The organism is Tatumella ptyseos (assembly GCF_030552895.1).
GTDB lineage: Bacteria > Pseudomonadota > Gammaproteobacteria > Enterobacterales > Enterobacteriaceae > Rosenbergiella > Rosenbergiella ptyseos_A.
On record NZ_CP130649.1, the window covers coordinates 1,095,487 to 1,153,157 of the forward strand.

Here is a 57,671-nt window from a genome sequence, read left to right on the forward strand (position 1 = left end):
TCGCTGAATTATCGAAACCGGGGACATTCAGTGGGGAGATTATGGGTTCGGCCGTAACCCAACCTAGCGCTTCATTAATCGTGAGGGTGTGTGAGGAGAGTAGCGGGGAAATCCCACGTAATAGTAATGCCTGTGCATCTTCTATGGAGAGCAGGTCAGCAGTAAAGGGTTCCATCTTGACCTCATTTAATGTGGTAATTCACTACAGAGTAACACGTTCTTAACGATTCCTAAGAGGAAGGTCATGATTAACAGACGCCTTTAAAAATGTTCTGAGTGCTAAATTTGTGATAGTTCCCAGACAATAAAGCATTGGCGTGGGTTATTTCGCATTATTGACGACTTACCCATGAAAAAAAATTGTAAATCTTTTAACACGACGGTAGATACTAACACTCTGGCAGGATATCCTCGTTTTCAACGAGTTAATTAGGATTGAGTAAAAAAAATAATGCGCCCATTAAAGATGTCAACCTCACTTCGCCCAGCGTTACTAGCCGTACTGATTATAGCCCCTAGCATTACTTTTGCTGACCCTCAACCTAATGCGCCTCAGGTTGATGCAAAGGCATGGATACTTATGGACTATGATAGCGGAAAGGTACTCACTGAATCTCATGCCGATGATAGATTAGACCCTGCAAGTTTAACGAAAATGATGACCAGCTATGTCGTCGGTCAAGCATTAAAAAGCGGGAAAATTAAATCAACGGATAACGTAACCATCGGTCAAGATGCATGGGCTACCGGGAACCCTAAGTTACGTGGCTCGTCGGTGATGTTTCTTAAACCCGGCTCACAGGTTTCTGTGGCTGATCTCAATCGCGGAGTCGTGATCCAATCGGGGAATGATGCTTGTATTGCACTTGCTGATTATGTTGCGGGTAGTCAAGATACCTTTATCGGCTTGATGAATAATTACAGTCAAAAACTCGGCCTTACCAACACGCATTTTACTACGGTACATGGTCTCGATGAACCAGGCCAATACAGTACTGCGCGTGACATGGCTTTGATTGGTCAGGCATTAATTCGCGATGTACCTGAAGAATATGCGCTTAATAAAGAGAAAGAATTTAGCTTCAATAATATTCGTCAACCTAATCGTAACCGTCTGCTATGGAACGCTTCACTGAATGTTGACGGGATTAAAACTGGCTACACTTCAGGGGCGGGAAATAATTTAGTTGCCTCAGCCACGTCCGGCAATATGCGCTTAATCTCTGTGGTATTGGGCGCGAATACCGATAATATTCGTTTTCGTGAAAGCGAAAAATTATTAAATTGGGGATTCCAAAATTTTGAAACGCTATCACCGATAAAAGCAGGTAAACCCTTTGTACAAACTAAAGTCTGGTTTGGTGAATCAAAACAGGCATCATTAGGGGTAATAAATAATGCATCGATTACTATTCCCAAAGGCCAAGTGAATGCGCTCAAGGCAGATTACACCTTAACGCAACAACAACTTTCAGCCCCTCTTACTAAAGGACAAGTTGTGGGACAGGTCAATTTCCAAATCAATGGAAAAATTATTGATCAAAAACCTTTGGTGGTTTTAGAAGATGTGAAAGAGGGTGGAATAGTAAGCCGTTTACTTGATTACGTTTGGCTTCATATTTCATCACTGTTTGCTAAATGGTTCTAATGGCGAGTCGGTAGCAAAAATAAAAAAGCCAGGTTTACCTGGCTTTTTTGTCACTGTGATAATTAATGTTGTGTCCAACCCCATCGGATGGGTAAGGCAAATAATTGACGATAAACTTTATGTGCAAAGCCTAAAAGTGACTGGCCATAAAATTTCCAACCAAGCTCTGCAGTTAAACAGCCAATCATACCCACTAATAATCCGCCAATCATATCTAGTGGCCAATGCACCCCAAGATAAATACGTGACCAGGCGATTAATACACCAATTACAAGTAATGCTAACCCAGACCATGCCCGATGCCAGAACATGAAGGCTAGACTGAAGGTGAAGATAAATGTCCCGTGGTCACTCGGGAAGGACGTATCGGCAGAATGGTTCAACCAATGATAGCCCAATCCAATTGCGAAGGGGCGGGGATGAGGGAAGGCTAGGCCAATGGCGAAAGAAAATACGATAGCATAGAGTAAGGCGGTCGCGGTTTTAAGAACCAGCTCGCGGCGTGAATCGATGAGTCGTTTAGGCGACCATAGCCATAAACCGACTACCAGTAGCGGAATGATACCGATAACATCTTTAGCTAAAATGATGGCAAAATTGATTAGCCATCGAGGAGAATCAGGAGTCGCATTAAGCCATAAAAAAAGCTGGGTATTCAACTGCTCCATAATATCGATATTCTCCTTGGGGCGGGTAGCATTAATTGTTAACTTTAGATGTTAATATAATTAATGTTTTAGGGCTAGGGTGAAAAGTCTTAACTTTTCACCCCAAAGTGAAGACTACCCTCCGGGCCACAACATGACCACTAGCGTTCCGGCGAGGGTCAATATTACGTTAGCGATAGCGTAGGTTCCCGCATAACCCAGTGCGGGAATACTGCTGCGAGCAGTATCGCTAATGATTTCGAGTGCCGGAGCACAGGTACGAGCCCCCATCAATGCCCCAAACAACATCGCTCGGTTCATCTTTAACACATAAGCCCCAAAACAGTAACAGATTACAACAGGCAGAAGGCTGACCACTACACCACATAACAGCATGGAGATTCCATTTTCCCCCAATCCATGATGTAATCCACTCCCCGCGCTTAGGCCAACGCCTGCCATAAAAACGAGTAATCCAAACTCCTTCACCATGGTTAAAGCGCCTTGTGGAATATAACCAAATGTGGGGTGGTTGGCGCGTAGGAAACCTAACATGATCCCAGCGAAAAGTAGTCCGGCAGCATTTCCAATGCCAAAACCGAAATTACTGAATTGAAATGTCACCATACCGATCATTAATCCCACAATAAAGAAGGAACAGAAGGCTAGCAAATCGGTCATTTGACTATGAATGGCTACAAAACCAATGCGATCCGCAATACTCTTTACCCGTCTCGTTTCACCGCTAATCTGTAAAATATCGCCCTTATTTAAGAGTATATCGTCATCAATTGGCATTTCGATCTGGTTACGGATTACGCGGTTAAGAAAACATCCATGATCGGTTAACCGCAGTTTACCTAGACGCTTATTTACGGCGTTATGGTTTTTCACTACGATCTCTTCGGTAACGATACGCATATCTAATAAATCACGGTCAAAGACTTCTTTTCCATGACGAAAACTGGGATCTAAACGCGCATGGGCATCCGGATAACCGACCAGAGAAATATCATCGCCTTCTTGTAACACTGCGTCGCCATCTGGACTCGCTAAGATACCATTGCGTCGGATACGTTCGATATAGCATCCAGTATGGCGATAAATCCCTAGTTCGCGAAGATTTTTACCACCACTCCATTCGACGAGTTCTTTTCCCACACGGTAAGCGCGAATGACCGGTAAAAACACCTTACGCTGGCTATCGGCATCCAAACCACGTTCTCGGGCGATTTGTTGTGCGCTGGTCGGAAGATCTTGGTGCTGCAGTCGTGGAAGATAGCGGGCGGCAAAAATTAAACTCACCAGGCCGACCAAATAAGTGAGTGCATAGCCTAGGCTGAGGTTATCTTGCAGCAGGGCGAGTTGTTGTGGATCGGTAATGACTTGCCGCAGTGTGTCACCCGCACCGACCAGGACTGGAGTCGACGTCATTGAGCCCGCCAATATGCCTGCAGAAAGACCGATATCCCAATGAAAAAGTTTTCCTAAACCTAAGACGATAAGCAAGGCACTGCCTACCATCACCAATGCCAACATTAAGTAGTTTTTTCCGTCGCGGAAAAAAATGGAAAAGAAGTTAGGTCCGGCTTCGATACCCACGCAGAATATAAACAGCATGAAACCTAAGCTCAGTGCATTAGTATTAATAGAGTAATGTTGTTCACCGAGTAGGAGAGAGACCACCAGTACCCCGATTGAGCTACCGAGTTGGATACTACCAAGTCGAATTTTTCCTAGGCATAGACCGAGAGAGAGCACTACAAAAAGAAGCAAGACATCATTGGCGCTGAGCAAATTTGCAACGTTTATATTCACGAGTCAATTTTCATTTAATAAATCAAAGAAGTGATTCCATCAGCCGGTTTAGGACTTAGGCTAACGGTTCTAAAAAACCGACTCATTCTAATCGTTCACTTGCCTAACTGCTATAACTGATTGAGAGAAAAAATGATTTTAGTTAGAAGGATGGCGGGTACTGATCTGTCAGTACCCGAGGAGATTATTGGTATAGTCCGAGATGTTGTTTGGCATAGGCTTCAAATTCTGTAAAGCCGCCAACGTGGGATTCGTCGATAAAGATTTGTGGAACAGTTTCCACTGTCTTGCCTGCACTTTTCGATAAGTCGTCTTTGCTAATACCTTCGGCATGGATATCCACGTAGCGATAGCTAAAATCATCGCGTTCTTCAGTCAATTTATCCGCTAACTCTTTTGCGCGGACACAATAGGGACAGCCGGGGCGACCAAAAATTACCACAAACATAACAGCTCCTTTAGATAGTAAACGATTTATCATGCCTTCCTCGCTAAGAGATTGGAAGTCGAGAACAGGGCTTATCACCAATTTCGCACAATCGGTGAGGTGCTTGGGATGTTATCTGGTGAACCAATGGCTACACTTTAGGCTTTAGAAATTTTGGAGCCACTTATGACCCCGACTATCGAACTTCTTCGCCAGCATCGTTCCATCCGTCATTTTAGCGATGAACCCATTAGCGCAGAACAACGTGAGGCGATTCTGTTAGCAGCCCAGTCAGCGTCGACCTCGAGCTTGTTACAATGTGCATCGGTAATTAGGATTACCGATAATGCAAAACGTCAGCGTTTGGCTGAACTTGCTGGCAACCAATCTTGGGTCACTGAGGCTGCCGAATTCTGGGTACTCTGTGCTGACTTTAATCGACATAAGCAAATCAGTGAGCACGCGGAGTTGGAATATGCCGAACAACTGATCTTAGGCTGTGTCGACACGGCTTTATTAGCCCAGAATGCAATGGTAGCCGCGGAATCGCTTGGTTTGGGAGGCGTTTTTATCGGTGGCCTTCGTAACCAGCCTCAGGCCGTTTCTGAGTTACTTGAACTCCCAAAATTCGTATTACCTCTATTTGGACTTTGTCTCGGTTGGCCGACCGATAAGCCGGAACTGAAACCGCGTATGCCACTCTCTATGCTGGTGCATGACAATAATTACCAGCCGATTAATCCAGATACTCTCGCGACCTACGATCAACATCTCTTGGCCTATTACCAACATCGTAGCAGTGCAAACCGCCATGAAACATGGAGCGAGATGGTGGAACGAATGATCACTAAAGAGAGCCGCCCTCATATGTTAGCTTTCCTTCAACAGCAAGGATGGATTACGCGTTAAGCACCATTGCGGGGTGAGCCATAGGATTTCATCCCGCTTCAGTGCTATAATGCTGCGCCCCAATTCACTTTCGTCCACAGGTAACCTATGTTTTGCCCTCGCTATGACGCGGGTCAGTGTCGTTCTTGTCAATGGCTCCCCAAAGAATACGTTACGCAACTCGCCGATAAACAGGCAAAAATTGAGCAACTATTAACCGATACACCGGTAACCGAATGGCGTCCCCCTGTCGCTTCTGCACAATCGAGGTTCCGTAACAAGGCAAAGATGGTCGTGAGTGGCTCAGTGGAACGGCCGATTTTGGGGATCGTTAATCCCGAAGGTGAAGGCGTGGACTTAATCGACTGCCCCCTTTATCCAGAGACTTTTGCTCCAGTTTTTCGCCAATTATTACCTTTTATCGCGAAAGCTGGCTTAACCCCTTACCATATAGCACGGCGCAAAGGTGAACTGAAATACTTACTGCTGACAGAAAGTACCCAGGGCGGGATGATGCTTCGCTTTGTGTTAAGGTCAGACAAAAAATTAGAACAGCTTAAAAAAGTATTGCCTGAACTCCAGCAGTGTTTGCCGCAATTAACGGTAATTTCTGTGAATATTCAGCCTGTTCACATGGCAATTATGGAGGGCGAGCAGGAAATTATCTTGAGCTACGCCTCAGCATTGGCTGAGTCGTTCAATCGTATTCCGCTATGGATCCGCCCGCAAAGCTTCTTCCAAACAAATCCTGAGGTTGCCGCTAAACTCTATTTGACGGCGCGTGAATGGACCCAAGGGCTGAAGCTCGACACACTATGGGATTTATTTTGTGGGGTGGGGGGCTTCGGACTGCATTGTGCCAGAGCTGAAACACACTTAACGGGAATTGAAATCTCGGCTGAGGCGATTGCCTGTGCACAAGACTCTGCCCGTAAACTTGGATTAAAGAATACGGAATTCCGTGCGCTAGATGCCGCCCGTTACGCCGTTAATGAGGAGAGTGCACCGGATCTGTTGTTAGTTAATCCGCCAAGACGGGGAATTGGCCAAGCGCTTTGTGACTTTATCGTCAGTGTTAAGCCTGCGGTAATCCTCTATTCGAGCTGTAATCCAGAAACTCTGGCAAAGGATATTGCGCGACTGCAAGGCTACCGTCTCGAACGCGTTCAGCTATTCGACCTTTTTCCGCATACGGCTCATAGCGAAGTACTCTCATTACTGATTCGCGAACAATAAGTTGCCAGAAGGCAACTTATTCATTAAGCGCGACGCTCAAAGCGTAAGGCATAGGCTTCGATAGCGCGCATCAGTAAGGTCAATAGGCCATTAATACAGAGATAGATAATACCTGCCGCGACAAAAACGTTGACGTCGTAAGTCCCACCATACAGTTGTTGGCTTAACCCCATTACGTCCATTAGGGTAATGGTATAGGCGAGTGATGTGCTTTTGAACACCAATACTACTTCGTTGGAGTAGGAAGAGAGTGCCCGTTTGAACGCATAAGGAAGTAACACTTTAAGTGTCTCTCCACGTGTCATTCCCAAGGCGTAACAGGATTGCCACTGGCCAGCGGGAATAGCCTTTACCGCACCGTATAACAGCTGTGTAGTATAAGCGGCGCTGTTTAACGATAAGGCGACTACCGCACAAAACCCAGGTTGAGAGAGTATCGACCATAACGTGGGATAGTGCTGTAAGATCGGGAACTGCCCAGGCCCGTAATAGATTAAAAAGATCTGTACGAGTAACGGTGTCCCAGTAAACAGTGTTAAGTAGCCGTGGATCACTGCATTAGTTACGCGATGACGTAATGCTAGAAGAATGGTGAGGGTTACAGCAATCAGTAAGGCAATAAGCACTGCACTGAGGGTAAGACCAAGACTGACAGGTAAGCCAGCGCTAAGCTTCAGTAAATAGTCGCCCATCATTATTGCTCCAACTCAAAGCGTGTGACACGGCGCTCAGCAAATTTTAAGATTGCCTGACTCAACAAAGTAATAATCAGATAGATACCGGCCGCAACAAGGTACCATGTAAAAGGCTGTTCGGTGCGCGTAGCAATACCTTTGGTTTGTAACATCAAATCATTCACACTGATGAGTGAGACTAACGCCGTATCTTTTAATAGTACTAACCACTGGTTCCCTAATCCGGGCAGGGCGTGACGCCACATTTGTGGCATAACAATAGTAAAAAAGACGGTCGATTTGCGCATACCTAGCGCATAGGCCGACTCTCGCTGACCTTGAGGTACCGCACGTAAGGCACCGCGTAAGGTTTGCGAGGCATAAGCTGAATACAACAGCGCAAGCGCAATCACACCACATAAAAATGGGCTGACGTCGAAGTTTTCAATCTGGAGTTGAAAATGTAAGGTCGTGAAGCCCAAAGGCAGTGTAAAGCCATCAGACAGTGTAAGTAACAGCTGCGAGGAACCGTAATAGACCCCTAACACCACTAAGATTTCCGGCAAGCCACGAATCAGCATCACCAGTAAACTTCCGAGCCAAGCTAAGGGTTTACAGGAGAGGGATTCCCAACTGGCGAAAATCATCGCCAGCGTTAAGCCGACGACAAGTGCGCAAAGGGCAAGGCCGACGGTTAAGCCGCCGGCATTAAGAAGATAGGGTAATTCATTCATTAGCAATTATTTCTGGAACCACTTGTCGTAAATTTTTTGGTATTCACCGTCGGCTTTAACTTTCGCTAAACCTTGGTTAAATTGCTGTTGTAATGCACTGTTCCCTTGACGAACGGCAATCGCGACACCGGTACTAAAGTAATCTTTGTCTGTGACTTTATCCCCAACAGGTGCTAGTGATGGGTTGTTTTTTAACGATTCATTGATAACGGCTGTATCACCAAACACGGCATCGACACGACCATTTTTTAAGTCAAGAATAGCATTTTGGTAACTATCGTAAGGGACAGTTTTAATCTCGCTGTGTTTGTCTGCTAGGTACTTCTGGTGAGTCGTGCCATTTTGTACACCGACCTTTTTACCTGTTAAGGCGGCTAAGCTTGCTACCTTACCTTTTTCAGCAATAAATAGCGCAGAGTTAAGGTAGTAAGGAGTGCTGAATAACACCTGCTTTTGGCGCTCAGGGGTGATGTCCATCCCCGCCATGGCCGCATCGATTCGACGGAATTTCAAGCTCGGGATTAAACTGTCGAAGGATTGATTCGTAAAGCTACAGCTTGCATTAATTTGTTTACAGACTGCCATCGCCAAGTCGACGTCGAACCCTTGAATTTTATTATCACTCCCGACGAATTCAAAAGGAGGATAGGAGGCTTCTGTGCCGAAACGTAACGTTTGAGCCGCGAATGCAGAGGCTGACAGGCTGGTGAGAAGTGCAGCGATAAGAATTTTTTTCATGGTAACCCTGTCCTTAATGTGAAAGATAGTTCGCAAATTCGCGTGTTTGAGGATGCGTAAAACGATCAGCTTTTCCTTGCTCAACAATACGTCCATTTTCCATATAGACAATATGTGAAGCGGTTTTTTTTGCGACCTCAACTTCATGGGTCACGATAACTTGCGTGATCTTGGTCGCCGAGAGTTCATTAATAATTTGGACTACTTGGCCGGTAATTTCAGGATCGAGGGCTGCTGTGGGTTCATCGAACAGCAACACTTGAGGTTCCATCATCAGCGCTCGTGCAATAGCAACCCGTTGTTGCTGTCCGCCTGAAAGATGCAGGGGATAGCGTTGCGCATAATCTGCCAAGCGTAAGCGCTCTAAATATTTCTTGGCGCGAGTTTGGGCCTCGCTGCGGCTTAAGCCTAAGACTTTACATGGGGCCTGTATTAGGTTTTGTTCAACGGTAAGATGCGGCCATAGATTATATTGTTGGAATACCATACCGACATCTTGGCGCAAGGTTCGAATCGCCGCGGTAGAGGGGCGTTGGGTAAAATCGAACTGTTGATTAGCAATGGATAACTGGCCAGAACGCGGGATTTCTAAAAGGTTTAATACACGCAGCAGTGAGCTCTTTCCTGCGCCGCTCGGGCCGAGCAGCACTAGCGTCTCTCCTTGAGCACAGTTCAAAGTAATATCGTACAGGGCCTGTTGACCGCCGTAGAAACAATTTACGCCTTTTAAATGAATGCTCATGCGATAAATCTGACTTTTATAAGAGTGTATTTGGCCAGATAGTAATTCATTATGCATAAGTATGCAATTATCGTGCTGGTTTTTATTACGTTAATCAGGACTCAGTTTGGTCAATCGAGCGAACAGGGGTAAAGTAATACGTCACTCGAAAAAGGGGTTAAAAATGAAAAAAGGATTTCTCATTACGCTGGCACTGCTATCAGGTTGCCAGTCGACCATGCCTCCCACATCGGTAACGCAACAAACCATCAACACTACCTATGTTGCGAGCAGCCATCAACCAAGAATTAATACCATTGTGATCCATTACACAGTGGCAGATGAGCAGCGGTCTCTAACGCTTTTGACGGGTAAGCAAGTCAGTAGCCATTATTTAATCGCGCAGAATGCAAAGGCTAATCAAAGGTCGCCTGAAATTTATCAACTCGTGCCTGAGAATCAGGCCGCTTGGCATGCCGGAATGAGTGCGTGGCGGGATACGATAAACCTCAATAAGACCTCGATAGGCATCGAACTGGTTAATAGAGGGTTCACTCAGTCCGCTGGCCAGCAATTTGGTCATTGTGAAAGCTATCCCCCGCAACAGATAGCAGTGCTCACTAATCTGGTCCGTGATATTGCTAATCGCTATAAGATCGAACCTGAAAATATTATAGGGCACAGTGATATTGCGCCACTGAGAAAAGTTGATCCAGGGCCCTGTTTCCCTTGGCAACAGTTGGCTGAGAAGGGGATTGGCGCGTGGCCCGACAGCCAATTAGTGACGAAATTATTGGCTGGCCGAGACGCCACCACACCGGTCGCTAATTCATTATTACTCCCATTACTTAAGCAATATGGTTATGCCATTAGCGCCCATGCGACGCCGGAGGAACAACAGCAGTTCATTCGCGCCTTCCAAATGCATTTCCAGCCAGAGAATAGTAGCGGGGTAGGGGATCAACTTACCCTCGCGAGGTTGCAAGCGCTTCTTTTACAGTACCCATGGCATCGGTAAAGATATTAACTATTACCAGCAATTATCGAAAAGCGTGCGGGGCGTTTTGTGGTCGACAAATGAATACTCAAACAGAGTAGATGATGCACCACTCATACACTTAGCACTTTTACTTTACGATTTACGAGGTCACGATGACGACAGATGCTGAATATAATGATGGGAAAAATATTTGTAATGAAATAGGCGGTGCAGTGCTTACTGTACTGGGGAATCACCACCCTCTGACGGTGCAAGCATTGATTGACTGTTTACGGCAGGCACAAGGTGATAGCCATGATTACGATGAGAGTCGCGAAAAGGGTATGGCGTACGCTATAGCGATCTTATCGAAATTTACCGAAGCAGATTGATTAGCCCCTCGATGAGGGGCTGAAAAGATTAAGGGTTAACGAAACAGGTTAGTTTTCGCTAAATCAATAATTTCACTGCCTTGACCATTGATAATGGCTTTCATCATGTACAAGCTAAACCCTTTAGCCTGCTCAAGTTTGATCTGCGGAGGCATGGCCAGCTCATCTTTTGCAGTCGTCACATCAATCAGCGCCGGGCCAGGGTGATCGAAGGCTTGTTGTAAAACATCGCTTAATTCAGAGGCCTTTTGCACACTGAATCCTTCAATATTGCAGGCTTTAGCGATGGCGGCAAAATCGGGATTATCTAACTCTGTCCCATCGGTTAAATATCCCCCGGCTTTCATTTCCATTGCCACAAAGCCCAGCACGCTATTATTGAAGATTACCAGTTTGACCGGTAGTTGATGTTGAGCAATTGTCAGTAAGTCACCCATCAACATGGCAAATCCACCGTCTCCACACAAAGCGACAACTTGGCGCGATTTATCAACGGATTGTGCTCCCATCGCTTGAGGCATCGCATTTGCCATTGAACCATGATTAAAGGATCCCAATAAACGCCTTTTACCATTCATAGAGAGATAGCGTGCTGCCCAGACTGTTGGGGTACCCACATCGCAAGTAAAAATTGTTTCATCAGTGGCCAGTCGATCAATTTGCTGGGCAAGATACTGTGGGTGGATAGGGCGATGGTCATTGGCCACCGCGAGATCATCTAATTGTTGGCGGCTTTTTGCATAGTGTTTAACCGATTTCTCGAGGTGAGCAGAATCGTGAGAGGTAGTCAGTAACGGCAGTAAAGCGGTAATTGTTGCTTTGATGTCACCTATCAGCGGGAGGTTGACGTGGCAGTGTGACCCAATACTTGAGGGGTTGATATCGATTTGGATGATGTTTGCTGATTCTGGATAAAACGCGCGATAAGGGAATTGGGTGCCCAATAACACTAGCGTATCCGCATTGAGCATAGCGTGATATCCAGATGAGAATCCAATCAGTCCCGTCATTCCAACATCATAAGGATTATCATATTCTACATGTTCTTTACCTCGTAGTGCGTGCACAATCGGCGCCTGAAGCTTCTCAGCCAAAGCCACAACGTCGTCATGAGCTCCTGCACAGCCACTGCCACACATCAGCGTAATATTATGTGCACTGTCCAACGTCTCAGCCAGTTGCTTGAGTTCTGTGGCGATGGGTTTTACTTCGGGGAGTACAGGTGGATACCACTCAACGCTGTTGGGGATCTTAATACTCTGTAGTGCGATATCACCTGGAAGCACTATTACCGCAACACCGCGCTTGACGATAGCGGTACGCAGGGCAATAGCAAGAATTTGCGGAAATTGTTCGGGATTACTCACAAGTTCACAGTAGTGACTACATTCTTTAAATAATTCTTGTGGGTGGGTTTCCTGGAAATAATTACTGCCTATTTCACTGGAAGGAATGTGGGCCGCAATGGCCAGAACCGGTTGATGGTTTCGGTGACAATCAAATAGACCATTAATTAAGTGCAAGTTACCTGGGCCACAGGAGCCAGCGCAGACCGCCAGTTCATTAGTGACTTGAGCTTCTGCTCCAGCGGCAAAAGCTGCTGCCTCTTCATGTCGAGTTGACATCCACTTAATGGCTGACTGCTTATTAAGACTATCGCTGATCCCATTAAGCGAATCCCCGGTTACTCCCCAAATATGTTTGACGCCTACTTCAGTTAAGGTCTCAACCAATAATGCTGCGACTGTCTTCTCCATTTACGACTTCCCCTTGGATTTACGTTAACCCGATAATTGTAGTTCAACATTTACGCCTCCTTGAGGAAAGGGGATAGACCTAGAGTGCGGTTATACAAAGAAAAGTAGGTGAATCGCTTGTCATGAGGTTTTTTTTAGTTGTATTGTGCCAAAAGGACTAGACTGAAATAAGGTCGGTTCTGTGAAATGCTAAGGTTCATGGTAAACTCACAGCAAAATTGAGCTTTTCATTCAAGTATTGCTGGGTAATTATGGCTAACACGCATCATGGTTTCGACTTCGAACAACTTTTAGAGAGCAATCTCGATGAGGCATTACAACCGCCGTCAATGTATAAAGTTGTATTATTGAATGACGATTACACTCCTATGGAGTTTGTAATCGAAGTTTTACAGAAATTTTTCTCGCTAGATATTGAGCGTGCAACGCAACTGATGCTTACCGTGCATTATGAAGGAAAGGCGATTTGTGGTGAATTTACCGCCGAAGTGGCGGAAACAAAAGTCATGCAAGTGAATCGTTACGCGAAGGAAAATGAGCATCCGTTGCTATGTATGCTGGAAAAAAGCTAATCAGCCCATATATCTAGGCTGAGACCCAAGCGTTAACCGATCGGAGGTGCCTAATGCTCAATCAGGAACTGGAACTCAGTTTAAATATGGCTTTCGCCAGAGCGCGTGAGCACCATCACGAATTTATGACCGTCGAGCATCTACTCCTCGCGTTAATCAGCAATCCCGCTGCGCGCGAAGCGCTAGAGGCCTGCTCGGTCGACCTCACTGCACTGCGTGCGGAACTGGAAACGTTTATACAGAAAACGACGCCAGTCCTTCCCGAAGCTGATGAGGAAAGAGAAACTCAACCCACTTTAAGCTTTCAACGCGTTCTGCAACGTGCGGTTTTCCACGTCCAATCATCAGGGCGAAGCGAAGTCACTGGTGCTAACGTGCTGGTTGCCATCTTCAGTGAACAAGAGTCTCAAGCGGCCTACTTGCTTAGGAAATATGAAGTAAGTCGTTTAGACATTGTTAATTACCTCTCACATGGCACGCGGAAAGATGAGAGCGCTGAGGACAAATCATCTGAAAGTAGTGCTTCCTCAGATGACGCGGCAAGTGGCTCCAGCGAAGAACGTATCGATAGTTTCACGACCAATCTCAATCAATTGGCTCGTGTTGGGGGCATCGACCCATTAATTGGCCGTGAGAAAGAGTTAGAAAGAACGATTCAAGTTTTCTGCCGTCGCCGTAAAAATAACCCGCTGTTAGTGGGTGAGTCTGGCGTGGGTAAAACGGCTATCGCTGAAGGCCTTGCTTGGCGTATCGAGCAAGGTGATGTACCTGACGTAATGAAAGAGTGTGTAATCTATTCGCTCGATATCGGCTCGCTTTTAGCGGGAACAAAATATCGAGGTGATTTTGAAAAGCGTTTCAAAGCTCTGCTAAAACAGCTTGAGCAAGATCAGAATAGTATTCTTTTCATCGATGAAATTCATACCATCATTGGGGCAGGTGCAGCCTCGGGTGGCCAAGTCGATGCAGCAAATTTAATTAAGCCTTTACTCTCCAGCGGCAAAATCCGCGTGATGGGCTCCACCACCTATCAAGAATACAGCTCAATCTTTGAGAAAGACCGGGCTTTAGCTCGCCGTTTCCAGAAAATTGATATTGTCGAACCGACTCTAGATGAGACGGTAAAAATTCTGACTGGGCTTAAACCGAAATATGAGAAGCACCATGATGTGCGCTATTCGGCTAAAGCCATCCGCGCTGCGGTAGAGCTAGCTGTCAAATATATCAACGACCGCCATCTTCCCGATAAGGCGATAGATGTGATTGATGAGGCGGGTGCGAGGGCGCGTTTGCTCCCTAATAGTAAACGCAAAAAAACGATCAATATTCAAGATATCGAGACCGTCGTCGCGCGTATTGCACGGATCCCTGAAAAAAGTGTTTCCGCTACCGACCGCGATACCTTACGCAGTCTGGATGACCGTTTGAAAATGCTGGTATTTGGTCAAGATAAAGCGATCAATGTGTTATCAGAAGCGATCAAAATGAGTCGAGCAGGCTTGGGTAATGAGCATAAACCAGTCGGGTCATTCTTATTCGCAGGGCCTACTGGTGTGGGAAAAACTGAAGTGACGGCCCAATTGGCGAAGGCTTTGGGAATTGAACTATTACGGTTCGACATGTCCGAATATATGGAACGTCACACCGTTAGCCGTCTGATAGGTGCCCCTCCTGGCTATGTCGGCTACGAACAAGGTGGTTTATTAACCGACGCGGTTATCAAGCATCCACACGCCGTGGTATTGCTGGATGAAATAGAGAAAGCGCACCCGGATGTGTTTAATTTACTCCTGCAAGTGATGGATAACGGCACGCTAACCGATAATAACGGCCGTAAGGCAGATTTCCGTAACGTGATTTTGGTGATGACTACCAATGCGGGAGTCCGTGAGACTGAACGTAAAACCATTGGTTTGATTCAACAAGACAATAGCACCGACGCGATGGAGGAGATTAAAAAGCTGTTTACTCCAGAGTTTCGTAATCGTCTTGATAATATCATTTGGTTCGAACATCTCTCGACGGCAGTGATTCAACAAGTTGTAGATAAGTTTATTGTTGAACTGCAAGCCCAACTCGATCCGAAAGGTGTGTCGTTGGAGGTGAGTGATGAAGCACGTGAATGGTTATCCGAGAAAGGTTACGACAAAGCGATGGGAGCTCGTCCGATGGCTCGAGCTGTACAAGAAAACCTGAAAAAGCCTTTAGCGAATGAACTGCTCTTTGGTTCCTTAGTTGATGGCGGTTCAGTATCAGTTGGTTTAGATCGTAAAAAAGATCAGCTGACCTATCATTTTGAAAGTGCAGCGAAACAAAAAGCTGAAGGGACTGTTCACTAGCCAAGAAAAAGGCCGGATTATCCGGCCTTTTTTTATGGCAGTCGTTAAGTTAACAATTAACGACTACGGAAGACAATGCGACCTTTCGTTAAATCGTAGGGGGTCAGTTCAACGGTGACTTTATCACCGGTAAGAATACGAATGTAGTTTTTACGCATTTTACCTGAGATATGAGCAGTAACAACGTGCCCATTTTCGAGTTCTACACGGAACATGGTGTTGGGTAACGTATCGAGTACGGTTCCCTGCATTTCAATATTGTCTTCTTTGGCCATCGAATCCTCTGAATGGACTAACTTAATGTTTACTCGACAGAATAATGCCGAAGTCTTATACCTGTGTAAAGAAAAGACGACCCATTAGGTCAGCGCTTGGCGTCAAGCGAGCAATCTTTACGTGAATTTGGGTGTTATGTCGCTTGAGGAACACGGTTAAGTAAGGCGTTAATCGCCATATACTGTCACGTTATTTCACAAGGAAAGCGTGGGGTAAAAGGAAAATAGGGTGTTAACTAAACCGCCACCATCATAACAAGCGCCAGTATTATACTACCTTTTTATGAAAAAAGCCTGTTAAACATTCACCCTGTTCTAAAATAACCGCTGTTTAACCCAGCAGTCTGAGGGAATAATTTGTTTCTGAAGGTCCGCTAATAGCGTCATAAACTGTTGGCGGGGGATGTCGCGAGCCCCTAGCGAAGCGGTATGAGGATTTAAAATCTGGCAATCTATTAGTTTTCCACCATAAGCCGAAAAATGTTGGCAAAGTTGATATAGCGCGAGTTTAGAAGCGTTAGGTTGACGACTAAACATCGACTCTCCGCAGAAAATACCACCTAGCGCCATTCCATAGATTCCGCCAACAAGTTTGTCTTCACACCATACTTCGAGAGAGTGAGCTTGACCGATTGCGGCCAACTCACACCACGCCGTAATAACCTCTTCAGTGATCCAAGTTCCCTCAACATGTGTACTTGCACATCCCTCTATCACCGCTTGGAAAGCGTGATTAAGGGTGATCTGATAGGGGCAATGGCGTAGAAACCGCTGCATGCTGCGACTAAGGTGAAAAGACTCGGTCGGTAAGACGGCACGGGGGTCCGGACTCCACCATAAAATAGGGTCTTCTTCGGAGAACCAAGGAAAAATTCCCTGCTGATACGCGCAGATTAACCTCTCAGGTCGTAGATCACCGCCGTAGGCGAGTAATCCTTGTGGAGAGGCTAATGCAGAATCCGGGGAAGGAAACTGCACAGTAGGCTGATTATCTAAGCAGGGGAGATAGATAGCACTCATTACGCACGTTGCCCCTGCTGACGCTGGCGGAAGGCATGATAACGGGCTTTTTGTGCCATTAGCTGTTGATGTGTGCCTTCCTCTATAATACGTCCCTGGTCCATGACACAAATTTTATCGACCGCTTCAATCCCTGTCAGCCGGTGTGTCACCATCAACACCGTTTTTTGAGCCGTTACCTTTAGTAAGAGTTGCATAATCAGACTCTCGGTCTGAGCATCTAATCCTTCTAGGGGCTCATCTAATAACCAAATCGGCGCATTGTGTAATAGCGCACGCGCTATTGCTAATCGACGGCGCTCGCCACCGGAAAGCGGTCTGCCGCCTTCTCCTAACCAGCTATCTAATCCTGCGCCTTCGAGGAGCGTTGTCAATCCTACGACGGTCAAACTTTCAATAAGTTGCGCATCGTCAGCCTGCGGATGGGCAAGCGTAAGATTCTCACGTAAGGTCTGATTAAAAATAGCGACACGCTGGCTGACTACCGTAATCATTGTCCTAAGTTGAGGTTCTGAATAGGCTTTTATGGGCTGATTATTGATACGAATTTCACCGGCTAATGGGTCCCATGCTCGGGTGAGTAACTGTAATAACGTTGTTTTCCCACATCCGGTGCTACCTAATAGTGCCACTTTCTGTTTCGCAGCAAGATGAAGTGTTAAGTGATTTAACACTTTGGGCCCTGTAGTGTGATAGGCAAAATCGACTGCCTCTACAGAAAACTCTGCAGCACTATCCTGAGTGATAACGGGTTGAGAAGGAAAAGTCACCGCTGGCTGTTGCGTTAATAACTGGTTTAAGCGATCAGCAGCAATCGATACCTCAGACATATGTAAGAAAGCCGTTGCAACTGGACCTAGCGCTTCAAAAGCGGCCAGGACACAAAATACTAATAGCGCATTATCAGCCGTAGCGATTTGACCCACCTGATGGCGAGACATAATGATAAAAACCGCGACGATGGTTAAGCCAGTAAGGAAAATAATCAAGCTCTGTGCCAAAGCATTGAGATTTTGCTGCCGCGCTTGAGTCGCTAACCACTCTCTCTCAGTCTTATCAAGTTCTGCCCGCCAGTCATGTAGCGGTGGAAATAATAATAGTTCAGACATTGCGCTAAGGTGAGTAGTGAGTTGTTGCCGATAGGCAGCACTTAGGCTAGCAATCTTTTCACCTGCTGGTTTTCCGACACGATAGAAGAGTGGAGGGAAGAGCAGGATAACGGCGGTCATGACACCTGCGACCACAAGTGCAGCATGAAGATTGATATAACTTAACCCCACGCCGACTACCAGAGTGACCAGTAAAGCGCCTACTAAGGGTGAGATAACCCGTAAATATAAATGATCTAAGGTCTCGACATCGCCGACAAAACGATTTAGTAAATCGCCTTGACGAAATTGATGCGTCCCAGCAGGGGCAAGAGGATAAATTTTACTAAAGATGGTGACCCGAAGATGTTTCAATACCTTAAAGGTTGCATCGTGGCTCACTAAACGCTCGAGATATCGTGCAACGGTTCGAAGGATCGCCGCACCGCGTACCCCTGCTGCAGGTAGCATGTAGTTGAAAGTATAAATACCAGCACTTCCAGCCATTGCTGAGGCTGCGAGGAACCACCCCGAGAGGCTGAGCAGCCCCACACTGGCAAGCAGAGTTATCGTCGCTAATGCTACGCCGAGAATTAACTGCCAACGGTGCCTGCGCCACAGTGTTAAAAAAGGGAATAATGCTTTCATTATTCAATTTCTCCTGAGCGATGACTTAATAAGCGTTGGAACAGGCCACTCTCCGTGGCGAGCGAATTAAAATCACCCATTTGGACAATGTGTCCTGCCTCCATAACGAGAATAGTTGGCCAGTCGGTCAGTTGATCAAGCTGGTGGGTGATCATAACGGTCATTTGTTGATGACTCGCCTGCTGCAAGCAGTCCATAATTTGTTGTTCATGATGGCGGTCCAAACTGGCGGTTGGTTCATCAAGCAGTAAAAGTCCAGCCTGTTTTGCTAACGCGCGAGCAACCGCAATACGTTGTGCTTGCCCAACGGATAGATTCTGGCTCTCTTCATTCACTTCAGTGGCTAAGCCTTGTGGTAAACGATCAAGAAATTCATCAATACCGGTTTGCACGACCAACTCATTCAAGGCTTCGTCAGTCAGTTTTCCCTGCGCAGAAATATTCTCTGCAATTGAGCAGGGGAATAAGCGAGGATGTTGGCCGACCCAGCTTACCCATTTTAACCAGGTTTCACGCGATAGTTGATTGAGCTCTACACCGTTAATCAGCAGGGATCCTTGATAGGGAAGAAAGCCCAGTAATGCATTAAGGAGTGTCGTTTTTCCCGAGCCACTCGGGCCGACGATGGCTACGCGTTGTTTCGCCTTAAACTCAAAATTCAGTGGACCAACAAGGGAGACCCCTTCGATTGAAGTAATGACCCAGTCGCGGGCTTCGATTGTCAAGGTTGAAGCATTGTTTAGGATTGGATTGTGATGCTGTGCCGTAGAGCCAAGGTTTTCCGTTTCACAGAGGAAAGTTTCAATCTCATCGGCAGCCCCTGTGGCTTGCGCTTTAGCATGGTAAAAGCTACCTAAGTCCCTCAGTGGTTGGAAGAATTCTGGTGCTAGAATCAATGCAATGAAGCCCGCAAATAAGGTCACAGCGCCGTGATAGCTCCCAAAATGAAAGACACCAAGATAGGAAAAACCAAAATAGACCGCGACAATTGCGATTGAGACCGAGGCGAAGAATTCCAACACCGCTGATGAGAGAAAAGCGATACGTAGGACTTCCATTGTCCGTAAGCGGAATTGCTCCGTACTTTCAGCAATAGCTTGTTCTTCTGCTTGGCGTCGATTAAAAAGACGAAGGGTATCTAGCCCACGTATACGATCCAGAAAATCACCACTTAGGCGCGCTAGTGCAGCAAAGTTACGGCGGTTCGCATCAGCCGCTCCCATACCGACCATTGCCATGAAAAGTGGGATCAGCGGTGCAGTGAGGAATAAAATGGTCGCAGCGGCCCAGTTTATCGGAAACAGTGTAATCAGAATCAGGAGTGGGATGACGGCAGCCAAGGTCATCTGTGGCAGATAACGGGCGTAATAATCGTGCATTTTTTCAATTTGCTCATGCAGCAAGGTTGTCCAACTCCCCACCGGCCGAGAACCTACCCAGACGGGTCCTAATGCCTCAAGACGGTTCAAAACGATTTGGCGGATAGATTGTCGTAGTGCTTCGCCCGCTTTGACGCCAACTTTTTCGCGCAAGGTGTGCAGTACCGAGCGTAAGGTGAAACAACCGATTAGCAAGAGCAGCCAAGGATAAAGGGTAGGAAGGGGACGATGGTCGATAAGCGCTTGTTGCAGAAGTTCTGCTAAACAGTAGGCCTGCAGAAGAATAGCGAGTGCGCTGCTGGTGCCGAGAATGACCGAAAGATTAAGCCAACGTTTAGCATGAATACGTTGTGCTTTGAGCCAGAGGGTGAGTTGTTTTTGTCTTGATTTATCCACGGAAGAGTCACTAACCTGTTGGAATTGAACATCGACTATCTGAAATTTTCGACAACTCTAGCACGTTGGACATTAAAAAGGCGACAGATAACCTGTCGCCGGGATTAACCTAGATCATACAATTAACAAATTAGTTATTTTCGCTAACTAATCCATCTAAATAACGCTCAGCATCGAGGGCGGCCATACAGCCAGTTCCTGCTGAGGTAATAGCTTGACGGTAGTTATGATCCATCACATCACCTGCGGCAAATACACCAGGAATGCTGGTTTGTGTCGCGTTACCGGCTAAACCTGATTGCACCACAATGTAGCCATCTTGAAGAGTCAGTTGATCGGCGAAAATTGCTGTATTGGGTTTATGACCAATCGCGATAAATACACCTGCCACGGCTAACTCATCAATACTCTCATCGTGAGTCGACTTAAGCTTAACGCCGGTTACGCCCATCTCATCACCAACGACTTCTTCCAAAGTACGGTCGGTATGCAAGATAATATTACCGCTGCTCACTTTATCCATGAGTCGGTCAATCAGAATTTTCTCTGCACGGAAATTATCGCGGCGGTGAATGAGGTGAACTTCTGCAGCGATATTGGATAAATAGAGTGCTTCCTCAACCGCAGTGTTTCCTCCGCCCACAACGGCCACTTTCTGTTTCCGGTAAAAGAAACCATCGCAGGTCGCACAGGCTGAGACGCCACGTCCCTTAAATGCTTCTTCGGAAGGCAGGCCAATATAACGCGCTGAAGCACCCGTCGCGATAATCAATGCATCAGCAGTATACTCTTCGCTATCGCCAAATAGACGGAACGGACGTTGTTGCAAATCAACACGATTAATGTGGTCAAGAATAATTTCAGTATTAAACTTCACTGCGTGTTCATGCATACGGTCCATGAGGAGAGGGCCAGTCAGATCGTTAGCATCCCCTGGCCAGTTCTCAACCTCTGTCGTCGTGGTCAATTGGCCGCCTTTTTCAACCCCAGTGATTAAGACAGGGTTAAGGTTGGCTCGTGCAGCATAAACCGCAGCGGTATAACCCGCAGGACCGGATCCTAGGATTAAGAGTTTGCTGTGTTTGGCCATTTTTATTCCTCAGAGTTAAATCGTAATTTTGTTGATTGTAAGGAAACTTCATCACGAAAAAAAGGTTCTGTCGATTTTGTTCTCTATTACTGCGATAGGTAAAGGTGTGGTGAATGATCAAAATCGGTGTGATGGCGTTTACCTTAGGGATAAACCGTCTTTTTTCCTAAATTAATCCATCCTAATGGATAAAAATAAAAAAAATACCGAATGTTGTACTGAAAAAAGATGTTTTACTTTGACAATCCGCTATTGTTTTGCGAAAACAAGGGAAGCCGTTAATCGCTTCAGCATAACGGTAATAAGCTACAACACAACATAAGCGGGCCAAACAATCCCCGGGCACAGGGGCGGGCTTTGCAATTCAGGCTCGGAATAAATGAGATAATCAAAAATGGTAGATAACAAAAAGCGTCCTAGTAAGGACCTCGATCGTATTGATCGCAATATATTGAATGAATTACAGAAGGATGGGCGAATCTCTAACGTAGAACTGTCAAAGCGAGTCGGCTTATCGCCAACACCTTGCTTAGAACGTGTACGTCGTTTAGAGCGTCAAGGTTTTATCTTGGGTTATACGGCACTGTTGAACCCTCATTACTTGGATGCTTCTTTACTCGTTTTCGTTGAGATAACTCTGAATCGTGGTGCTCCTGATGTCTTCGAACAATTCAATGCTGCGGTTCAAAAATTAGAAGAAACCCAAGAGTGTCATTTAGTCTCTGGCGATTTTGATTATCTGCTTAAAACCCGCGTCCCTGATATGTCTGCCTACCGTAAACTGCTTGGTGAAACCCTGCTACGCTTACCCGGTGTGAACGACACAAGAACTTATGTTGTGATGGAAGAAGTTAAGCAAAGTAATCGTTTAGTGATCAAAACTCGCTAAACCAGACAGGTGCAAAGGCTGAATTTTTTCGGTACACTCCTGTAAATGCATACAGGGACAACGTATTAAGCGTTGTTCCTTCCTCCCTAGACAGGCACCTGGAGAGTACTCTTGAGCCAGGAATACATTGAAGATAAAGATATTGCATTAACCCCGATGAGTAGCGGACGCCGTCTACTAGAAGCACTACTAATTTTAGTAGCGCTATTTGCCGTCTATTTGATGGTTTCATTAGTCAGTTTCAACCCTTCTGATCCCAGCTGGTCACAAACCGCTTGGCACGAACCTATCCATAATTTAGGGGGTGGAATCGGTGCCTGGTTGGCGGATACCTTGCTCTTCATTTTCGGAATGATGGCTTATGCAATCCCAGTGGTTATCCTTGGCTTGTGCTGGATTGGTCACCGCTATCGTTTCAAAGAGCAACATTATGTCGACTTTTTTGCGATTGGACTGCGCTTGATTGGCGTGTTAAGCCTCGTCGTAACGACTTGTGGTTTAGCCTCGTTGAATGCCGATGATATTTGGTATTTCGCATCGGGAGGGGTGATCGGCAGTTTGGTCAGTAGTGCGATGTCGCAATATTTCGCTCCTGCTCTAGGTACACTGATTTTACTCTTCATCTGGGCGGCTGGTATTACCCTTTATACGGGATGGTCTTGGCTTACCATCGCCGAGAAAATCGGTAAATCTGTGATGGGGATACTCACCTTTGCGAGTCATCGTCGGGGAGAGGAGGTTTGGGAAGATGAGGAAGAGAGTGAACCCTTTGCTCCAGAGCAGATCGCTAATAGCCAGGCTCCAACCCCCAAAGCGAGCAAAAGTGTGTTCCGGCGCTTAGCCAACAAGCAGCCATTCTCTTCAGCTGCTACAGACCAACAGGATCCATTATTGGCTCCTCGTCCCGCAGTGCAGAAGCCGGTTACGCATGACGACTATGATCCGCTATTAGATTACGATCCTTTATTGGACTATCAACCTAATGCTGAATTTTCCGCGGCGAAGCCTGAGCAATCAGTCGCTCCGTCATCGGTTGCCTTTACCGCTCCAGCCAGTGAGCAGGTAGAAAGTATTGAAAAGACAGTGGTTCAACCCTCTGCAGAGATAACACAGTCCCCTGCGCCAGTGATAGCGGATAGTCCTCGCGCCGAAAGCGTCGTGCCACCGGCAGAGATGCCAAAGCACAGTGTTCAGATAACCGAGCCTAAGTCTCAGCCTGTTTATCATTTTGAGATCCCGGCAGAGACCCGTGAATATCAACCTGTTTCACAGCAAACAACGCGGAGCGATGCGGTCACCTCCGCGGTGACGCCTCAAGTGAGTACTCCTGCTGTGGAATTATCACAAATGCCCACAACGGCAGCGAGCATCGCAACGACTGCTGCCACCTCTACGGCATCAAGTACTAAACCGCAATCACCTTTTGCAGCAGCAGCTAGCATGGGCAAATTAACGACTCCTGATCTATCAGGTCAGAAACTTAAAGAGCCGAGTTATAACGCTCAGGTTAAGCAGGGGATAGGCCCAGAATTACCTCGCCCTAATCCGGTACGTATCCCTACACGCCGCGAATTGGCTTCTTATGGCATTAAACTGCCCTCACAACGGCAGGCTGAAGAAGAACTTCGTCAACGTCAAACTGGGACGTATCAGGAAGAAAATATTGATGATGAGCAAGCCCAGCATAATGCTGAACTTGCCGCACAATTTTCAGTACAACAAAAGCAACGCTATGCAGAGGTTGACGCTACTGACATCACCGCACCAGATCCTGAAGAGCTGGCACAGCAAGAAGAACTGTCTCGCCAGTTCCATGCGTCGCAACAACAGCGTTATGAGCAACCTAACACCGTTGATAGCGTGCAAAAAACGCCGCTCGTCGATTTAGCCGATTTCAGTTTCTCGCCGATGGAAGAGTTAGTCTCTGAGACACCGAGTGAGCCACTCTTTACTATTACGCCTACCGAGCCGACCGCTCCTGCTCAGCCTGAACCGGTAATGCCGGTATACAGTGAAGCGGTTGAGGCAGCGCCAACGCCGGTTGCTCCAGATGAAGTCGAAAGCCAGAGTGCAGCAAAAGACAGTTTATTCCATCCATTCTTGGTACGACATGAGCAGCCTCTAGCCAAACCGACAACACCTCTGCCGACGCTAGACTTATTGACGGCCCCTCCGGCTGAAGAAGAGCCCGTCGATATGTTCGCATTGGAGCAAACAGGGCAGTTGGTGGAAGCACGGCTTGCGGATTTCCGTATTAAAGCCGACGTCGTTGGTATTTCTCCGGGGCCGGTGATTACGCGGTTTGAGCTAGACCTTGCACCAGGAGTGAAAGCCGCCCGTATTTCCAACCTTTCCCGTGACCTTGCTCGTTCACTTTCCGCTATTGCAGTGCGGGTGGTCGAAGTTATCCCAGGGAAACCCTATGTTGGCCTTGAACTACCTAACCAGCATCGCCAAACCGTTTATCTTCGTGAAGTGCTAGATTGCCCAGCATTTCGAGATAATCCATCGCCATTGAGTGTGGTCCTCGGTAAAGATATTTCAGGTGATCCGGTGGTGGCCGACCTCGGTAAAATGCCGCACTTACTTGTTGCCGGTACTACCGGTTCGGGTAAATCTGTTGGTGTTAACGCAATGATCCTCAGTATCTTGTATAAAGCCACGCCAGATGAAGTACGCTTTATCATGATCGACCCGAAAATGTTGGAATTATCGGTCTATGAAGGGATCCCGCATCTGTTAACCGAAGTGGTTACCGATATGAAGGATGCTGCCAATGCGCTGCGTTGGAGCGTGATGGAGATGGAGCGTCGCTATAAATTAATGTCGGCGCTCGGTGTTCGTAACCTAGCGGGCTACAACGAGAAAATTGAACAAGCGGAAGCCATGGGACGTCCAATCCCTGACCCATTCTGGAAGCCAGGTGATAGCATGGATACTCAGCCGCCAGTCTTGGAAAAGCTTCCTTATATTGTTGTGATGGTCGACGAATTTGCCGACCTAATGATGGCAGTGGGTAAAAAAGTTGAAGAGCTAATTGCCCGTCTCGCCCAAAAAGCACGTGCGGCTGGCATCCACTTGGTACTTGCGACACAGCGGCCATCGGTGGATGTTATTACCGGTTTGATCAAGGCTAACATCCCGACACGTATCGCCTTTACGGTATCGAGTAAGATTGATTCCCGGACTATCCTTGACCAAGGTGGTGCAGAGTCCTTACTTGGAATGGGGGATATGCTTTATATGCCGCCAAACTCATCAATGCCAGTGCGGGTACATGGTGCCTTCGTCCGTGACCAAGAAGTGCATGCCGTGGTTCAAGATTGGAAAGCTCGGGGTCGACCGCAATATATCGATAGTATTACTGCGGGTGATGAGAGTGAAAATGGCGCTGGGGGACTCGACGGTAATGGCGAGGATCTCGATCCGCTGTTTGACCAAGCGGTAGCCTTTGTGGTGGAAAAACGTCGAGCCTCCATCTCAGGTGTTCAGCGTCAATTCCGTATCGGTTATAACCGGGCGGCGCGGATTATTGAGCAGATGGAAGCGCAGGGGATTGTCTCCGAGCCAGGCAATAACGGTAACCGAGAGGTTCTCTCACCCCCTCCTCACGAGATGTAATCACGTACTCGTATTAAGAAATAGGCCAGAGTTAACTCTGGCCTATTGTTTATGCAAAGAGTGCCCCCATATCAACTTTACACCCATTCTGCTGTTCGATCGGCAAAGTAGTGGCTACAGTTATTCAACCTCGAGCAAGAATTTATAAGGAATTATCAGTGATGAAAAAGATGATCGTTGCCACAGGATTAATCGCAGGTTTACTTTCTGTCCAGGCTTTTGCCGACGATGCTGCGGCGCTGCAATCACGCCTTAATAAAGTGAATAGCTTCCATGCAAGCTTTACCCAAACGGTCACCGACGGTTCCGGTGCAAACGTGCAACAAGGACAAGGCGAACTATGGGTAAAGCGTCCCAGTCTTTTTAACTGGCATATGACCGCTCCGGATGAAAGCACTATTATTTCCGATGGGAAAACGCTCTGGTTTTATAATCCCTTCGTCGAACAAGTGAGTGCGACCTGGCTAAAAAACGCGACCAGCAACACACCGTTTATGCTTATTGCCCGTAACCAACGTTCCGATTGGAAAAACTATAACGTGACTCAGCAAGGCGACCACTTTGCATTGACCCCTAAAAATGGTGGCGGTAATCTGAAACAATTTAGTATTGATGTCACGCCAGAAGGGACGATCAATCAGTTCAGCGCGATCGAGCAAGATGGTCAACGCAGTAACTACCAACTGAAAAGCCAAAAAAATGGCCCTATCGATGCTGCGAAATTCCAGTTCACTCCGCCTAAAGGTGTGACAGTGGATGACCAACGTCAATAAATAATAAGGTTTACCGTGAGTAATTTAACATTAGATTTTGCACCGGTTGAATTTCAACCTCTTGCAGCTCGAATGCGTCCCACCACGCTTGATGACTATGTGGGACAACAGCACATCCTTGCTCCCGGTAAACCCTTGGCGAAAGCCATTAAAGCTGGTCAGCTGCATTCGATGATCCTCTGGGGCCCGCCCGGTACAGGGAAGACTACGCTGGCGGAGATTATGGCGTTTTACGCGCAAGCCCAAGTTTCACGGGTTTCAGCGGTAACCTCTGGGATTAAGGAAATCCGTGAGGCGATCGAACTCGCCCGAATCAATCGCCAATCTGGCCAGCGTACCATTCTCTTTGTCGACGAGGTCCACCGGTTCAACAAAAGCCAACAGGATGCGTTTTTACCGCACATCGAAGACGGTACTATCACCTTTATTGGCGCGACTACGGAAAATCCCTCGTTCGAATTAAATTCAGCATTGTTGTCGCGCGCGCGGGTTTATTTACTGAAATCGCTGACGCTTGCAGACGTTGAAGCCATTCTCGATCAAGCGATGGCAGACTCTGAACGTGGCTTGGCGGGACAAAATCTTTATTTGCCAGATACCACCCGAAAGATGATAGCAGAGCTCGTCAATGGCGATGCGCGTCGCGCACTTAACACCTTAGAGATGATGGCAGATATGGCCGAAGAATCATCGCCAGGCCAGCGACTGCTCACGCCGGAACTCCTTATAGAGATTGCGGGTGAACGCAGCGCGCGGTTTGATAATAAGGGTGACCGTTTCTATGATCTTATTTCTGCTGTGCATAAGTCCGTGCGCGGATCGTCACCGGACGCAGCGCTGTACTGGTATGCCCGCATCATCACGGCTGGCGGTGACCCGCTTTATGTGGCTCGCCGCCTGTTAGCGATTGCGTCTGAGGATGTCGGTAATGCCGACCCACGTGGAATGCAAGTGGCCATAGCGGCCTGGGATTGTTATACCCGTGTCGGACCCGCCGAAGGGGAAAGGGCAATCGCTCAAGCGCTGGTCTATTTGGCCTGTGCGCCGAAAAGTAATGCCGTCTATAACGCCTTTAATCAAGCGATGCACGATGCACGCCATTCGCCAGACTACGATGTGCCTGACCATCTGCGTAATGCGCCGACGGCGTTAATGAAAGAGATGGGGCTAAAAAAAGAGTATCGTTACGCTCACGATGAACCCCACGCCTACGCGGCAGGTGAGAACTATTTTCCGCCAGAAATGGCAGACAAAAGGTACTATCAGCCTACCTCTCGGGGATTAGAAGCGAAAATTGCTGAAAAACTCGCCTGGCTTACTGAACAGGATCATAATAGTCCGACAAAACGCTACCGCAGCAATTAACATTCCGGTAATCTGATACTTATCGTCGTCGTTTACCACGACAAGTTTTTTTCCACTTACATAAAACAGGATTAGCATGCTCGATCCCAATCTGTTGCGTAATGAGCCAGACGCAGTTGCAGAAAAACTGGCACGCCGAGGATTCACTTTAGATGTCGAAACGCTACGTGCGCTAGAAGAACGTCGTAAAGTGCTACAAGTTGAAACGGAAACGTTGCAAGCCGAGCGTAATGCGCGATCGAAATCCATCGGCCAAGCAAAAGCACGTGGGGAAGATATCGAGCCATTGCGTCAAGAAGTGAACAGATTGGGTGAGAAGCTGGATCAGGCTAAAGCTAATCTGGACACGTTACTCAACGACATTCGTCAACTTGCATTGACCCTACCGAATATCCCAGATGATGTAGTGCCAGACGGTAAAGATGACACTGAAAATCTAGAAGTATTACGATGGGGCACGCCTAAGCAATACGATTTCAGCGTTAAAGATCACGTCGACCTGGGTGAGCTAAGTGGGGGGATCGACTTCGCGTCTGCAGTGAAATTAACCGGTTCACGCTTTGTGGTACTGAAGGGACAGATTGCGAAAATGCATCGTGCGTTGGCGCAATTTATGCTCGATCTTCACACTGAACAACATGACTATACTGAACTCTACGTTCCTTACCTTGTTAACCATGACTCGCTGTTTGGTACTGGGCAATTACCAAAATTTGGTAATGACCTCTTCCATACCCGTCCATTAGATGAAGAAGCTGGAAATAGCCAATACGCGCTGATTCCGACTGCTGAAGTACCGGTAACGAATTTGGTCCGTGACGAGATCATCGATGAAGATGCCTTACCGCTTAAATACACTGCTCATACGCCATGTTTCCGTTCAGAAGCCGGTTCTTATGGCCGCGATACTCGTGGGTTAATTCGTATGCACCAGTTCGATAAAGTCGAAATGGTACAAGTCGTTGCACCTGAGCAGTCAATGGATGCTCTAGAAGCTTTAACGGGTCATGCCGAGAAAGTATTACAACTATTGGAACTGCCTTATCGTAAAGTGCTGTTATGTACGGGCGATATCGGCTTTAGTGCCTGTAAGACCTATGATTTGGAAGTGTGGTTGCCGGCCCAAGAGACTTATCGTGAAATCTCCTCCTGCTCAAATATGGGTGACTTCCAGGCGCGTCGTATGCAAGCCCGTTGTCGTTCAAAGAGCGATCGTAAAACACGTTTAGTCCATACTCTAAATGGCTCTGGCTTAGCGGTAGGGCGCACTTTAGTCGCGGTGCTAGAAAACTATCAACTTGCTGACGGTCGAATCCAAGTTCCTGAGGTGTTAAAACCTTACATGAAAGGTCTTGAGTTTATCGGCTAACGCGTCTCTTTATAAGAAGCTCCACCCGCCAAGGTGGAGCTTTTTTTATGCCGAAACAAAAAGTGCCTTCGATACTTTCCCTCAATTGACTTTGCCGTAATCCCTGCCATTATTCGCTCACTTTTATTCTTCTGAGTTATCCCAACCACCATGTCGGCGCTATCACGTCCCGTTATTCTGTTATTAAGTGGCTTGCTACTTTTAACAGTATGTATTGCTGTGCTCAATACACAGATCCCGCTTTGGCTCTCGCATGAGTCATGGTCAACCTTGCAAATCGGATTAATTAGTTCAGCTTTTTTCACCGGAAATTTAACCGGGACACTCTTTGCGGGCAAATTAATTAATCGGCTGGGTTTTAATCGTAGTTACTACTTAGCGACGGCAATATTTGCGATAGCAACGTTGGTCTTGGTATTCAGTCACTCGTTTGAAAGCTGGGCATTTTGGCGCTTTATAGCGGGCAATGGCTGTGCCTTACTCTGGGTGATAGTGGAGAGCGCATTACTTTGCTCTGGTACGCTATCCAACCGCGGGCGTCTACTTGCGGCCTATATGATTGTCTATTACCTCGGAACGGTATTGGGGCAACTCTTTATTAGCGCAATGCCACTCTCGATTACCACCTTGGTTCCAGCGTTAGTTACCCTGATGATGCTCGCGATTCTTCCATTATTATTTGTTGTGGTGACCGCAGGCGAAGCAGAAGAGGCCTTAGAGACACCAAAACAGCCGGGTGTAATGAAGATGTTCTTCCGCCGTCAATCTCGTTTGGGGATCAATGGCTGCATCATCTCTGGTGTGGTGTTGGGATCACTCTATGGATTAATGCCACTCTATCTTTCCCATAAAGGCATGAGCGACAGTAACGTTGGCTATTGGATGGCGCTATTAATCAGCGCTGGGATTATCGCGCAGTGGCCATTAGGGAAATTAGCCGACCGTTACGGGCGGTTATTGGTCTTGCGTGTACAAGTCTTTGTGGTAATTCTGGCAGCAATTGCCATGTTAATGAATGCCTCCTTGGTCGCTGGATTATTTATTCTTGGCAGTGCAGGATTTACGCTATATCCGGTAGCGATGGCGTGGGCTTGTGAGAAGGTAAGTAAGAGTGAACTTATTCCGATGAATCAGGCATTGTTGCTGAGTTATACCGCGGGAAGCTTAGCGGGACCAGCTATCACATCTTTATTAATGGAAACGTGGTCAGATAATATCCTATTTGTCATGATTGCTATTGTGTCGTTCGTCTATTTAATGATGTTACTACGCAAAACTGACCAGCACGCAACGCCTATCGCTCACGCATAAAAAAAGGCCTCGAAAGAGGCCTTATTTCTTATACTCAATTAGCCTTGCGCATGTTGACGCTTAGCGGCTTGTAATTTCTCGTAAGCCGCTAGTAAGGATTGATGTGCAGGAAAAGCCTTCAATGCCGCATCGACTTCTTGTAATCCGTAAAACGGCGCTTCACCGCTTACGGCGGCTGAGGCTGCCTCGACCGTCTCTGGACCATACATCTTATTGAAGGCATTGAGGTAGTCGACTGCATGGCGTTCATCTTCTAGTGCCAGAAGCAACAGAGTCTGTAAGCAACGATAATAATTAGCACGCTCAGCGCTGAAAACCGAACCGTTAAATTCGATTGTCCATTCTGCCCACGTTAATGCCTGATCAATATCGCCACCGGCTAAAGCCAACATCGATTTTAACTCACCGACCCGTAACGTTGACCATCCATTATCTTTACCAGTGGCAATACCCAACAATTCACGCACGCGGGTAAAGTCATCTAAACCATGGTCATCAAGCGTTGAAATGAGTTCTAAGTACTCTTCTGGTTCCCACTCCGAGCCTGGCAGCGACAGGATGATCTGACGTAAATCAGCACCCATGTTATTGTTAGCTAGCAATAAGTCTTCGGCAGGATAGATGTCTGACATGCCCGGCACGATGATACGGCAGGCATAGACACCTAAATGCTCGTAATCGGCGATATACACTTCTTGCTGTGCTTGTTGGAAAATGGCCATCAAGGTACTGAACTCTTGCTCAGTGGAGCCTGAAAATGACCAATCAACGAAAGAATAGTCCGCGCCATCTTTAAACATGTCCCATGAAATCAGACCACTTGAGTCAATAAAGTGAGTTTCAAGGTTAGTATGTTCTGCCACTTCTTCATCATCGAAGGTTGGGGGAGTGAAGACATCCAGATCTTTTAAGCCCCGTCCTTGTAGCAACTCGGTCACAGTACGTTCAAGTGCCACGCCAAAATCTGGGTGTGCACCAAAGGAGGCGAAGCAGGTGCCATTGCTCGGATTGAAGAGTACGACACAGATCACCGGGTATTGACCGCCTAATGATGCATCGTAAGACAGGATTGGAAAGCCTTCTGCTTCAAGACGCGCGATAGCTTCGGTCACGCTAGGATAGCGTGCTAACACGTCAGCCGGGATTTCAGGCAAGCTGATCGATTCGGCAATAATTTTATTTTTTACATAACGCTCAAAGACTTCGGATAACCCTTGGACACGCGCTTCATTAGCGGTGTTACCTGCAGACATTCCATTAGAGACATAAAGGTTGCCAATAATGTTCATAGGGATATAGACGGTCTGGAGATCAGATTGGCGGGTAAAAGGCAGGGCGCAAATGCCTCGCTGGTGATTACCGGATTGCAGATCGATCAAGTCCGAACCACTCAGTTCGTTTTCAGGATCGTAAAATTTACGCAGGCGAGTATCGAGTATCCCTTCGGGTAGCGAATCATCGTCGCTTAATGGGAACCATTTTTCATCTGGATAGTGTACAAAGGGACCATTCGCGACGTCATCCCCCAGCCAGAAGTCGGCAAAGAAGTAGTTAGTCGATAAACGTTCGAAATACTCACCTAACGCGGATGCCAATGCGGCTTTTTGGGTTGCCCCTTTACCATTCGTGAAGCATAACGCGCAGTCTTTATCACGAACGTGAACTGACCAGACATTAGGAACAGGGTTAAGCCATGAAGCTTCTTCGATAGTGAAGCCAAGCTGCTGAAGTTTATCTTGAAAACGACTGATAGAATCTTCAAGGGCGGCATCTTTGCCGGGGATAAAGGTTTGCGTCATCGTGGCGCTCTCTGGTTAATCTAGAAATGATAGCGGCTATCATACGTTTTTTCGCTGCGAGCGGCTATCGTTGTGCAGGGTTTTCCAGCAATCTTTGCCCTTAGAGAGATTATCTATTGCAGCAATAATCTGGCAGTGATAAAACCGAAGGCTCAGCACAAATTCTTTGACAGAATAATAAAGGGTGAAGGTCAATGACGCAGGTGTTCAATTTTAGTTCCGGTCCCGCTATGTTACCAAAAGCAGTGTTAGAACAAGTTCAAGCAGAACTGCTCGATTGGCAAGGGCTAGGAACCTCAGTAATGGAAATCAGCCACCGTAGTAAAGAGTTTATTGCCGTGGCCGAAACAGCAGAACAAGATCTCCGTGACTTACTTTCCATTCCTGCTAACTATAAAGTCTTATTTTGTCAGGGCGGTGCGCGAGCGCAATTCGCTGCTATCCCTGCCAATCTGCTGGGCTCAGCCCAGCAGGCAGATTACATTGATGGTGGCTACTGGGCGCACAGTGCGATCAACGAAGCCGCGAAATTCTGTACCCCGAATGTTATCGATATTAAAACGACGGAAAATGGTAAGGTCGCATTACTGCCGATGAATGAATGGCAGTTATCGGATCAATCAGCTTATGTCCACTACTGTCCGAATGAAACTATCGATGGAACAGCGATTGACGAAGAGCCCGATTTTGGCGATCGTCTGGTGGTTGCTGACCTGTCCTCTACCATCCTTTCTCGTCCTTTAGACATTAGCCGTTATGGCGTTATTTATGCGGGCGCTCAAAAGAATATCGGGCCTGCAGGGCTAACCCTAGTCATTGTCCGTGAGGATTTGTTAGGTAAAACCCTTCAACAATTCCCATCAGTACTCGATTTCAAAACCTTAGCAGACAATGATTCGATGTTTAATACCCCGCCGACCTTTGCATGGTATTTATCGGGTCTAGTCTTCAAATGGCTAAAAGCGCAGGGCGGAATTGAGGCAATGGCGAAGAAGAACCAAACTAAAGCTGATTTACTCTATGGAACCATTGATCATAGCGATTTCTATCGTAACAATGTGATTGCGCGTAACCGTTCAAAAATGAATGTTCCTTTCCAACTTGCCGACGCTAACCTTGATAAGTTGTTCTTAGAAGAGTCATTAGCAGCAGGCCTACACGCCCTGAAAGGGCACCGCGCCGTCGGTGGAATGCGCGCCTCAATTTATAATGCAATGCCTTTAGAAGGCGTTCAAGCGTTGACAGCTTTCATGCAAGACTTTGCTCAACGCCACGGTTAATTTTCAACATCACACTTCCCTCGCGTTAGCGGGGAAAGTGGTTATATGAGTATTTTAATGCAATCTTTGACTTTACAACCTATCTCCCACATTAGCGGGACAGTAAACCTTCCGGGTTCCAAGAGCGTTTCCAACCGTGCACTCCTTCTGGCGGCAATGGCACAAGGCACCACACGGTTGACTAACTTACTGGACAGTGATGATATCCGCCATATGCTCAATGCATTAACCGCACTGGGGGTAGCGTATCAGCTTTCAGACGATCGTACCGTCTGTACTGTTACTGGAATTGGCGGGCCACTACAAAGCCGTGAATCACTAGAATTATTTTTGGGGAATGCCGGGACCGCTATCCGACCTCTCGCCGCAGCACTTTCTCTTGCCGAAAACGATATTGTATTAACCGGCGAGCCACGTATGAAAGAGCGGCCAATAGGGCACTTAGTTGACTCGCTGCGTGAAGGCGGTGCAACCATTACTTACTTAGAAAATGAGCATTATCCACCTATCCGTCTACAGGGCGGCTTCAAGGGCGGTAATCTTAGCGTTGATGGTTCGGTATCTAGTCAGTTTTTAACCTCTCTCCTGATGGCGGCACCATTAACTCAAGGTGAAACGGTGATTACTATTAAGGGAGAGTTGGTTTCTAAGCCCTACATTGATATCACGCTCGATTTAATGGCGTCATTCGGCGTAACCGTTGAGAACCAAGATTACCAACGCTTTATCGTTCAAGGTCAACAACAGTACCAAGCGCCGGGTGAGATTTTGGTAGAAGGTGATGCCTCTTCGGCGTCCTATTTTTTAGCCGCTGCTGCAATTCGTGGTGGAACAGTTAAAGTTACTGGTATTGGCCGTAACAGTGTGCAGGGCGATGTGAAGTTCGCCGAGGTGCTTGAGAAAATGGGCGCAACCGTCGAATGGGGTGATGACTTCATCGCTTGCACCGGCGCGCCCCTTAAGGCAGTGACGATGGATATGAACCATATCCCTGATGCGGCAATGACTATCGCCACAGCAGCACTCTTTGCGCAAGGCACTACCACTATGACCAATATCTATAACTGGCGGGTCAAAGAGACTGATCGCTTGTTTGCGATGGCGACAGAACTGCGTAAAGTCGGCGCAGAAGTGATTGAAGGTGAGGATTACATCACTATCACTCCTCCGCAACAGTTACAGCATGCTGAAATTGAAACTTATAATGACCATCGAATGGCGATGTGCTTCTCATTAGTTGCACTGTCCGATACGCCTGTGACGATTTTAGATCCTGGTTGCACCGCGAAAACATTCCCAGATTATTTTGACCGACTCAAGTCAATTAGCCAGTTTTCATAATTATTCAAGCGAGCGATTAAGCTCGCTTTTTTTTACTTACAGGTGATGAGGTTAATGATGCAACGTAAAATGCTCTCTATGTCAATTATGGCATTACTAGGATTAGGTTCGCTTACGATGGCCGAGGCTGCAGTTGTTCCGGCTGGAACGGTATTGGCTGACCAGCAACAGATTACGCGGGGAAATGGTTCCGATCCGGCTACGCTTGATCCGCAAATGGCTGAGAGTAATGAAGCGTTTAATATAATTCTTGATAGCTTTGCGGGAGTGGTCGCCTTAGATAGTCAAGGGAAAGTTCATCCGGAGCTGGCGGAGAAGTGGGACAATCAAGATAATAAGGTGTGGACCTTCCATTTACGTCCAGGACTTACCTGGTCAAATGGTCAACCTATTACCGCTGAAGATCTGGTGTACAGCTGGCAGAGACTAGCGGATCCGAAAACCGCATCACCTTATCAATCTTATATCAGTGCAGTGCATTTACAGAATGCCGAGGCGGTGATGAGCGGTAAACTGCCCCCCACAGCTTTAGGTGTAAAAGCGATTGACCCACAGACTTTTCAAGTCACCCTTTCTCAGCCAGTTGCATGGTTTTTACAAGCTGCAGCCTCACCCAGTTTTTTTCCTGTTAACAAAAAGGTCGTCACCCAATTCGGTGACCAATGGACCCAGCCAGCCAATATTGTGGTCAGTGGTGCTTACAAACCGAGTAAGTGGATAATAAACGAACGTTTCGTATCGGTGCGTAACACGCACTACTGGGACAACAAGGCAACGGTAATTAATCAAGTTACCTATCTGCCGATCGCGGAACCTTCCGCCACGTTGAACCGCTACCAAAGTGGTGAAATTGATATTACCGATACCATTCCTACCGTTAACTTTGCCCAAATCAAAAAGACCATTCCTGAACAAATTAAACAAACGCCTCTGCTCGGTGTTTATGAATATTGGTTCAATATGAACAAGCCGCCATTCAACGACCAGCGTGTACGTATGGCACTTAACCTTGCAGTGGATAAATCAGTTATTACCGATAAGATTTTAGGGATGGGGCAAAAACCGGCTTGGACCCTGATGCCATTACAGATTGGTGGAGAAACTTATCAGCCTACTGAGATTGCAAAGTGGACACTCGCTCAGCGTATCGCGCAAGCGAAAAAACTTTTGGCGGAAGCAGGTTTTGGCCCAGATAAGCCATTAAAAGCAGAGCTGCTTTACAACACCTCTCAAGATCACCTAAAAATCGCGATAGCGTTAAGCTCTATGTGGAAAAAGAATTTGGGCGCACAAATCACGATGCGAAATCAGGAGTGGAAGACGCTGATCCAAACTCAGCATAGCGGGGATTTCCAACTTGTTCGCCAATCGTGGCTGGCGGATTACGATGCACCGCCGACTTTCTTGAATAATTTTGTGACAGGAAATACACAGAACGATGGTAAATACAGTAATGCGGATTACGATAAGCTGGTGAATGCTGCGGCCGCAGAAGTTGAACCGGAGAAAGCTAAGCAAGATTATCAACAAGCCTTAGATATCTTAAGTCATGATGTGCCCTCTATCCCGCTCTATTACTATGTTCAAAATATTTTAGTGAAACCTTGGGTGGGCGGTGTGTCAGTCAGCCGTTTAGGTTTTTATAAAACGCAGGACATGTATATTCGTAAGCACTAACAAAAAAGGCCATGGTGGTTGTCACCATGGCCTCTCAATTATTCCTTATCTTCGCCTATATAGCGCTCTTTCGCATCTTCAGCTTCTTGGCGAGTGCGATATTGGCTAATTAGCGTATCAGGATAAGGGTGGTCAGCACGTAACTCATAGTGGCCGACTTTTTCCTCGCCTTGACCATCAGATACCTCAACAATCCAGGCTTTACGGGGATACGGGGGATGACCTGCCATAACTCGCCTCCTAATAGCTTATCTCTATGATTATCGTTTGTTTTTCACAATCTTTAGTGTAGCCAAGCTTGGCTGTTGTGCAAGTTCCCTTGCTGCGAGAGGGTACTGTTTACCTTATGAATCAGGTATACTAGCGCGATTCATTGCCTAGCAGTAAGGAGTTAAGGATGGCAAGCATTCCCGTCATTACCATCGATGGTCCAAGTGGTGCAGGTAAAGGTACTTTAAGTAAAGCCTTGGCTGAAAAGTTATCTTGGCATCTGCTTGATTCAGGGGCGATATATCGCGTCTTGGCGTTAGCCGCGTTGCATCATCAGGTCGATATTACCGAAGAGGAAACCTTAGTTCCTTTAGCGGCACATCTTGATGTTAAATTTATTATAGAACAGCAGCGCAGCAAGGTTATTTTAGAAGGCGAAGAGGTGACTGCAGCAATCCGTACGCAAGAGGTCAGCAACACCGCGTCGAAAGTGGCGGCATTCCCTCGGGTAAGGGAAGCGTTGTTACGCAGACAACGTAATTTCCGTGAACTCCCAGGATTAATCGCTGATGGACGTGATATGGGAACCGTCGTTTTCCCCGATGCGCCTGTAAAAATTTTTCTGGATGCAAGCGCCCATGAGCGTGCAGAACGCCGCCGTCAGCAGTTGCAGCAAGCAGGTGTAGATGTTAACTTTGAGCGCCTTTTAGCCGAGACGGTTGAGCGAGACGATCGCGACCGTAATCGAGCCGTTGCACCCTTGGTTCCCGCTAATGATGCACTAGTTATTGATTCCACAGGAATTGATATAGAAAAAGTGACCGCAATGGCCCTTGAATTTATTCAAAAAAAATTGCCTAACTTCGGCGCATAATTGTGCTAAAATAAAAAGAATGCTGTAGCTTCATTCCATGGACGGTGTGAAGAATGTTAAACAACCCCTTTAGACATGAAGTCTATTGGACGTTAAATTGAAGAATCCTAAGATTATCAATATGACTGAATCTTTTGCTCAACTCTTTGAAGAGTCCCTGAAAGAAATCGAAACCCGTCCGGGTTCCATCGTTCGTGGCGTGGTTGTCTCTATCGACAAAGACGTCGTTCTAGTTGATGCGGGCCTGAAATCTGAATCTGCAATTCCTGCAGAGCAGTTCAAAAACGCAGCTGGCGAACTGGAAATCCAGGTAGGCGACGAAGTTGACGTTGCGCTGGACGCAGTAGAAGACGGCTTCGGTGAAACCCTGCTGTCCCGTGAGAAAGCTAAGCGTCACGAAGCTTGGATCACGCTGGAAAAAGCTTACGAAGATGCTGAAACTGTTACCGGTGTTATCAACGGCAAAGTCAAGGGCGGCTTCACTGTTGAGCTAAACGGTATCCGTGCGTTCCTACCAGGTTCACTGGTTGATGTTCGTCCGGTTCGCGACACTCTGCACCTTGAAGGCAAAGAGTTAGAATTTAAAGTCATCAAACTGGATCAGAAGCGTAACAACGTCGTGGTTTCTCGCCGCGCGGTGATCGAGTCTGAGAACAGTGCAGAACGTGATCAATTGCTGGAAAACCTGCAAGAAGGCATGGAAGTTAAAGGTATCGTTAAGAACCTGACTGACTACGGTGCATTCGTTGATCTGGGCGGTGTTGACGGCCTGCTGCACATCACTGATATGGCTTGGAAGCGCGTTAAGCACCCAAGCGAGATCGTGAATGTTGGTGACGAAATCAATGTTAAAGTCCTGAAATTCGACCGTGAGCGTACTCGCGTATCATTAGGTCTGAAACAACTGGGCGAAGATCCATGGGTTGCTATCGCTAAGCGTTACCCAGAAAGCACTAAGCTGACAGGTCGTGTAACTAACCTGACTGATTACGGCTGCTTCGTAGAAATCGAAGAAGGCGTTGAAGGTCTGGTACACGTTTCTGAAATGGATTGGACCAACAAAAACATCCACCCATCTAAAGTTGTTAACGTAGGTGATGTGGTTGAAGTAATGGTTCTTGACATTGATGAAGAGCGTCGTCGTATCTCCTTGGGTCTGAAGCAATGCAAATCTAACCCATGGCAGCACTTCGCAGAAACTCACAACAAAGGCGATCGCGTTGAAGGTAAAATCAAGTCAATCACTGACTTCGGTATCTTCATCGGTCTTGACGGTGGAATCGATGGTCTGGTTCACCTGTCTGACATTTCTTGGAACGCAACTGGCGAAGAAGCCGTTCGTGAATACAAGAAAGGCGACGAAATTGCTGCAGTAGTTCTGCAAGTTGATGCTGAGCGTGAGCGTATCTCTTTAGGCGTGAAACAACTGGCTGAAGATCCATTCAACAACTACGTTGCGCTGAACAAAAAAGGCGTTATCGTTAACGGTAAAGTGACTGCAGTCGACGCTAAAGGCGCAACTGTTGAACTGGCCGACGGTGTTGAAGGTTACTTACGTGCTTCAGAAGCTTCACGTGACCGCGTTGAAGATGCAACTCTGGTTCTGAATGTTGGTGATGACGTTGAAGCGAAATTCACCGGTGTTGACCGTAAAAACCGTGTTGTAACGCTGTCTGTACGTGCTAAAGACGAAGCTGATGAGAAAGATGCTGTTGCTGCTGTGAACAACAAGCAACAAGATGAAGGCAACTTCTCTAACGCAATGGCTGAAGCATTCAAAGCAGCTAAAGGCGAGTAATTGCCGACCGAGGGATGGTGACATCCCTCCAACTAGCCAAGAGTGTTATCACTCTTGGCTTTTTTTAAAACTGTCTTTCTTTACAGGATATTCCCGGAGGATTAATGACTAAATCTGAACTGATTGAACGCCTCGCAGCCCAGCAGACTCAAATTCCTGCAAAAGCTGTTGAAGATGCTGTTAAAGAGATGCTGGAATATATGGCTTCTACCCTAGCACAGGGAGATCGTATCGAAATTCGCGGTTTTGGTAGTTTCTCTTTGCACTATCGCGCCCCGCGTGTTGGTCGAAACCCTAAGACAGGTGAAAAAGTTGAGTTGGAAGGCAAGTATGTTCCACACTTCAAACCTGGTAAAGAGCTTCGGGATAGAGCTAATCTTCCAAGCTAAAAGCGGTTTTAAAAAAAAGACGATATCGTAAGATATCGTTTTTTATCTCTACTCATTTCACAAATTCACCCATTTTCAGCGCACAGCGCTAAACACTTCTAGATTCCCTTCACAACAAAATTCGTGGCATATTTCGATTAACGCTTAGCAGTGTAATCTGCCAATTTTAGGCGGAAATTTCATGCAATTAGTCGTCTATGCACAACTGTTTATAATAGCTTGTCTGCCCTTGATATTCATGGCGGAGTTACTCGATATACCGCTTGTATTAGGGATAGCATTTATTGGCGTGTTACTGGCAAGACACCGAGCGCCTTATTGGCACTATATCGGCATTACCTTACTTTTTTTTGTCTATAGCCATGGGGTTGCCCTATCAATGGTGTCAAAAATTAACGCATTGAGTGAAAGACCCGTTATAGCCGAAGTAGTGATCACCGAACATCAAAGCTTAACGGGGAGAGTAAAACTCAGTCTACTTAAGGTCGATGGAGTGAGGCAATTTCCTCCTAATTCTGCGTGGGTTAACCAAAATCTCGAGGGTGACATCTGTATGGGCCAACGTTGGAAAATGAAGCTAGTTTTACGGCCGGTACACAGTTTGCTGAACGAAGGTGGATACGATAGCCAGCGAAATGCACTGGCCAAAGCGACACCTTTTACGGCAAAAATACTCAATCAACAGCTGATTAGTGATAAATGTTCTCTCCGCCATCACTTAGAAAGGCTTTTTATAGGACAGAGTGCAGGCTCACCCTGGCAAGGGATATCTAGGGCCTTAGTTTTTGGTTTACGCGATCAAATCCCTGCTGAAATCAATCAACGCTTTCGTGAGACTGGCATTGGTCATTTAATGGCAATATCCGGTATGCACATTGGCTTAATTTATCTTTTAGCTCGCCGAGGGATAACATTACTGCTAACCCTATTACCCTTGAGAGTAACGCAAAGTCACTTGGCAGAAAGTGGGGGATGGCTAGCTAGCGCGTTGTATTGTTTCATTTCAGGGGCACAGCCATCCGCACTACGCGCTATGCTGGCCTTAACGTTTTGGTTACTAATAAAAAGATACTCGCTCAATCTTTCCAGTTTCCACATTTTATTATTATGTGTCGCGGGATTACTCGCGATTGATCCAATAATGATTCTGTCCGATAGCCTATGGCTGTCGGCATTGGCAGTCTTTTCATTGTTGCTCTGGTATAGAGTGTTTCCACTCCCTCCTGCTTACCGTTACCGGAAAAGATTTGGATTATTACGACTGCTGCATTTGCAATTAGGGATGATGCTTTTATTACTCCCCGTTCAAATTTTTTTCTTCCATGGTATGAGCCTCACCGCATTGACGGCAAATATCATCGCGATACCTATTGTTAGTTTGACGATATTGCCCCTTTCTTTTTTATTTTTGATCCCTCTTCCTAACAGTATTAATGAGGGATTAATTTTTATGCACGATACGCTTTACTCGGTATTATTCTACCTGCTAGCACCACACGAATCAGGATGGCGTTATTTCCCTGATACGCCCTTGATAGCCCTCGGCGTATGGGGTGCGCTACTCCTTTGGCGGATAAAGCTATGGCGGTATTATCCTTTAAGCATCAGCGCTCTTGTTTTAAGTGTTGCCAGTGGGCGATTAGCTTCACTAGAAATCTTATGGCGTGTGGATATGCTCGATGTTGGGCATGGGTTAGCGGTAGTTATCAGCCAGCAGGGTGAAGGCATTATTTATGATACCGGTAATCGTTGGCTCACCAGTGATGCAGGGGAGAGAATTATCGTTCCTTGGCTAATTGACCAACAGATTACGCCCATCTCAGCCATTATCAGTCATCGGCACAGCGATCATGCTGGAGGTTTAGACAGTATCAAAAAAGTGTGGCCAGACCTTTTAGTCAGAACAACCTATCCTTATCCAGGTCGATCAACGTGTCAACGAGGTGAAAACTGGCAGTGGCGACGCTTAACCCTGCGTATACTATGGCCAGAGAATGACTTAACGGCGGGGCAAAATAACGATTCCTGCGTACTATTGATCAGTGACGGTCAATATCATCTGCTATTAACGGGAGATATTGAGAAAGATGCAGAACAGAGATTAGTCACTGCTGAGAAGGGAGGCTTCGCCGTAACCTGGTTACAAGTTCCGCATCATGGTAGCCGAACCTCTTCTAGTGCTTTACTTCTGAGGAAATTTCCTCCGCAGATGGCTCTAGCCTCGGTGGCGAGATATAACGCGTGGCGATTACCGTCCAAAGCTGTAGTGCAACGCTATCAACATCAAGGTATAAAGTGGCTGGATACAGCGCAGTCTGGGCAAATATCACTGAGAGTGAAAACGAACGGCTTTGAGGTTTTACAATTTCGTGACCAAATTTCCCCTCGATGGTACCATCAATGGTTTGGTGTAAAACCTGATTACAGGTAAACTACCCGTCGATGTTAAAAAACGTGAAGAAATAATGCACTTAGACAAAGATCTCTCAACGTGGCAGACGTTTCGTCGTCTCTGGCCAATGATAGCCCCCCATAAAGCAGGATTATTTATTGCTGCGGTCGCCCTCATTATTAATGCGGCAGGGGATACTTTGATGTTATCGCTGCTCAAACCCCTGCTTGACGATGGGTTTGGGAAAGCGGATAAGTCAGTGTTACTGTGGATGCCCTTAGCGGTGATCGGCCTGATGTTAATTCGCGGCGTCACCAGTTATGCCTCCAGCTATTGTATCTCATGGGTATCTGGTAATGTGGTGATGCGTATGCGTCGCACCTTATTTGCTCATATGATGGGTATGCCAGTCTCCTTTTTTGATCAGCAATCGACAGGCACTCTGCTTTCGAGAATAACCTACGACTCTGAGCAAGTTGCTTCGTCATCTTCTAGTGTGCTGGTCACCGTAGTAAGAGAAGGTGCTTCGATCATCGGCTTGTTCATCATGATGTTTTATTATAGCTGGCAACTCTCATTGATATTGATTTTGCTAGCGCCGATTGTTTCCTTCACTATTCGCCTCGTTTCCAAGCGTTTTCGTAATATTAGTAAATCCATGCAAAACACCATGGGTGAAGTGACGACCAGCGCTGAACAAATGCTCAAGGGCCATAAAGAAGTACTTATTTTTGGTGGTCAGGAGATCGAGTCACAACGCTTTGCAGCGGTCAGTAACCGTATGCGTCAACAGGGGATGAAATTAGTTAGCGCCTCATCCATTTCTGATCCAATCATCCAGTTGATAGCTTCTTTAGCGCTTGCCTTCATCCTTTATGCTGCAAGTTTCCCTGCAGTAATGGATACCTTAACGGCAGGAACCATCACCGTCGTCTTCTCTTCAATGATTGCCTTAATGCGCCCGCTGAAGTCATTAACAAACGTTAACGCACAGTTTCAACGTGGTATGGCAGCATGCCAGACATTATTTAGCATTCTCGATTCGGAACAGGAAGTGGATAACGGTCAGCGCACGATAGCACGAGCGCATGGTGATATTGAATTCCGTAACGTGACTTTTACTTATCCTGGACGTGAAATCCCGGCGTTAAAAAATATCAATTTGACTCTGCCTGCTGGGAAAACAGTTGCTTTAGTGGGGCGTTCAGGTTCAGGGAAATCGACGTTAGCCAGTTTGTTAACCCGCTTCTATGATATTCAATCGGGTCAGATACTGTTGGATGGTCACGAAATTACCGACTATAAACTTCAGTCTCTGCGTAATCAGGTAGGGTTAGTTTCACAGAATGTTCATCTATTCAATGATACTGTCGCCAATAATATTGCCTATGCGCGCTCCGAACAATATAGCCGTGAAGATATTGAAAAAGCAGCTAAGATGGCGCACGCCATGGACTTTATCTCGCGTATGGATAATGGTCTGGACACGGTGATTGGGGAGAACGGGGTACTACTCTCTGGCGGTCAACGTCAGCGTATCGCTATCGCCCGTGCACTACTTCGTGACAGCCCAATATTAATCTTAGACGAAGCGACTTCAGCTTTGGATACTGAATCAGAACGCGCTATTCAATCGGCATTAGATGAATTACAACGTGATCGTACTTCTCTGGTTATTGCGCACCGCTTATCGACGATTGAAAAGGCCGATATGATCGTTGTTGTCGAAGACGGTCAAATCATCGAGCGTGGCACGCACCAAGAGCTTATCGCTCAAGCGGGCGCGTATGCGCAACTGCACCGTATTCAGTTCGGTCAATGATTGAGCGCTTATGGAGTGGCCAATCGCCCATATGGCGGCTACTTTTGCCGCTATCTTGGCTCTATGGCCTTATCACAGCGGGTATCCGTTTAGCCTATCGTTGTGGACTTAAGAAAAGCTGGAAAGCGCCGATTCCAGTTGTTGTGGTTGGTAACCTCACCGCAGGGGGTAATGGTAAAACCCCTGTCGTCATTTGGTTGGTTGAACAATTACAACTGCGCGGCCTTAACCCTGCGGTCGTTTCTCGCGGTTATGGTGGGAAAGCGCCGCATTATCCTTTACTCCTCGATACTCAGACACCCGCCGCTCAAGCGGGTGATGAGCCGGTACTGATTTATCAACGAACGGGTGCTCCTGTGGCAGTTTCTCCGCAACGCAGCGAGGCGATTCAAGCGTTGATGCGGGTACATAAAAATATATCAGTCATTATTACGGATGATGGATTGCAGCATTACGCTTTACAGCGCGATATTGAGATTGTGGTGATAGATGGCGAACGGCGTTTTGGTAATGGCTGGTGGCTTCCTGCAGGACCAATGCGTGAGCGCGCTTCACGTTTAGCCAGTGTTGACGCGATAATTACTAACGGCGGTAAAGCGCATGGGGGGGAGATCCCAATGCGTCTGGTACCGCGCCAGTGGATTAATTTGGCCACGGGTCAGTCACTCCCCTTAACTGCGTTAGTTGATAAACCCACAGTGGCCTTCGCCGGGATTGGTTATCCGCCGCGTTTCTTCTCAACATTGCATGCTCAAGGAATCTATCCACAGCAAGAATATGCTTTTGACGATCATCAGACTTACCGCGTTGAAGATATCGCTGCATTAGCGAGCGATGATCAGGCCGTTCTGATGACGGAGAAGGATGCGGTAAAATGTCGCTCTTTTGCGTTAGACAGTTGGTGGTATCTACCCGTGGAAGCGCAATTACCACAAGCTGACGCAGACCTACTACTGAACAAAATACTGGCATTACTACCGACTGCCCATTAAGGGAAATCCCTTTAGCAGTTTACTTGGTTTTCAACCTGGAGGTCATATGGATCATCGTTTAGCGGGTATCGTTGCTTGTCCTGTGTGTCATGGCAAGCTTGATTATCATCCTCAAGAACAAGAGTTAATTTGTAAACCTGATGGTTTAGCTTTTCCTATCCAAGACGGGATCCCCGTATTATTGGAAAATGAAGCTCGTAGCTTAACAGCAGATGAGAGCTAATAATGAGCTTCGTGGTTATTATCCCAGCACGCTATGCTTCTTCACGACTTCCTGGTAAGCCTTTAGCGGATATTCATGGGCAACCAATGATTGTTCATGTGTTGAACCAAGCGCGTGCTGCAGGCGCAGACCGCGTTATTGTCGCCACGGATCATGCTGAGGTGGCTGCAGCGGTCAATGCTGCGGGGGGAGAGGTCTGTATGACCCGTACTGATCATCAATCGGGTACTGAACGTTTGGCTGAAGTTATCGAACAATATCAGTTCGATGATTCGACCATTATCGTCAATGTCCAAGGTGATGAACCCTTAATCCCTCCGGCAATTATCAAACAAGTGGCGAATAATTTAGCTCATGCTGACTGCGGTATGGCGACATTATCTGCGCCGATCCTTGATCCGCATGAGGCATTCAATCCTAATGCGGTGAAAGTGGTTACCGATAAACAGGGTTATGCTTTGTACTTTTCGAGAGCCACGATCCCTTGGGACCGTGAACGCTTCGCTCAGTCCCAGGCCACCATTGGCGATCAGTTCCAGCGCCATCTAGGTATTTATGCCTATCGTGCAGGATTTATTCGCCAATATATTACTTGGGCACCTTGTCCGCTTGAACAGTGTGAGTTACTGGAGCAGCTGCGCGTTTTGTGGAACGGTGAAAAAATTCATGTTGCAACGGCTGAAGCGATCCCAGCCGTTGGGGTAGATACTGCTGAAGATCTTGAAAGAGTACGAGAAGTTTTAGCCTAAACCAAGGTTGGCCCTTCGGGGCTAACCTTGCGTGATCCACTGCCACATCCTTCCTAACCCTTCATACCAAGCTCGTTCACTATGGCTTAACCAGTAGGGTGAGGGGATGGCACGTTCCCAACCGTTAAGTGGTGAGTGTATAGCTAATTGATTAGCGGGCGCTGGAATAGGTGATAAGTGTTGTTCGGCAAAAAATTGCAAGGCTCTCGGAAGGTGATTGGCCGAGGTGACTAAAATAAAAGGCTGGTCACCGAGCAAGTGTTTCACGGCGATAGCCTCGTGGTGAGTGTCGCGAGGTGAATCTAAGGTTACGATTTTATCTCTAGGCACGCCGAGTGTTTCGGCCACTTCTGCGGCCACACTCGCACTACTACGAGGATTATTACCTGCCGCGGCGCCGGTGAAAATGATTTTTGCGGAGGGATTCATTCGCCACTGTCTAACCCCCTCTGTGACCCTGGGTAAACTGTTACCCAGTAAGTTGGAGCTGGGTGCCCATTCTGGGTTATAGGTGTAACCACCCCCTAGCACCACAATCGCGGCTACCGGAGAGGAGTGGTTGAGTGTCGGATAGTGATTCTCAATGGGTGTCAGTAAGCGATCAGCGACCGGCTGTAGACTTAATAAGAGAAGGCCTATCCACCCCGTGGTCAGACAGATTTTGGCTAAACGCTGACGTTGACTGAACCATAGAAAAAAAAGTCCAATGCCTAATAAGACCAATAAAAAAGGGAGTGGTAGGAGTAAACCACCCGTTATTTTTTTTAAAGTAAATAGCATAGTTGACCCCGAATCGAACGAAAAAACAGCACCCAACACAGGATTCTGCAGGCAATAGCTCCATTCACATCAGAGCTGTGACAAAATAGCATATTTCCTCTGTCGTTTATGCGGAGTATCAGTATGATGGATCGAAATTTCGATGATTTGGCAGAACGTTTTGCGCAAAACATCTATGGCACCCTGAAGGGGCGTATACGACAGATTATTCTTTGGGAAGAGTTAGATCAGATTTTAGCAACACTACCCAACAAGACCTTATCTATTCTTGACGCAGGAGGAGGGATCGGACAAATCTCTTCTGGCCTAGCGCAGCGCGGTCATCAAATTACATTATGCGATGTCTCTGAACAGATGTTGATTCGGGCCAAGCACCATGCAGAAGAACGAGGTGTTGCGTCGCAGATGCGTTTTGTCCAAACCAGTGCACAACAAGTGGGGGCTGAACTAGAACAACCGGTCGATCTCGTTCTTTTTCATGCGGTACTAGAGTGGATTGCTGAGCCTGAGAAAACGCTCGCTGCTTTATTCGACACCCTATCCCCGGGTGGCGTGTTATCATTGATGTTTTACAATCTTCATGGCTTAACGCTACAGAATTTAACCTTGGGAAATTTCGGTTATCTGAAAGCACATATGAAGAAGCGAAAGAAAAAGACGCTTTCGCCCGATTATCCCCGTGATCCTGCCGAGGTCGACCAATGGTTAAATAACATTGGTTTTAAGATTGAAAGTAAAGCAGGGATCCGAGTATTTAGTGACTTCATACGCGATCTCCCTCCTTCCGCAAATGGTGAAGAGGGGATTATTGAAATGGAACGGCGTTACAGTCGTCAGGAACCTTTTATGAGTTTAGGGCGTTATATTCACGTCACGGCACGTAAGCCCGCAAGAAAGGATGAGCTATGAGTGATTTTACCCAGACTATACCTGAATTGGTGTCGTGGGCCCGCAAAAGTGATTTTGCTATCTCTCTCCCCGTCGAGCGATTAGCTTTTCTGCTCGCCATAGCGACGCTGAATGGCGAGCGAATTGAAGGTGAGCTGACGGAATCTGAATTAATGGATGCTTTCAAACATGTCAGCAATGTCTTCGAACAAAGTCCTGAAACGGTTGAGTTACGGGGAAATAATGCGATTAACGACATGGTTAAACAGCGTATCCTGAACCGATTTACCTCTGAGCAAGCTGAAGGCTACGCCATCTATCGCTTAACCCCCTTAGCCATCGGGATTACTGATTATTATGTCCGCCAAAAAGAGTTCTCAACCTTACGCTTATCGATGCAGCTATCGATAGTGGGTAACGAGCTAAAACGCGCGGCAGACGATGCCCATCAGGATGGCGATCAATTTCATTGGCACCGTAACGTATTTGCTCCGCTGAAGTATTCGGTCGCTGAAATCTTCGATAGTATCGATCTTACTCAGCGACAAATGGATGAACAGCAACAGCAAATCAAACAAGAGATTGCCGACCTACTGAATAAGGATTGGCGGGCTGCCATTTCAAGTTGTGAGATTTTGCTCTCAGAAACCTCAGGAACCTTACGTGAATTGCAAGATACGTTGGAAGCAGCGGGCGATAAACTGCAAACTCACCTATTAGTGATACAAGAATCTATCTATGGTGTTCCTGATCTAGCTTATATCGATAAACTGATTTTCGAACTACAAAATAAATTAGACAGAATTATTAGTTGGGGCCAACAAGCTATCGATTTATGGATTGGATACGACCGCCATGTGCATAAGTTTATTCGGACTGCAATCGACTTAGATAAGAATCGTGTCTTCGCCCAGCGTTTACGGCAATCTGTACAACATTATTTTGATGCCCCATGGGCACTTACTTATAGCAGCGCTGAACGGTTGTACGATACGCGTGATGACGAAATGACGTTACGCAACGACGATGTGATGGGCGAGCTCCCCCCAGAACTTGAATTCGAAGAATTTAATGAAATTCGTGAGCAGTTAGCGGCAATGATTGAACAGGCGCTCCAAGCTTACCGTCGTGAAGGTAAGCCGCTCAATCTGGCAGAGGTGATGAAACTCTATCTCGCTCAATACCCTCGAGCACGGCATTTCGACCTCGCACGCATTGTGGTCGACCAAGCGGTGCAACTGGGGGTTTCTGAAGCCGATTTGGCAGGATTACCTGCTGAATGGCACACTATTAATGAATATGGCGCTAAGGTGCAGGCACATGTCATCGACAAATATTGAACAAGTGATGCCAGTTAAATTGGCTCAAGCTCTTGCTAATCCGTTATTTCCAGCCTTAGACAGCCATTTACGCGCAGGTCGCCATATCAGTCTGGAAGACCTTGATCAACATGCTCTATTGATGGATTTTGAACACGAACTCGCCGAGTTTTACGGGCGTTACCATGTGGAACTTGTCCGAGCACCAGAAGGCTTCTTCTATCTGCGCCCACGTTCAACAACGCTCATCGCGCGTTCGGTGCTGTCAGAATTAGATATGATGGTCGGTAAAATTTTATGCTATCTCTACCTCAGCCCAGAACGCTTGGCCAATGAGGGGATCTTCACCTTTCAAGAACTGTATGACGAATTGTTGAGTTTAGCTGATGAAAGTAAATTGCTCCGTTTCGTTAACCAACGTTCTACCGGTTCCGATGTAGATAGAGCAAAACTACTGGATAAAGTACGTTCCTCGTTAAACCGGTTACGCCGATTAGGTATGGTGTGGTTTATGGCGAACGACAGCAGTAAATTTAGAATTAAAGAGTCAGTCTTTCGCTTTGGTGCGGAAGTACGTAGTGGTGACGATCCGCGCGAGGCGCAACTCCGCTTAATTCGTGACGGTGAAGCGGTTGAGATCGAAACTGGCTCAGGACTAACAGATGAAGAAAAAGAGCATGCCGATGATGACGCGGCAGAAGGGCAACAAGAAGGTGATGACGCATGATTGAACGTGGAAAATTTCGTTCGCTTACCCTAATAAACTGGAATGGATTCTTTGCCCGGACGTTTGACCTAGATGAATTGGTCACGACCCTATCAGGTGGGAACGGTGCCGGTAAATCGACAACGATGGCGGCCTTTATTACCGCTTTGATTCCTGATTTGACACTATTACATTTCCGGAATACGACCGAAGCTGGGGCGACTACAGGTTCTAGAGATAAAGGACTGCACGGTAAGCTTCGTCCGGGTGTCTGTTATGCCGCTTTAGATGTTGTCAACTCCCGTGGTCAGCGCTCGTTAGTCGGCGTACGTCTTCAGCAAGTTGCAGGGCGTGATAAAAAAGTCGATATCAAACCTTTCAGCATCCATGATATTCCTGAAGATACCTTGCCCACTGATCTCTTAACCGAGGTCTTGAATAGCCGTCAGGCCAAGGTGCGTCCGCTAAGTGAAGTTAAAGAGCGGATGGATGCGCAACAGGTTATGACCTTCAAAGCGTACAGTTCGGTGACCGATTATCACAGCATGATGTTCGATCACGGCATTGTTCCCCGTCGTTTACGCAGCCAAAGTGATCGGAGTAAATTCTATCGCTTGATCGAAGCCTCTTTATACGGTGGTATATCAAGTACGATCACCCGTTCACTACGTGATTATTTACTACCTGAAAATGGTGGTGTGCGTAAGGCTTTCCAAGATATGGAAGGCGCTTTACGTGAAAATAGGATGACCCTTGAAGCGATTCGTGTCACTCAAGCCGATCGTAGTCTGTTTAAACATCTGATTACCGAAGCAACACAATATGTTGCTTCAGACTATATGCGTCACGCGAATGATCGCCGTGTCAATCTGGATGGCGCGATTGCACTACGTCAAGAATTACAGACGGGTCGCCACCAGTTAAAGACTGAACAGTTCCGTCATGTCGAAATGGCTCGCGAGCTCTCTGAGCACGTTGAGGCAGAAGGGGATTTGGAAAGCGAATACCAGGCTGCCAGTGACCATCTAACTGTGGTACAGAACGCGGTACGTCAGCAAGAAAAAATCGAGCGTTACGAAAACGAGATTGAAGAGCTTTCATATCGTTTAGAAGAGCAACAAGAAGTCGTCGCCGAAGCTCAAGAAATTAATGAAGCGCATCAAGAGAATGTTGAAGCTTCTGAAATTGAAGTCGATGAACTCAAAAGTCAGCTTGCTAATTTCCAACAGGCGTTAGACGTCCAACAAACACGTGCTATTCAGTATCAACAAGCAGTCAATGCGCTACAGCGTGCAAAAGATCTCTGTCATATTGAGGACTTGTCTTCTGAGAACGCCAGCGAATGGCAGGCGCGTTTCCAATCCCGCGAAGAAGAAGCAACGAATTTACTGCTCAATTTAGAACAAAAATTAAGTGTCGCACAGGCAGCACACAGCCAGTTCAATCAGGCCTTAGAACTGGTGCAACAAATTAGTGGACCAGTCAATCGTACTGAGGCGTGGCAAGTGGGTCGCGAAGCACTACGTGAAGCACAACAACAACGCCATCTTGCTGATCAGTTACCCTCGTTACGCCTGCGTCTGTCGGAGCTGGAACAGCGGCTTCGTGAACAGCATGATGCGGAGCGTCTGTTGGCCGAGTTTTGCAAACGCCAAGGCCAGCAATACGAAGCGGATGCGCTAGAAGATTTACACCGTGAATACGAAGCGCGGATTGAGCAACTGAGCTCTGGCGTTGATGAAGCCAGTGAACAGAGGTTGTTACATCGCCAATCATTAGATCAAATTCGCGAAAAGATCAGTACCTTAACTAACCGTGCACCGCATTGGTTAGCCGCACAAGAGATCCTGACACAGTTGAGTGAGCAGACTGGCCAAGTCTTTACGCAAAGTAGTCAGGTAACAGAATACATGCAGTATCTGTTGGAACGTGAACGGGAAACCACCGTTGAACGTGATGAGGTTGCCAGCCGTCGCCGTCAAGTCGAGCAGCAAATTGAACGTCTCAGCCAACCGGGTGGTGCGGAAGATAGCCGCTTAAATCACTTAGCCGAAAAGTTTGGGGGGGTGCTGCTCTCTGAAATCTATGATGATGTTACCCTCGAGGATGCGCCTTATTTCTCAGCGCTATATGGACCTTCTCGACATGCGATTGTCGTACCTGAGTTAGCGCCTATCCAAGCATTACTGGCGGATCTGGACGATTGTCCTGAAGATCTTTACCTGATTGAAGGGGACCCGCAATCTTTTGATGATAGTGTGTTCAGTGTCGAAGAATTGAACCAAGCGGTAGTAGTAAAAATTGCTGATCGCCAGTGGCGTTATTCACGTTTCCCGAAAGTTCCTCTGTTTGGTCGGGCAGCCCGCGAAAATCAACTGGAACTCCTTTCGCAAGAGCGTGATGTTCTAAGTGAAAAGTATGCCACGCTCTCTTTTGATGTTCAGAAATCACAGCGTCTGCACCAATCCTTTAGCCGTTTCATTGGTAGCCATTTGGCGATAGCCTTTGAACAAGATCCTGAAGCGCAGATCCGCCAACTCACCTCACGACGTACCGATATTGAACGGGCGATGGCGCAACATGAAGCGAATACTCAACAGCAGCGTCAGCAATTCGAGACAGCTCGTGAAGGGGTAGCATTACTTAACCGTCTTCTACCTCGCGTTAATTTGCTTCTCGATGAAACATTGGCAGATCGTTGCGAAGAGCTACGTGAACAGGTTGATGAGTCGCAAGAAGCGGCGCGATTCTTACATCAGTTTGGGCAAAAACTTGCCAAGCTTGAGTCAATAATTAGTGTGTTGCAAAGTGATCCAGAACAACATCAGCAGTTGCAAGACGATTACCGCACTGCGCAACAGCAGCAGCGAGATTACCGTCAGCAAGCTTTTGCGTTAACTGAAGTCGTCCAGCGTCGTGCCCACTTCAATTACTCTGAAGCCGAGGGGATGGTCGACGGTAACAGTGATTTGACCCAAAAGTTACGCCAACAATTAGCGCACGCTGAGGACGAGCGCGCCGAGTTGCGCGACCGTCTACGTCAACATCAGCAGCAGTTGACACAGAGTAGCCAGTTATTAGCTTCGCTGAAAAGTTCTTATGATGCGAAGCGCGATATGCTGTCGGAATTACAACAAGAGATGCAAGCCTTGGGGGCCAAAGCCGATCCTCATGCCGAGCTTCAGGCTAAAGAGTTACGTGATTCACTTTATCATCAGTTAAGTCATAATCGCGCCCGCCGTCATCAATTGGAAAAACAATTGACCTTCTGTGAAGCAGAGATGGAGTCGTTACAAAAACGATTACGGAAAGTTGAACGGGATTACAGCCAAGGCCGTAACCAAGTAGTCACTGCAAAAGCGGGGTGGTGTACCGTTTTACGTTTAGTAAAAGAGAATGGCTTAGAAAGACGTTTACACCGTCGTGAGTTGGCATACTTAGGCGGTGATGAACTGCGGTCAATGTCGGATAAAGCGCTTGGGGCGTTACGTTTGGCGGTGGCCGATAATGAACACCTCCGCGATGTATTACGTCTGTCAGAAGAGCCACGTTATCCAGAGCGTAAGATTCGTTTCTTTATAGCGGTCTATCAGCACCTTCGTGAAAGGATTCGTCAGGATATCATCCGTACTGATGACCCAATCGAAGCCATTGAGCAGATGGAGATTGAACTTAATCGCTTAACCGAAGAGTTAACTTCACGTGAGCAAACACTGGCAATCAGTTCACGGAGTGCTGCGAATATTATTCGTAAAACGATTCAACGCGAACAGACCCGTATCCGCCAATTAAACCAAGGGTTACAAGCGGTTAAATTCGGGCAGGTGAATAGTGTTCGCTTGAATGTCAATGTCCGAGAGGCTCATTCAACCCTATTGGAAACGCTTGCTCAGGACCATGAGCAGCATCAGGACCTGTTTAATAGTCAACGGTTGACGTTCTCAGAAGCCTTAGCCAAACTTTACCAACGTCTTAACCCACATATCGATTTGGGTAGCAGGACACCACAGGTTATTGGCGAAGAGTTATTGGATTATCGTAACTACTTGGAGATGGAAGTCGAGGTCAACCGTGGTTCTGACGGTTGGCTGCGCGCCGAGAGTGGGGCGCTGTCGACAGGGGAAGCCATTGGTACAGGGATGTCGATCTTGGTTATGGTGGTACAAAGTTGGGAGGATGAATCTCGCCGTCTTAGAGGGAAAGACATCTCTCCGTGCCGCTTATTGTTCTTGGATGAAGCTGCACGACTGGACGCAAGATCAATCGCCACGCTCTTTGAACTGTGTGAGCGGCTTGAGATGCAATTAGTCATTGCAGCACCAGAAAATATTAGCCCAGAAAAAGGCACAACTTATAAATTAATGCGTAAAGTCGTAAACGAGATTGAACACGTACATGTGGTTGGATTGAAAGGGTTTTCCCCAGAAGTCACGCCAGTACAGGTGGCCTCGGAATCGTTCGCCGACGAAAATTAGATTAGCCTGAATTATCATTTGTTCCTGATTAAACGACATTTGTTTATAACAAATGTCGTTTTTTCGTTTACACTCAAAGGAAGAAAATAATAAAAAACATTGAACTTTTTGGTGCGTGTCTAAACAAGGTAAGGAGTCAGGGATGTTTCTAAAGTGTTTTCAGCTCAAACCGGTATTGCTAATCGGCGGTATGTCATTAGCAATCGGCAGTTCGATGGCCGCACAAGCCGCCTCTGAGCAGGCGAGCTCACCCATTACCCATACTAATACTCCTAGCCAGCGTATTACTTCGATCTATCAAGCGTTGCCCTCTGGCGTTTCACCTTATTATGGCAGTTTATTGACGTCAGTCTATCGCCAGCATCATCAGCAACCGTTATGGACGGATGAGTCGGCGATACGTAGCTTCGAGCAGCAGCTTTCTGAGGTGGCGCTGTCTGGCGTGCAACCTCAGTTTACACGGTGGCTTTCGATATTAAGCCGAAATGATTTATCGAATGATGCACGGGATGTCGTACTCTCCGATGCCTTACTGGGCTATCTCCAATTTGTGAATGCTGCACCCGCACAAGGTGAAACATGGTTTTACGGTCCGAATGGCTTTCGCCTGACCGCACCAAGCTCTGCCTTGGTAGGGCGTTGGATGCAAGCAGTTAATCACGGTACAACCCAACAATTTATCGATAGCTTAATACCCCAGCACCCGCAATACCGCCCCATGCAAAAAGCGCTGGTGGTGTTACTCGCTGACAATAAGCCTTGGCCAAAACTTGACTTAACCCATACGATACGCCCAGGCGATAGTGACCCAGCAATTCCTCAATTAAGGCAATTACTGGTTCGCGCTGGTTGGCTCAGTGAAACCGATGCACAGGCCTCAATTCCTGCTGCAGCACAAGCCGAACAATCACAATCAGCGCAATCGCAACCCGTCGCTGCGCCTAGCCAGCAAAGGATGCTATCTCCGGCGCCGGCATCCAATAATGTCGCGCCAGCATTCAATGGCCCAGCGGAAAATATCTATACCGATGCCATGGTTTCTGCTGTGAAACGTTTTCAACATTGGCAGGGCTTAACCGATGACGGGGTAATAGGCTACAAAACGCGTGAATGGTTAACTATTACTCCGCATCAACGTGCGACTTTACTCGCGTTAAATATGCAGCGTTTACGTTTATTACCCGATGATATGCATAATGGCATCATGGTAAATATCGCGAACTATTCATTGAATTACTACGTTGAAGGGAAAACAATTCTTTCATCACGCGTTATCGTAGGGCGTCCTGATAGAAAAACTCCTCTTATGCGCAGTGCTTTGAATAGTGTGGTGCTCAACCCGACGTGGACGGTACCCAATACCTTGATTCGTGAGGATCTGGTGCCCAAACTGCGCAAAGATCCCAGCTATTTAGCTAAGCATAATTTTACCCTTTATTCTGGATGGGGTGCAGATGCAACGGTTGTTAACCCGTCAAGTGTGAACTGGCAGACCGTTTCCGCTTCGGCTTTCCCATATCGTGTTATGCAGTCGCCGGGACCACAAAACTCTCTGGGCCGCTACAAATTCAATATGCCTAGCTCCGATGCGATTTACTTACACGATACGCCTAACCATGGACTATTCCAGCAAGATATCAGAGCCATCAGTTCGGGCTGTGTTCGGGTAAATAAAGCGGCGCAATTGGCTGGATTACTTCTAAAAGATGTCGGTTGGGATCAGAGCCGCATTTCCTCTACCCTTGACAGTCGAACAACTCGGCCTATTTCGATTCGTCACCGTATCCCAGTCAATCTTTACTATTTAACGGCATGGGTAAGTGAAGAAGGGCAGGCACAGTTCCGTACTGACATCTATAATTATGATCAATTGGCGCGTTCAGGCTGGAGCGCAATCAGTAACGCCGAGAAGTTTTTATTGTAGACTCACCATTCAGCTGGCTAATAAGCCAGCTGAATGTCTTACTAAATGTAATTAAATTGATCGTTCTCATGTCTGCGTCTTGACGAAGGGCAACACTCTGGGTATGGTTCCTCTGTTGTTTTTTTGTCCTTTAGTCTCGCGGATCCCATGCCCATGGAAAAAATTGATTCACATCGTCGTAAACTGCTTTTACTTGGTTCAGCTGCAGCCGGAATTTCTTGCCTTCCACAGTTCGCACAAGCCTCTTTATCGACCTCGCGCCCTAAAATTTTGACGTTAAATAACATCAATACTGGGGAGAGTTTAAAAGCAGAGTTCTTTAACGGTAAAACCTATAATCCGAGTGAACTTGCAAGGCTCAATCATTTTTTCCGTGATTACCGTGCAGACAAAATTCATGCCATAGACCCACATCTTTTTGAACATATCTACCGACTCCAAGTCATGCTGGACACACGCAAGCCTATCCAACTGGTTTCAGGCTTTCGGAGTATTGCCACTAACAACCATTTACGTGGCAGAAGCGCCCATAGTGGCGTAGCTAAGCACAGTTATCATACGCTAGGCCAAGCAATGGACTTTCATATCGAAGGTGTTGCATTGAGTAATGTTAGAAAAGCTGCGCTAAAAATGAATGCCGGTGGGGTGGGGTACTACCCTAAGAGCAATTTCGTGCATATTGATACCGGTCCAGTTCGTCATTGGTCCTGAGATGAATAATGAGATGAGTGGTATAGCGTATCAGCTAATCCCAGTAACGGCTTTCGCACAAAATTGTAGCGTTGTAGTGTGTACCAATACGGGTAGCGCAGCGCTAATAGATCCTGGCGGCGATGCAGAAAAGATTACGGCACTGCTGCATCAACAGGTCATCAGCGTCGATAAAATTTTACTGACGCATGGTCATTTGGACCATGTAGGTGCGGCAAAGGTTTTAGCTCAACAGTTTAACGTGCCGTTAATCGGCCCGCATCGTGATGACCTGTTTCTTTTTGAGAGTTTGCCTCAGCAAAGCGCAATGTTTGGTTTTCCCCATTGCGAGGTGTTTTATCCCGATTACTGGTTAGAGGAAGGCGAATCCGTCAGCGTTGGCGATCTGGAATTTAGTATCCTTCATTGTCCGGGTCATACCCCTGGACACATAGTGTTTTATCAAGCAGAGCAACAAGTGATGTTCTCTGGTGATGTGATTTTTAAAGGGGGAGTGGGACGTAGTGATTTCCCCCGAGGTAACGGGCA

Annotated in this window: 48 protein-coding genes (2 of these 48 only partly in view); 31 read left to right on the forward strand and 17 right to left on the reverse strand. The window is 46.9% G+C overall.

All coding sequences use genetic code 11. The features are described from left to right. Positions 1–175, reverse strand: partial view of a molybdopterin molybdotransferase MoeA gene (gene moeA / locus QJR74_RS05335; RefSeq protein ID WP_304373532.1) — the 5' end (the start) only. Its footprint begins 1,058 nt before the window's first position; 175 of the gene's 1,233 nt are visible here — the first part of the coding sequence; the start codon lies at positions 173–175; its stop codon lies beyond the left edge, outside the window. A gap of 276 nt (positions 176–451) precedes the next feature. Here moeA and QJR74_RS05340 point away from each other — a divergent pair, with 276 nt between their 5' ends. Further along, positions 452–1,648, forward strand: a complete 1,197-nt coding sequence (locus tag QJR74_RS05340) for a serine hydrolase (RefSeq protein WP_304373533.1) — start codon at positions 452–454, stop codon at positions 1,646–1,648. Positions 1,649–1,710: 62 nt separating this feature from the next. On the opposite strand, the gene ybjG is transcribed toward QJR74_RS05340, so the two are convergent. The 3 genes from ybjG to QJR74_RS05355 all read right to left on the reverse strand — a co-directional run bounded on the left by ybjG (position 1,711) and on the right by QJR74_RS05355 (position 4,561). Continuing rightward, positions 1,711–2,316 (reverse strand): undecaprenyl-diphosphate phosphatase, encoded by a 606-nt coding sequence (ybjG, locus tag QJR74_RS05345; RefSeq protein ID WP_304373534.1) that lies wholly within the window; start codon positions 2,314–2,316, stop codon positions 1,711–1,713. 114 nt (positions 2,317–2,430) lie between these two features. Then, positions 2,431–4,113 carry an aspartate:alanine antiporter gene (locus QJR74_RS05350; RefSeq protein ID WP_304373535.1) on the reverse strand — a complete coding sequence of 561 codons (1,683 nt, stop codon included), beginning with the start codon at positions 4,111–4,113 and terminating at the stop codon, positions 2,431–2,433. Positions 4,114–4,297: 184 nt separating this feature from the next. Continuing rightward, positions 4,298–4,561 (reverse strand): GrxA family glutaredoxin, encoded by a 264-nt coding sequence (locus QJR74_RS05355; protein ID WP_304373536.1) that lies wholly within the window; start codon positions 4,559–4,561, stop codon positions 4,298–4,300. Positions 4,562–4,726: 165 nt separating this feature from the next. On the opposite strand from QJR74_RS05355, the gene nfsA reads away from it, so the two are divergent. Together nfsA and rlmC are read left to right on the forward strand one after the other, a co-directional pair. Further along, positions 4,727–5,449 carry an oxygen-insensitive NADPH nitroreductase gene (gene nfsA / locus QJR74_RS05360; RefSeq protein ID WP_304373537.1) on the forward strand — a complete coding sequence of 241 codons (723 nt, stop codon included), beginning with the start codon at positions 4,727–4,729 and terminating at the stop codon, positions 5,447–5,449. Positions 5,450–5,536: 87 nt separating this feature from the next. Then, positions 5,537–6,664, forward strand: coding sequence for a 23S rRNA (uracil(747)-C(5))-methyltransferase RlmC (gene rlmC / locus QJR74_RS05365; RefSeq protein WP_304373538.1), 1,128 nt, complete (start codon positions 5,537–5,539; stop codon positions 6,662–6,664). 23 nt (positions 6,665–6,687) lie between these two features. Here rlmC and artM read toward each other — a convergent pair whose 3' ends face one another. Genes artM through artP form a run of 4 tightly spaced genes read right to left on the reverse strand, consistent with a single transcriptional unit; the run spans position 6,688 to position 9,552 of the window. Then, entirely contained in the window at positions 6,688–7,356 is a 669-nt protein-coding gene (gene artM, locus QJR74_RS05370) for an arginine ABC transporter permease ArtM (protein WP_304373969.1), read from the reverse strand. 2 nt (positions 7,357–7,358) lie between these two features. After that, positions 7,359–8,072, reverse strand: coding sequence for an arginine ABC transporter permease ArtQ (gene artQ, locus QJR74_RS05375; RefSeq protein ID WP_304373539.1), 714 nt, complete (start codon positions 8,070–8,072; stop codon positions 7,359–7,361). A gap of 6 nt (positions 8,073–8,078) precedes the next feature. Next, positions 8,079–8,810, reverse strand: coding sequence for an arginine ABC transporter substrate-binding protein (artJ, locus tag QJR74_RS05380; RefSeq protein WP_304373540.1), 732 nt, complete (start codon positions 8,808–8,810; stop codon positions 8,079–8,081). Between the two features lie 13 nt (positions 8,811–8,823). Then, positions 8,824–9,552: an arginine ABC transporter ATP-binding protein ArtP gene (gene artP, locus QJR74_RS05385; protein WP_304373541.1), complete on the reverse strand. Its 729-nt coding sequence runs from the start codon at positions 9,550–9,552 to the stop codon at positions 8,824–8,826. Between the two features lie 163 nt (positions 9,553–9,715). Between artP and QJR74_RS05390 the strand changes: the two genes are divergently transcribed. Both QJR74_RS05390 and QJR74_RS05395 read left to right on the forward strand, forming a co-directional pair. Beyond that, complete coding sequence (locus tag QJR74_RS05390) at positions 9,716–10,549, forward strand: N-acetylmuramoyl-L-alanine amidase (RefSeq protein WP_304373542.1); 834 nt, start codon at positions 9,716–9,718, stop codon at positions 10,547–10,549. Between the two features lie 134 nt (positions 10,550–10,683). Beyond that, positions 10,684–10,902, forward strand: a complete 219-nt coding sequence (locus tag QJR74_RS05395) for a hypothetical protein (RefSeq protein WP_304373543.1) — start codon at positions 10,684–10,686, stop codon at positions 10,900–10,902. A gap of 35 nt (positions 10,903–10,937) precedes the next feature. Here the strand turns inward: QJR74_RS05395 and poxB are convergent, their stop codons facing one another. Further along, positions 10,938–12,659 (reverse strand): ubiquinone-dependent pyruvate dehydrogenase, encoded by a 1,722-nt coding sequence (poxB, locus tag QJR74_RS05400; protein ID WP_304373544.1) that lies wholly within the window; start codon positions 12,657–12,659, stop codon positions 10,938–10,940. Positions 12,660–12,910: 251 nt separating this feature from the next. On the opposite strand from poxB, the gene clpS reads away from it, so the two are divergent. Further along, positions 12,911–13,231 (forward strand): ATP-dependent Clp protease adapter ClpS, encoded by a 321-nt coding sequence (gene clpS / locus QJR74_RS05405; protein ID WP_304373545.1) that lies wholly within the window; start codon positions 12,911–12,913, stop codon positions 13,229–13,231. A 53-nt stretch (positions 13,232–13,284) separates the two neighbouring features. Further along, positions 13,285–15,570, forward strand: a complete 2,286-nt coding sequence (gene clpA, locus QJR74_RS05410; protein ID WP_304373546.1) for an ATP-dependent Clp protease ATP-binding subunit ClpA — start codon at positions 13,285–13,287, stop codon at positions 15,568–15,570. 56 nt (positions 15,571–15,626) lie between these two features. On the opposite strand, the gene infA is transcribed toward clpA, so the two are convergent. From infA to trxB, 5 genes are all read right to left on the reverse strand, one after another. Continuing rightward, complete coding sequence (gene infA, locus QJR74_RS05415; protein ID WP_028684310.1) at positions 15,627–15,845, reverse strand: translation initiation factor IF-1; 219 nt, start codon at positions 15,843–15,845, stop codon at positions 15,627–15,629. Between the two features lie 315 nt (positions 15,846–16,160). Continuing rightward, complete coding sequence (gene aat, locus QJR74_RS05420) at positions 16,161–16,865, reverse strand: leucyl/phenylalanyl-tRNA--protein transferase (protein ID WP_441007633.1); 705 nt, start codon at positions 16,863–16,865, stop codon at positions 16,161–16,163. Further along, a complete protein-coding gene (gene cydC / locus QJR74_RS05425; RefSeq protein WP_304373547.1) occupies positions 16,865–18,601 on the reverse strand; it encodes a heme ABC transporter ATP-binding protein/permease CydC in 1,737 nt (578 codons plus the stop codon). The genes aat and cydC overlap by 1 nt, the downstream gene beginning before the upstream one ends. Then, positions 18,601–20,376 carry a heme ABC transporter permease/ATP-binding protein CydD gene (gene cydD / locus QJR74_RS05430; protein WP_304373548.1) on the reverse strand — a complete coding sequence of 592 codons (1,776 nt, stop codon included), beginning with the start codon at positions 20,374–20,376 and terminating at the stop codon, positions 18,601–18,603. Before cydD ends, cydC begins: the two co-directional genes overlap by 1 nt. A gap of 130 nt (positions 20,377–20,506) precedes the next feature. After that, positions 20,507–21,472 carry a thioredoxin-disulfide reductase gene (gene trxB, locus QJR74_RS05435; RefSeq protein ID WP_304373971.1) on the reverse strand — a complete coding sequence of 322 codons (966 nt, stop codon included), beginning with the start codon at positions 21,470–21,472 and terminating at the stop codon, positions 20,507–20,509. A gap of 388 nt (positions 21,473–21,860) precedes the next feature. Between trxB and lrp the strand changes: the two genes are divergently transcribed. The 6 genes from lrp to QJR74_RS05465 all read left to right on the forward strand — a co-directional run bounded on the left by lrp (position 21,861) and on the right by QJR74_RS05465 (position 30,794). Beyond that, positions 21,861–22,355 carry a leucine-responsive transcriptional regulator Lrp gene (gene lrp, locus QJR74_RS05440; RefSeq protein ID WP_048911880.1) on the forward strand — a complete coding sequence of 165 codons (495 nt, stop codon included), beginning with the start codon at positions 21,861–21,863 and terminating at the stop codon, positions 22,353–22,355. Positions 22,356–22,466: 111 nt separating this feature from the next. Next, a complete protein-coding gene (locus QJR74_RS05445; protein ID WP_304373549.1) occupies positions 22,467–25,976 on the forward strand; it encodes a DNA translocase FtsK 4TM domain-containing protein in 3,510 nt (1,169 codons plus the stop codon). A 161-nt stretch (positions 25,977–26,137) separates the two neighbouring features. Beyond that, positions 26,138–26,749 (forward strand): outer membrane lipoprotein chaperone LolA, encoded by a 612-nt coding sequence (gene lolA / locus QJR74_RS05450; RefSeq protein WP_304373550.1) that lies wholly within the window; start codon positions 26,138–26,140, stop codon positions 26,747–26,749. A 15-nt stretch (positions 26,750–26,764) separates the two neighbouring features. After that, the gene (locus QJR74_RS05455; RefSeq protein WP_304373551.1) at positions 26,765–28,114 is read left to right on the forward strand and encodes a replication-associated recombination protein A; all 1,350 of its coding nucleotides are present in this window, start codon (positions 26,765–26,767) and stop codon (positions 28,112–28,114) included. 76 nt (positions 28,115–28,190) lie between these two features. Next, positions 28,191–29,483 carry a serine--tRNA ligase gene (gene serS, locus QJR74_RS05460; protein ID WP_304373552.1) on the forward strand — a complete coding sequence of 431 codons (1,293 nt, stop codon included), beginning with the start codon at positions 28,191–28,193 and terminating at the stop codon, positions 29,481–29,483. Positions 29,484–29,633: 150 nt separating this feature from the next. Further along, entirely contained in the window at positions 29,634–30,794 is a 1,161-nt protein-coding gene (locus QJR74_RS05465) for an MFS transporter (protein WP_304373553.1), read from the forward strand. Positions 30,795–30,832: 38 nt separating this feature from the next. Here the strand turns inward: QJR74_RS05465 and ycaO are convergent, their stop codons facing one another. Continuing rightward, the gene (gene ycaO / locus QJR74_RS05470; RefSeq protein WP_304373554.1) at positions 30,833–32,593 is read right to left on the reverse strand and encodes a 30S ribosomal protein S12 methylthiotransferase accessory factor YcaO; all 1,761 of its coding nucleotides are present in this window, start codon (positions 32,591–32,593) and stop codon (positions 30,833–30,835) included. Between the two features lie 194 nt (positions 32,594–32,787). On the opposite strand from ycaO, the gene serC reads away from it, so the two are divergent. From serC to QJR74_RS05485, 3 genes are read left to right on the forward strand one after another with little or no spacing between them, the layout of a single operon-like run. Then, positions 32,788–33,873 carry a 3-phosphoserine/phosphohydroxythreonine transaminase gene (serC, locus tag QJR74_RS05475; RefSeq protein ID WP_304373555.1) on the forward strand — a complete coding sequence of 362 codons (1,086 nt, stop codon included), beginning with the start codon at positions 32,788–32,790 and terminating at the stop codon, positions 33,871–33,873. Positions 33,874–33,930: 57 nt separating this feature from the next. Further along, on the forward strand, positions 33,931–35,214 hold the full coding sequence (aroA, locus tag QJR74_RS05480) for a 3-phosphoshikimate 1-carboxyvinyltransferase (protein WP_304373972.1): 1,284 nt from the start codon (positions 33,931–33,933) through the stop codon (positions 35,212–35,214). Between the two features lie 54 nt (positions 35,215–35,268). Beyond that, complete coding sequence (locus QJR74_RS05485) at positions 35,269–36,891, forward strand: peptide ABC transporter substrate-binding protein (protein WP_304373556.1); 1,623 nt, start codon at positions 35,269–35,271, stop codon at positions 36,889–36,891. A 38-nt stretch (positions 36,892–36,929) separates the two neighbouring features. Here QJR74_RS05485 and QJR74_RS05490 read toward each other — a convergent pair whose 3' ends face one another. After that, positions 36,930–37,121, reverse strand: coding sequence for a YaiA family protein (locus QJR74_RS05490; protein ID WP_304373557.1), 192 nt, complete (start codon positions 37,119–37,121; stop codon positions 36,930–36,932). A 167-nt stretch (positions 37,122–37,288) separates the two neighbouring features. On the opposite strand from QJR74_RS05490, the gene cmk reads away from it, so the two are divergent. From cmk to kdsB, 8 genes are all read left to right on the forward strand, one after another. Then, the gene (gene cmk / locus QJR74_RS05495) at positions 37,289–37,975 is read left to right on the forward strand and encodes a (d)CMP kinase (RefSeq protein ID WP_304373558.1); all 687 of its coding nucleotides are present in this window, start codon (positions 37,289–37,291) and stop codon (positions 37,973–37,975) included. Positions 37,976–38,096: 121 nt separating this feature from the next. After that, positions 38,097–39,773 carry a 30S ribosomal protein S1 gene (gene rpsA, locus QJR74_RS05500; RefSeq protein ID WP_048911897.1) on the forward strand — a complete coding sequence of 559 codons (1,677 nt, stop codon included), beginning with the start codon at positions 38,097–38,099 and terminating at the stop codon, positions 39,771–39,773. A 104-nt stretch (positions 39,774–39,877) separates the two neighbouring features. Further along, positions 39,878–40,162 carry an integration host factor subunit beta gene (ihfB, locus tag QJR74_RS05505; protein WP_048911891.1) on the forward strand — a complete coding sequence of 95 codons (285 nt, stop codon included), beginning with the start codon at positions 39,878–39,880 and terminating at the stop codon, positions 40,160–40,162. A gap of 181 nt (positions 40,163–40,343) precedes the next feature. Continuing rightward, positions 40,344–42,593: a DNA internalization-related competence protein ComEC/Rec2 gene (locus QJR74_RS05510; protein WP_304373559.1), complete on the forward strand. Its 2,250-nt coding sequence runs from the start codon at positions 40,344–40,346 to the stop codon at positions 42,591–42,593. Between the two features lie 34 nt (positions 42,594–42,627). Beyond that, positions 42,628–44,376, forward strand: a complete 1,749-nt coding sequence (gene msbA / locus QJR74_RS05515) for a lipid A ABC transporter ATP-binding protein/permease MsbA (protein ID WP_304373560.1) — start codon at positions 42,628–42,630, stop codon at positions 44,374–44,376. Beyond that, on the forward strand, positions 44,373–45,368 hold the full coding sequence (gene lpxK, locus QJR74_RS05520) for a tetraacyldisaccharide 4'-kinase (RefSeq protein WP_304373561.1): 996 nt from the start codon (positions 44,373–44,375) through the stop codon (positions 45,366–45,368). Before msbA ends, lpxK begins: the two co-directional genes overlap by 4 nt. 46 nt (positions 45,369–45,414) lie before the next feature. Then, on the forward strand, positions 45,415–45,591 hold the full coding sequence (locus QJR74_RS05525; protein ID WP_099822378.1) for a Trm112 family protein: 177 nt from the start codon (positions 45,415–45,417) through the stop codon (positions 45,589–45,591). Positions 45,592–45,593: 2 nt separating this feature from the next. Then, entirely contained in the window at positions 45,594–46,340 is a 747-nt protein-coding gene (gene kdsB, locus QJR74_RS05530) for a 3-deoxy-manno-octulosonate cytidylyltransferase (RefSeq protein WP_304373562.1), read from the forward strand. A gap of 21 nt (positions 46,341–46,361) precedes the next feature. Here kdsB and elyC read toward each other — a convergent pair whose 3' ends face one another. Beyond that, entirely contained in the window at positions 46,362–47,120 is a 759-nt protein-coding gene (gene elyC, locus QJR74_RS05535) for an envelope biogenesis factor ElyC (RefSeq protein ID WP_304373563.1), read from the reverse strand. 123 nt (positions 47,121–47,243) lie between these two features. On the opposite strand from elyC, the gene cmoM reads away from it, so the two are divergent. The 7 genes from cmoM to QJR74_RS05570 form a co-directional block, all read left to right on the forward strand. Next, positions 47,244–48,029, forward strand: a complete 786-nt coding sequence (gene cmoM, locus QJR74_RS05540; protein ID WP_304373564.1) for a tRNA uridine 5-oxyacetic acid(34) methyltransferase CmoM — start codon at positions 47,244–47,246, stop codon at positions 48,027–48,029. Further along, a complete protein-coding gene (gene mukF / locus QJR74_RS05545) occupies positions 48,026–49,348 on the forward strand; it encodes a chromosome partition protein MukF (RefSeq protein WP_304373565.1) in 1,323 nt (440 codons plus the stop codon). The genes cmoM and mukF overlap by 4 nt, the downstream gene beginning before the upstream one ends. Continuing rightward, positions 49,329–50,054 carry a chromosome partition protein MukE gene (mukE, locus tag QJR74_RS05550; RefSeq protein WP_304373566.1) on the forward strand — a complete coding sequence of 242 codons (726 nt, stop codon included), beginning with the start codon at positions 49,329–49,331 and terminating at the stop codon, positions 50,052–50,054. Before mukF ends, mukE begins: the two co-directional genes overlap by 20 nt. Continuing rightward, entirely contained in the window at positions 50,051–54,508 is a 4,458-nt protein-coding gene (mukB, locus tag QJR74_RS05555; RefSeq protein WP_304373567.1) for a chromosome partition protein MukB, read from the forward strand. The genes mukE and mukB overlap by 4 nt, the downstream gene beginning before the upstream one ends. A 142-nt stretch (positions 54,509–54,650) precedes the next feature. Then, positions 54,651–56,432 carry a L,D-transpeptidase gene (gene ldtD / locus QJR74_RS05560; protein WP_304373568.1) on the forward strand — a complete coding sequence of 594 codons (1,782 nt, stop codon included), beginning with the start codon at positions 54,651–54,653 and terminating at the stop codon, positions 56,430–56,432. 153 nt (positions 56,433–56,585) lie between these two features. Then, entirely contained in the window at positions 56,586–57,143 is a 558-nt protein-coding gene (locus tag QJR74_RS05565) for a YcbK family protein (RefSeq protein WP_304373569.1), read from the forward strand. 22 nt (positions 57,144–57,165) lie between these two features. Next, positions 57,166–57,671, forward strand: the 5' portion of a protein-coding gene (locus QJR74_RS05570) for an MBL fold metallo-hydrolase (protein WP_304373973.1). It continues 124 nt past the right edge of the window; the window shows 506 of its 630 coding nt (coding positions 1–506); its start codon is at positions 57,166–57,168; its stop codon lies off the right edge, out of view.

What these genes read in the sequence shown, in the direction of transcription:
- QJR74_RS05340 (WP_304373533.1), top strand. Translation starts at nt 452, where the DNA reads ATGCGCCCATTAAAGATGTCAACCTCACTTCGCCCAGCGTTACTAGCC.
- ybjG (WP_304373534.1), bottom strand. Translation starts at nt 2,316, where the DNA reads ATGGAGCAGTTGAATACCCAGCTTTTTTTATGGCTTAATGCGACTCCT.
- QJR74_RS05355 (WP_304373536.1), bottom strand. Translation starts at nt 4,561, where the DNA reads ATGTTTGTGGTAATTTTTGGTCGCCCCGGCTGTCCCTATTGTGTCCGC.
- nfsA (WP_304373537.1), top strand. Translation starts at nt 4,727, where the DNA reads ATGACCCCGACTATCGAACTTCTTCGCCAGCATCGTTCCATCCGTCAT.
- rlmC (WP_304373538.1), top strand. Translation starts at nt 5,537, where the DNA reads ATGTTTTGCCCTCGCTATGACGCGGGTCAGTGTCGTTCTTGTCAATGG.
- artM (WP_304373969.1), bottom strand. Translation starts at nt 7,356, where the DNA reads ATGGGCGACTATTTACTGAAGCTTAGCGCTGGCTTACCTGTCAGTCTT.
- artQ (WP_304373539.1), bottom strand. Translation starts at nt 8,072, where the DNA reads ATGAATGAATTACCCTATCTTCTTAATGCCGGCGGCTTAACCGTCGGC.
- artJ (WP_304373540.1), bottom strand. Translation starts at nt 8,810, where the DNA reads ATGAAAAAAATTCTTATCGCTGCACTTCTCACCAGCCTGTCAGCCTCT.
- artP (WP_304373541.1), bottom strand. Translation starts at nt 9,552, where the DNA reads ATGAGCATTCATTTAAAAGGCGTAAATTGTTTCTACGGCGGTCAACAG.
- QJR74_RS05390 (WP_304373542.1), top strand. Translation starts at nt 9,716, where the DNA reads ATGAAAAAAGGATTTCTCATTACGCTGGCACTGCTATCAGGTTGCCAG.
- QJR74_RS05395 (WP_304373543.1), top strand. Translation starts at nt 10,684, where the DNA reads ATGACGACAGATGCTGAATATAATGATGGGAAAAATATTTGTAATGAA.
- poxB (WP_304373544.1), bottom strand. Translation starts at nt 12,659, where the DNA reads ATGGAGAAGACAGTCGCAGCATTATTGGTTGAGACCTTAACTGAAGTA.
- clpS (WP_304373545.1), top strand. Translation starts at nt 12,911, where the DNA reads ATGGCTAACACGCATCATGGTTTCGACTTCGAACAACTTTTAGAGAGC.
- clpA (WP_304373546.1), top strand. Translation starts at nt 13,285, where the DNA reads ATGCTCAATCAGGAACTGGAACTCAGTTTAAATATGGCTTTCGCCAGA.
- infA (WP_028684310.1), bottom strand. Translation starts at nt 15,845, where the DNA reads ATGGCCAAAGAAGACAATATTGAAATGCAGGGAACCGTACTCGATACG.
- aat (WP_441007633.1), bottom strand. Translation starts at nt 16,865, where the DNA reads ATGAGTGCTATCTATCTCCCCTGCTTAGATAATCAGCCTACTGTGCAG.
- cydC (WP_304373547.1), bottom strand. Translation starts at nt 18,601, where the DNA reads ATGAAAGCATTATTCCCTTTTTTAACACTGTGGCGCAGGCACCGTTGG.
- lrp (WP_048911880.1), top strand. Translation starts at nt 21,861, where the DNA reads ATGGTAGATAACAAAAAGCGTCCTAGTAAGGACCTCGATCGTATTGAT.
- lolA (WP_304373550.1), top strand. Translation starts at nt 26,138, where the DNA reads ATGAAAAAGATGATCGTTGCCACAGGATTAATCGCAGGTTTACTTTCT.
- serS (WP_304373552.1), top strand. Translation starts at nt 28,191, where the DNA reads ATGCTCGATCCCAATCTGTTGCGTAATGAGCCAGACGCAGTTGCAGAA.
- QJR74_RS05465 (WP_304373553.1), top strand. Translation starts at nt 29,634, where the DNA reads ATGTCGGCGCTATCACGTCCCGTTATTCTGTTATTAAGTGGCTTGCTA.
- ycaO (WP_304373554.1), bottom strand. Translation starts at nt 32,593, where the DNA reads ATGACGCAAACCTTTATCCCCGGCAAAGATGCCGCCCTTGAAGATTCT.
- serC (WP_304373555.1), top strand. Translation starts at nt 32,788, where the DNA reads ATGACGCAGGTGTTCAATTTTAGTTCCGGTCCCGCTATGTTACCAAAA.
- aroA (WP_304373972.1), top strand. Translation starts at nt 33,931, where the DNA reads ATGCAATCTTTGACTTTACAACCTATCTCCCACATTAGCGGGACAGTA.
- QJR74_RS05485 (WP_304373556.1), top strand. Translation starts at nt 35,269, where the DNA reads ATGATGCAACGTAAAATGCTCTCTATGTCAATTATGGCATTACTAGGA.
- QJR74_RS05490 (WP_304373557.1), bottom strand. Translation starts at nt 37,121, where the DNA reads ATGGCAGGTCATCCCCCGTATCCCCGTAAAGCCTGGATTGTTGAGGTA.
- cmk (WP_304373558.1), top strand. Translation starts at nt 37,289, where the DNA reads ATGGCAAGCATTCCCGTCATTACCATCGATGGTCCAAGTGGTGCAGGT.
- rpsA (WP_048911897.1), top strand. Translation starts at nt 38,097, where the DNA reads ATGACTGAATCTTTTGCTCAACTCTTTGAAGAGTCCCTGAAAGAAATC.
- ihfB (WP_048911891.1), top strand. Translation starts at nt 39,878, where the DNA reads ATGACTAAATCTGAACTGATTGAACGCCTCGCAGCCCAGCAGACTCAA.
- QJR74_RS05510 (WP_304373559.1), top strand. Translation starts at nt 40,344, where the DNA reads ATGCAATTAGTCGTCTATGCACAACTGTTTATAATAGCTTGTCTGCCC.
- msbA (WP_304373560.1), top strand. Translation starts at nt 42,628, where the DNA reads ATGCACTTAGACAAAGATCTCTCAACGTGGCAGACGTTTCGTCGTCTC.
- lpxK (WP_304373561.1), top strand. Translation starts at nt 44,373, where the DNA reads ATGATTGAGCGCTTATGGAGTGGCCAATCGCCCATATGGCGGCTACTT.
- QJR74_RS05525 (WP_099822378.1), top strand. Translation starts at nt 45,415, where the DNA reads ATGGATCATCGTTTAGCGGGTATCGTTGCTTGTCCTGTGTGTCATGGC.
- kdsB (WP_304373562.1), top strand. Translation starts at nt 45,594, where the DNA reads ATGAGCTTCGTGGTTATTATCCCAGCACGCTATGCTTCTTCACGACTT.
- elyC (WP_304373563.1), bottom strand. Translation starts at nt 47,120, where the DNA reads ATGCTATTTACTTTAAAAAAAATAACGGGTGGTTTACTCCTACCACTC.
- cmoM (WP_304373564.1), top strand. Translation starts at nt 47,244, where the DNA reads ATGATGGATCGAAATTTCGATGATTTGGCAGAACGTTTTGCGCAAAAC.
- mukF (WP_304373565.1), top strand. Translation starts at nt 48,026, where the DNA reads ATGAGTGATTTTACCCAGACTATACCTGAATTGGTGTCGTGGGCCCGC.
- mukE (WP_304373566.1), top strand. Translation starts at nt 49,329, where the DNA reads ATGTCATCGACAAATATTGAACAAGTGATGCCAGTTAAATTGGCTCAA.
- mukB (WP_304373567.1), top strand. Translation starts at nt 50,051, where the DNA reads ATGATTGAACGTGGAAAATTTCGTTCGCTTACCCTAATAAACTGGAAT.
- ldtD (WP_304373568.1), top strand. Translation starts at nt 54,651, where the DNA reads ATGTTTCTAAAGTGTTTTCAGCTCAAACCGGTATTGCTAATCGGCGGT.
- QJR74_RS05565 (WP_304373569.1), top strand. Translation starts at nt 56,586, where the DNA reads ATGGAAAAAATTGATTCACATCGTCGTAAACTGCTTTTACTTGGTTCA.